The organism is Vogesella sp. EB (assembly GCF_001037925.1).
In the GTDB taxonomy this organism is placed as follows: Bacteria; Pseudomonadota; Gammaproteobacteria; order Burkholderiales; family Chromobacteriaceae; genus Vogesella; species Vogesella indigofera.
The window spans coordinates 1-56,285 of sequence record NZ_LFDT01000021.1; the positions used below are offsets into that span (position 1 = coordinate 1).

Below are 56,285 nucleotides of genomic sequence, written 5' to 3' on the forward strand. Positions count from 1 at the left end.
GGCCGCCCCCGTCGCGGCCGCTGGCGCCATGGCCAAGCCGGGAGCATGGCGGCGGGATCGGCAACGGCAGGCCGGCTGCACCGCCAGCTTGCTGGCGGCACCTGCACCGCACCCCGCTGGTGCGTGAGTGCCGGTGTGCCTCAGCCCTGGCGCAGGCGGCGGTAGAAGGTGCTGCGGCTGATGCCCAGTGCGCGTGCGGCGGCGCTGGCGTTGCCGCCGTGCTGTTGCAGCAGTTGCGCCAGCTGCCCGCTGGCGGCGCTGGCCGCCGCCGGGTGGTGTTCGCGCAGGGTGTCCGGCAGATGGGTCAGCCCCAGCTCGGTGCCGTCGTCGACCAGCGCCAGCAGCGTCTTCAGCAGGTTGTCGAGCTGGCGCAGGTTGCCCGGCCACGGGTAGCGGCGGATGAAGTCGGCCAGCGCCGCCGACAGCGTGACCCCGCGCCGTGCGCCGCCGTGCTGCGCCAGCAGGTTGGCCGCAATCTGTGCCACGTCGCCGCGCTCGCGCAGTGGCGGCAGCCGCAGCGGATAGTGGCCGAGGCGGTAGTAGAGGTCGGCGCGGAAGCGGCCGGCGGCGACTTCGTGCTCCAGGTTGCGGTGGGTGGCGGCGACGATGCGCACGTCCACCTTCTGCCCGATGCCGCCGCCCAGCGGCACCACCAGCCGCTCCTGCAGCACGCGCAGCAGCCGCGCCTGCAGGCTGGCCGGCATGTCGCCGATCTCGTCGAGGAACAGGATGCCGCCGTCGGCCTCGCGCAGGCGGCCACGGGCACCCTGCTTGCGCGCGCCGGTAAAGGCGCCTTCTTCATAGCCGAACAGCTCGGCCTCGATCAGCCCTTCCGGAATCGCCGCGCAGTTGACCGCCACCAGCGGCGCGCCGGCGCGGCTGCTGGCCGCGTGCAGCGCCTGCACGAAGCGCTCCTTGCCGACGCCGGTTTCACCCAGCACCAGCACCGGGATGTCGGCCTCCAGCAGCCGTTGCCCGCGTTGCAGCAGGCCGTCCGGCAGCGCACCGGCGTCGTTGCGGCCAACCTTGCTGTCCGGCTGTCGTGCGGCGCGCGCGGCGGCGTGGTCGGCCGGCATCGCTGCGGGTGCCGCCTGCCGTGGGGTGGGCGGCAGCAGCCGCGCCGAATACAACTGGCCGCCGTGGCGCAAGGACGCAACGTCGATGCCGTGGCGGCTGAGCCAGTGTTCCAGGCTCTGCCCGGCCAGCGCGGCAAAGCGGCGTGCCCAGCGCCGGCCAGTCCAGCCCCAGCGCCGAGAGCGCGGCACGGTTGGCCGCGCGCAGCACGCCGTCATCGTCGAAGCCCAGCCGTCCGCAGCGCGGCGTGGTCAGCGTGGCGGCGTCGGGGGCGAAGCGCAGCTCGAACAGCGCGCCGGCCTGCTCGTCGAACAGGCGCTGCTCGATGTGGCGCACCGCCGCCTGCACCTGCTGCTGCTGCGCGTCGCCCAGCTTGCGCGGCAGGCCGGAGACGTCGACCACCCCCAGCAGCTCGCCCTGCGGGCTGACGATGGCGCCGGCGGTGCACGACAGCTGGCGGTTGCGCTCCAGGTAGTGCTCGCTGCCGCGCACCCGCACCGGGCCGCCCAGTACCAGCGCGGTACCGATGGCGTTGGTGCCGCGTACGTCCTCGCGCCAGTCCATGCCCGGCAGCAGTGCCACCCGCTCGGCGCGGTCGAGAAAGGCCGGGTGCCCCATCTGGTCGAGGATCACGCCGTGGCGGTCGGCGACGATCACCACGTGGCCGTCGTCGACCACGCTGTCGAACAGCGCGTCGATCGCCGGCCGCGCCAGCTGCAGCCAGTCGGCGTTTTCCTGCTGCCGGCTGCCGAGGCTGGCGGTGTCCAGCTTGTCCGGCAGCCGCAGCCGCGCCGCGGACAGGCCGAGGCCGAGGCAGCGCCGCCACGAGTGCAGGATCGGGCTGGGCACGCTGTTGTCGGGCAGGGTTTCGCCCTCGAAAAAGCGGCGGCGGATTTCGGCTAGCGGCAAGGACGACATGATGGCTCCGGCTTGTGTCAGTGTGTCGCGACAGGTGTGTCAGGCTGCGACAGCGGCGCTCGGCTCGCTCCGCCGATTATGCGCGCCCGAGCGTGGCGAACAAGCGCTAAAAAAACAGCGCCGCTGGCGCGCTGCAACATCGGCACGCGGCGGTGGCCGCCGTTGCAAGGTTGGCCGCACGCTGCGGTGCAGCATCCGGAAACGCTGGCACGCGCCGTGCACTGTTGCAGTCACACCCGCTTGAGGTGAGCCAAGACAACAGGAGAGAGACGATGAGCACCATTACCCCGGCCCAGTACGGCCTGAACCTGAAATCCCGCTACGACAACTTCATCGGTGGCCGCTGGTTGCCGCCGGTCAATGGCCGCTACTTCGAAAACCTGACCCCGGTCACCGGCAAGGCGCTGTGCGAGATCGCCCGCTCCGACGAGGCCGACATCGAGCTGGCGCTGGACGCCGCCCACGCCGCCAAGGCCGCCTGGGGCAAGACCAGCGTCGCCCAGCGCTCGCTGATCCTGCTGCGCATCGCCGACCGCATGGAGCAGCACCTGCACACCCTGGCCACCGTCGAAACCTTCGACAACGGCAAGCCGATCCGCGAGACGCTGGCCGCCGACATCCCGCTGGCGATCGACCACTTCCGCTACTTTGCCGGCTGCATCCGCGCGCAGGAAGGCAGCCTCGGCGAGATCGACGCCACCACCGTCGCCTACCACTTCCACGAGCCGCTGGGCGTGGTCGGCCAGATCATCCCGTGGAACTTCCCGATCCTGATGGCGGCGTGGAAGCTGGCGCCGGCACTGGCCGCCGGCAACTGCGTGGTGCTGAAACCGGCCGAGCAGACGCCGCTGTCGATCCTGATTTTTGCCGAGCTGGTGGGTGATTTGCTGCCACCGGGCGTGCTCAACATCGTCAACGGCTTCGGCACCGAGGCCGGCAAGGCGCTGGCCACCAGCAAGCGCATCGCCAAGATCGCCTTCACCGGCTCCACCCCGGTCGGCCGCCTGATCATGAACTACGCCAGCCAGAACCTGATTCCGGTGACGCTGGAGCTGGGCGGCAAGTCGCCGAACATCTTCTTTGCCGACGTCGCCGCCAAGGATGACGCCTTCTTCGACAAGGCGATCGAGGGCTTCGTGATGTTCGCGCTCAACCAGGGCGAGGTGTGTACCTGCCCGAGCCGCTCGCTGGTGCACGAGTCGATCTACGACCGCTTCATGGAGCGCGCACTGAAGCGCGTGGCCGAGATCAAGCAGGGCAACCCGCTGGATCCGTCCACCATGATCGGCGCGCAGTCGTCGCAGGAGCAGATGGACAAGATCCAGAGCTACCTCGCCATCGGCAAGGAAGAAGGCGCCGCGGTCCTGGCCGGCGGCCAGCGCGCCCACCTCGGCGGCGATCTGGAGGATGGCTACTACATCCAGCCGACCGTGTTCCAGGGCCACAACAAGATGCGCATCTTCCAGGAGGAAATCTTCGGGCCGGTGCTGTCGGTGACCAAGTTCAAGGACGTCGAGGAGGCGCTGCACATCGCCAACGACACCCTGTTCGGCCTGGGCGCCGGGGTGTGGACCCGCGACATGAACACCGCCTTCCACATGGGCCGCGGCATCGAGGCCGGCCGGGTGTGGACCAACTGCTATCACGCCTACCCGGCGCACGCGGCGTTCGGCGGCTACAAGCAGTCCGGCATCGGTCGCGAGACGCACAAGATGATGCTCGACCACTACCAGCAGACCAAGAACCTGCTGGTCAGCTACAGCGAGGACAAGCTCGGCTTCTTCTGAGGCTGAGCGCGGCCGGCGCAGGCCGGTTTGTATCTCGGGCGCGGCGGGCTGCCTGCCGCCGCGCTGTTCCAAGCGCAGTACCCGAACGCTGGCGCAGCACGCACCCCCTGCCAGCAGTCGCAGATGAACCATCGCCGGGCCGCAGCATGGCGGCGGGCAAAGCCAGACATAGGGATTTCCAACCATGACAACGACCACTTTCTTCATTCCGCCGGTCAACCTGATCGGCGACGGCTGCCTCAATGACGCGCTGCAGGCGATCCGCGGCTACGGCTTCCGCCACGCGCTGATCGTCACCGACGCCGGGCTGGCGCGCGCCGGCGTGGCCGCCAAGGTCGCCGCGCTGCTGCAGGCGCAGGACATCGAGGCCACCATCTTCAGCGGCGCGCAGCCGAACCCGACGGTGGCCAACGTCGAGGCCGGCCTCGCGCTGCTGCGCGACAAGCGCTGCGACTGCGTGATTTCGCTCGGCGGCGGTTCGCCGCACGACTGCGCCAAGGGCATCGCGCTGGTGGCCACCAACGGCGGCCACATCGCCGACTACGAGGGCGTCGACAAGTCGGCCAAGCCGCAGCTGCCGCTGATCGCCATCAACACCACCGCCGGCACCGCCAGCGAGATGACGCGCTTCTGCATCATCACCGACCAGGCACGCCACATCAAAATGGCCATCGTCGACCGCAACGTGACGCCCATCCTGTCGGTGAACGACGCCTCGCTGATGCTGGCCAAGCCGGCGGCGCTGACCGCCGCCACCGGCATGGACGCGCTGACCCACGCCATCGAGGCCTACGTGTCCACCGCCGCCACCCCGATCACCGACGCCTGTGCGCTGCAGGCGGTGCGGCTGATTGCGGCCAACCTGCGCACCGCGGTGCGCAACGGCCAGGACCTGCACGCACGCGAACAGATGGCCTACGCCCAGTTCCTCGCCGGCATGGCCTTCAACAACGCGTCGCTCGGCTACGTGCACGCGATGGCGCACCAGCTCGGCGGCTTCTACGACCTGCCGCACGGGGTGTGCAACGCGCTGCTGCTGCCGCACGTCGAGGCCTTCAACGCCAGCGTCGCCGCCGGCCGGCTGGCCGATGTCGCCGCCGCGATGGGCGAGGATGTGGCGGCGCTGGATGCCGCCGCCGCCGCCGAGTGCTGCCTGGCGGCGATCCGCCGCCTCGCCGCCGACATCGACATCCCGGCCCGGCTCAGCGAGCTGGGGGTGCAGGAAGCCGACATCCCGCTGCTGGCCGCCAACGCGCTGAAGGACGCCTGCGGCCTGACCAACCCGCGCCCGGCCAGCCAGGCCGAGATCGAGGCCATCTTCCGCCAGGCGCTGTAAGCCGTCCTCCTGGCACGGTGCTGCGGCGGCAGGGCTCCCTCCCGCTGTCGCCGCAGTGCTGCTGCCTTGTCCTTGCCCGTCTGATGTGTCGCAACACAGACGGGTTTTTTTGGGCCTATCATTTTGATGTCATGGCTGGCGCGGCACCCTGCCCGCCGGCCGCCGGCGCCACCTTCCGGTGGTCTGCCCGCCCCCAACCGCTGGAGTCCGCATGTCGTTTTTCCGTAACCGAGCCACCCGTGCGCCCGCTGCCGCCAGCGCCATCCCGCCGCTGCAGGTCTTGCGCAGCGACAGCCACAGCTATGAAGCGGCGCTGGCCGCCAGCGCCAGTCCGCGGGTGCGGCTGGTGCTGGGCTACGTCAACCCGTCCGCCAACCTGGAACAGATCGGCCGCTGCATCGCGCGCCATTTCCCGCAGGCGAAGATGCTGCTGACCACCACCGCCGGCGAGCTGTGTAGCCGCCAGGCTGGCGACGCGCTGTACCTGCCGGCCGACGGCCAGTGGCAGAGCATGGTGTTCCAGCTGTTCGACGAGGCGCTGCTGGCCGGGGTGCACATCGAGGCGGTGGCGCTGGCCTGCGACGACATCAAGGCCGGCAGCCCGGTGCTGAGCCACGCCGCGCGCATCGCGCGGCTGCAGGAGCACGTTGGCCGCATCCGGCTGCCGTTCGCGATGCGCCACGACGAGGGCTTCGTGCTGACCCTGGTCGACGGCCTGTCCAATAGCGAGAGCTACCTGCTGGAGGCGCTGTACGAATCCGGCAAGCTGCCCTACCTGTTCGTCGGCGGCTCCGCCGGCGGGCCGCTGGACTTCTCGATGACGCGACTGTACGACGGCCAGCAAGTGCGCGACGGCCACGCGGTGTTCGCCTTCATCAAGCTGGCGCCGGCCTACCGCTACGGCGTGTTCAAGAGCCAGAACTTCGAGGACAGCGGCAGCCACTTCACCATCGCCGAGGCCAGCACCGAGCTGCGCCGCGTGCACTCGGTGATCGATGAACACAGCGGCGAGATCCGCAACGTGCTCGACGCGCTGGCCGCGCACTTCCGCTGTCCGCGCCAGCAGCTGGCGGCCAAGCTGCAAAGCCACAGCTTCGGCATCAAGATCAATGGCGAGCTGTTCGTGCGCTCGGTGCTGGCGGTGAACGAGGCCGGCGGCTACCTGCAGTTCGCCTGCGACCTCGCCTTCGGCGAGCGGCTGCACCTGCTGCGCAGCACTGATCTCGCCGAGCACACCCGCCGCGACTTTGCCGCCTTCAGCGCCGGCAAGCCGGCCGCGGTCGGCGCCATCCTCAACGACTGCATCCTGCGGCGGCTGAACAACGCCGGCGCGCTGGCGCGTGCCAACGTCTACGGCGACATCCCCGCCGCTGGTTTTTCCACCTTCGGCGAGCTGCTCGGCGTCAACATCAACCAGACGCTGACCGCGATCTTCTTCTACCCGGCGACGGCGGCGTTCAGCGACGATTTCGTCGACCGCTTCCCGGTGCACTACGCCAACTTCAAGAACTACTTCTACCGCCGCGAGCTGGCGCGCGCACAGATGACCGGGCAGATGAAGAGCCGCGTCATCGCCGAGCTGAACGGCTACAAGAGCTTTGCCGCGCAGCTGATGGCCAGCCTGCCGCTGTTCCGCGATGCCACCACCGAGCTGGTGTCGCATCTGGGCGTGATTGAGAACGACATCCACCGCTTTGGCAGCGAGATCAATCGCGGCGCGCAGACCGCCGGCACGGTGACCGAACGCATCGGCCATCTGGAAAAGGATGCGCAGCAGATCGGCGAGGTGATGCAGATGATCAAGAAGATCGCCGAGCAGACCAATCTGCTGGCACTCAATGCCGCCATCGAGGCCGCCCGTGCCGGCGAGGCCGGGCGCGGCTTTGCCGTGGTCGCCGACGAGGTGCGCAAGCTGGCCAACACCACGCAGTCGAACCTGAACGCCACCGGCGGTGCGGTGGACAACGTGATGAACGGGGTGCGCGATGTCGGCGGCGACGTGCGCGACATGGGCAGCCAGGTCAGCGCCTTTGCCGGCGAGATGGGCAAGGTGGTCGGCACCCTGCAGCAGCTGGCCGCCACCTCGCAGCACAGCAAGCTGCGCGTGGACGAGATGCTGGGCCAGACCGAGGCGCTGTACGAAAAGATGCGCGCGGTGGACAAGGAGCTGGACGCGATCCTGAAGCTGGAACAGCAGTAAGCCTGCCCGTACTGCGCTTGCGGCCAACCCTGACAGGTTGGCCGCAGGCGTTTGTGTGACGGTGTGTGACCGGCTTCACAAAGCTTAACCAGCGCCTGATTGACGCTGGCATGAGGTGGCCGTTAGCCTTGCGGCCATCCTGGCAGGGCGCGTGTTCCCCTGCCGCCCTGCGCCGCGTTGTTGCCGGCGCCCTGCCACAAGGAGTCCGCATGAGCCTGTCCCGCTATTCCGCCCTCATCTCCGCCGCGCTGCTGGCCGCCTGCGCCGCCACCACGCCGCAACCCGACGGCCGCTGGAAGTCGGCCGGCGACAACGAGCCGCCGATCGAACTGGAACTGAAAAACGGCCGCCTGTCGGTGTCCGGCGGCTGCAACCGCCTGTTCGGCACCGCCCGCGTCGAGAACGGCGTACTGATCGTCGACCAGCTGGCCAGCACCATGATGGCCTGCGACGCGGTGTCGATGGCGCGCGACCGTGACCTCAGCCAGCTGCTCAATAGCCGGCCGACGGTGCGGCAGCAGGACGGCCACCTGTTGCTGGCCGGGCCGGGCAAGCAGCTGGAATTGCGGCAGCAGGAGGATCTGTCGGCGGCGCCGACGCGGCTGGTCTACGTCGCCGCCGAACGCAAGCCGTGCAGCGGTGTGGCGCCGATGCAGTGCCTGCAGGTGCGCGATAGCAAGGACGCGCCGTGGCAGCTGCACTACGGCGAGATCGAGGGCTTCAAGCCCGAGCCGGGCATCGCCTACCGCCTGCGCATCAGGGAAGTGAAAGTGCCCAACCCGCCGGCCGACGCGCCATCCGTGCGCTGGGTGCTGGACAAGGTGATCGAACAGCAGGTGGTCGCGCCGTAAGACGCGCGGCGCAGTCCATAGAAAACATGCGGCCAACCTTGTACAAGGTTGGCCGCATGTCTTTTGGGGCAGGGAAAACTCAGCGCCGCGCGATCAGCACGATGCCCATCCCGATCAGCAGCATGCCCAGCAGCTCACCGCTGCCCGGCCATTCGCCCAGGCTGGTGGCGGCCATCGCCACCGCCAGCACCGGGATCACCAGCGCGTTGAAGCTGAGCGTGGACGCCGGCAGGCGGCGCAGCAGCCACAGCCACGCCAGCCAGCCGACCGCGCTGGAGAACACGCCGGAGTAGATCATGCCCAGCACGAAGGCCGGCGACCAGTGGATGGCGGCGAAATCGGCGAACGGCAGCAGCAGCGGCAGCGGCGCGAGGCCGATCAGCGCCTGCCAGCCGGAGAAGTTCAGGCTGTCGAGCTGGCCCTGCTGCGCGGTCTTCTTGGTCAGCACCGAGCCCAGCGCCCACAGGAAACCGGCCAGCACCGCCAGCAGCATCGGCAGCACGCCGTGCAGCTGCCACGGCGCCACGATCAGCATCAGCCCGGCAAAGCCGGCGACGAGCGCGCGGCGCGCGTTGGCGGTGAACGGCTCCGCCAGCAGCCAGCGCGACAGCAGCGCCACCCAGAACGGCATGGTGAACACCAGTACCGAGGTGCGCCCGGCGGCGCCGGCCACCAGCGCCAGCGTCACCGTCAGGCCGTAGGCGAAGGTGGTGGTCAGCCCGACCTGCAGTGTCTGCTTCAGCCGTTGCGGCCGCAGGCCGTGGCCGCGCGCCAGCAGCACGCCGAACAGCGTCAGGCTGCCGATGGTGGTGCGGATGATCAGGTGGGTGATGGGCGTCGCCGCCTGCAGCGTCACCTTCATCACCACGTAGTTGTACGCCCACATCGTCACCAGCCCGGCGAACAGCGCGTAGGGCAGCCAGCGGCTGGCGGACAGCGCGGCAATGTTGGCCGCGAGGCGGCGGGCGGGATTGAGGGTGCTCATGTGCGGCTCCGGTGGCGGGCGTTTGCCCGATGCGATGCTCACAGTGTAGAAAGCCCGCCGCTGCCGCTTGCTGCGTTATCATGCGCCACAGTGCAGCGACGCTGCTTTTGAATGGCTGTTGACGCAGGATTCCTGACATGCTGGATGCTTACGATCGCAAACTGCTGGCGCTGCTGCAGGAAGACGCGCGCCAGACCCACGACGCGCTGGCCGAGGCGGTCAACCTGTCGCCGACCGCGGTCACCCGCCGCCTGAAGCGGCTGCGCAGCGAGGGCATCATCCGGCGCGAGGTGGCGCTGGTCGATCCGGCGCTGTTCGGCCGCACGCTGCGGCTGGTGGTCAACGTGATGCTGCAGCGCGCGCAGGCGCCGCTGGTGGATGCGTTCAAGGCGGCGATGGACGCGGCGCCGGAGGTGATGGAGTGCTACAACGTGACCGGCCGCCCGGATTTCGTGCTGATGGTGCTGGTGCGCGACATGGGCGACTACGAGCGCTTCGCCCGTGCCCACCTGATGAACAACCCGCACGTGCGCGAGTTCGAGTCGCTGGTTGTGATCAATACCTGCAAGTACCGTACCGCGGTGCCGGCCGATCCGGACTGAGCACCTGTTCACGATCTGCTGCAACTGATCTCACGGGGCGATACGACGTTGAAAACCGCTTCGGCATGCTGGTTTATCTCTGGATAAACGCCGCTTCCTCAGCCGTTTTCGCCTTGTCTCGCGTGAGCGCGCGAGATCGTGAACACGTTCTGAGCGCCGCTAAGCAAACCCCTGATCCTGCATTGCACCGCCTAGCCGTACGACTGCTACGGTCTGCGTCGGCGCGCCTAGCCTCAGCTGCGCTGCGAGGTGTTGTTCGCGGCGCTGGACGCGACCCTGCAAACGAATGCGGCCAACCTTGATCAAGGTTGGCCGCAATATTGTCCGGCTTAGCTTAAGGTGCCGTGGCTCAGTCCTCGTGCAGCACCGCGTGTTCGATCTCGGCGAAGGCCTGCGGCACGCGGATGAAGTTCAGCGAGATACCGAGCCGGCGCGCGATGTGCGAGGTGGAGAACAGGCCGCACACTTCCAGGTGCTTGCTGCTGCCGTTCAGCTCCACCACCAGCGCGTGCTGGCGGCCGGTGTGCTTCATGGTGGCGACCAGCTGGCCGATGCTGGCGTTCGCCACCTCGGCCATGTCCAGTGCCTCCAGTTCGCGGCGCGGGGTCATCACGTCGGACACCAGCAGTTCATCGTGGCGCTTGCCGCGTTCCTGGATGCATTTCATCGGTCGTTCGCCGAGCACGTCGGAGGCGGTGAGCAGGCCGGTCAGCGCGCCCTCGCGGTCGGTGACGAACAGCAGGCGGATGCCGTGGCTGACCATGCGTTCGTGGGCGTCGTGCAGCAGTGCGTCCTCGCAGATGCTGACCGGGTCGATCACCTTCAGGTCGGTCATCACGTCCAGCGCCGGGCTTTTCAGCGACAGCGTGCGCTGCGGGCGCTGGTCGACGTGGATCAGGTCGGTGGTTTGCGGCAGGGAAAGGGTGGTCAGGGCTTGGTACTGGGTGTCCATGGCGGGCGCTCCTCGTCTGTTTTCTGGTTTTGCCGCGCGCCGGGCACGAGCTCCCGGCGGCGGTGCGCAATACCGGGGGCAACACCATCATGCTTCCCCATTGGCACCCCAGTGTCTTTATCTAAGCACGCTTTGCCGGCGCCTGGCGCGTTTTTCTTGGCCGGCAGCTGATTTTCGTCAACCACAGGAGCTAGCCGGCTCCGTCTTTTGGCGTATCGGCAACAGTTGCCGCCGCCCGTACACTGTTAGTCCCGCCCCGTGTATCAGGACCGCCCGCCATGACCGCCATTACCGATTTCGCCAGCCTGCTGGCCGCCGCCCGCGCCCAGCCGACCCCGCAACGCCTGCTGTTCGCCTTTTGCCAGCGCCGCCTGCACGACGACCACACGGCGCAGGAAGCAGAACGCTTCGCCGCCGGCGAAGGCGGCATCCTGCAGCCCATCCTGTGTGTCGACAAGACGCCGGCCGAGCTGGGCGATTTCGCGCAGCTGGCGCAGGACGCCGACGCGCTGGACGCGCGCTGGCAGCTGGTGTTCGTTGCCGCTATCGACAGCAGCAGCAGCGCCGACGCCGACGGCCCGCTGAAGCGCATGGTGCAGACCATCCAGACCGGCGGCGACGTGGCGCGTTACCTCGCGTTCAACCGCGACGGCGCGCTGCTGCAGTTCCTGTGATCACGGCTTAGCCGGCGCAGCAGCTTGTCAAACGGCCCGGGCAGGGATCCCCCTGCGGCGGGCCGTTGTTGCGTGCGGTTTCGTGTGCGGCAGCCGGACACCCCCGGCGACGGCGGCAAGACGCGGCGTGAGCGGCGCTAGCCCGCCACCGCCGGCAACTGCGCCAGTAGCTGGGTCAGCGCCGCGTGCAGCGCCGTTACCGCGCCGTCCATGTCCCAGTCGTCGTGCCCCGGCTGCACCACGTTGGAGATGGCGCGCAGCTCGATAAACGGCACTCCTTCCTGCTGGCAGACATGGAAGAAGGCGGCGCCCTCCATGTTCTCGATCTCCACCGCGCTGCTGTCCACGAACGGCGCCAGCGCCGCGTTCAGCGACAGGCTGCGCGCGCGGCGCAGGGGGCTGGCCGCCGGCAGGTGCGGGCAGTGCAGCGTATGGCGGCGCTCGAACGCCATCTCCAGCGGCAGCTGCGCCAGATGGGTAAAGCCCTGCGGCGTGAAGAAGCCGAGATCGCCTTCCACCTCCGAGCTGACCAGTACCACCTCGCCGATGGCCAGCCCGGCCTGCGGATACATGCCGGCGATGCCGGCCAGGATCAGCAGTGATGGTCGCCGCTCGTGGATCACCTTCAGCGTGGCGTAGGCGGTGGCGGTCAGCCCGACGCCGCTGACCACGGTGTGCACCCCGGGGTGCTGGAACTGGCGCGCCTCGGTGGCGGTGGGAAACAGGATGCAGATGCTCATGGCGGCTCGCGGGCTAGTGAAAAGGGACAGCCGCCACTATGCCACAGCGGCCGGCGCGGCCGGGCGGCGGCGGCCTGCATTTAGTGGTGTTCTTTTCAGGAATTTGAGCCATTACTGAATAATCCCGTCGCCGGTGCCCTTGCCATGGCCGATTCCGCCAAGACCCGACTGCCGTCCTCCTTCGTCCGCCTCGGCCAGCCCCTGCCGGTCGATGTCTACCACGAGAGCGGCATCCTGCTGCTGAAGAAGGGCCACTACGTGCTGACCCCGGAGCAGCGCGAGCGCCTGCTCGCCGCCGGCCACGGCGACAGCGAGGCGGTGGCGGCGCGGCTGGAACGCGAGCAGCAGGAACGCGCGGCGCGGCGGCAGCAGGACAGCCTGGCGCAGCCGTGCAATCCGCTGGTGGAGTTCGAATTCCTGCTGCACCGCGTCGAGGGTCTGCTCAGTCACGGCCTGGCGGTGCGTGGCCTCGGCAGCGCGCTGCGCGAGGTGCTCGCCAGCCTGCTGGAACTGAGCCAGCGCCTGCCGGACGGCATGCTGGCGGCCAGCCTGCTGCTGGACAGCCGCCTGCCCGCCGCCGCACACGGGCTGCGGGTGGCGACCACGCTGGCGGTGCTCGGCCGCCGCCTGGGGCTGGACGCGGCGACGCTGCACAGCGCCTGTGGTGCGGCGCTGACCATGAACATCGCCATCGTCGGCCTGCTCGGCAAGCTGCGGCAGCAGGACGAGCCGCTGAGCGAGGCGCAGAGCGCGGCACTGCTCGCCCATCCGGTGATCGGCTCCGCCATCCTGCGCGAGGCCGGCATCGACGACGAGCTGTGGCACAGCCTGGTGCAGTGCCACCACGAAAAGCCGGACGGCAGCGGCTACCCGCAGGCGCTGCGCGGCGACGAGGTGCCGCCGCTGGCGCGCCTGCTGGCGCTCCTGGACCAGCTGGGGGAACAGGTGGAAAGCGGGCGGCTGTTGCCGTCGCAGGCGCTGGCGACGCTGTTCCGCGATCCGGCCGGCGGCCACGATCCGGCGCAGCTGGCGGCGCTGGTGAAGGAACTGGGCGTGTATCCGCCGGGCAGCTTTGTCGAGCTGGCCAGCGGCGAGATCGCGGTGGTCACCTACCGCGGCGACAGCGCCAACACGCCGCGGGTGGCGGCGCTGCGCCGTCGCGACGGCCCGCCCTACGCCGAGCCGCTGCTGCGCGACACCCGCCAGCTGCCATTCCGCATCAACAAGGCGGTCGGTCGCGGTAGCACCGGCGTCAAGCCGGCCTATCTGATCCGGCTGTGGCAGCGGCGCTGAGTGTTGCTTCACGATCGGCGGCGGGGGCGATACGGCGTTGCAAACGGCTGCGGAATGCGCACTGACCACTTGTAAACGTCGCTTGCTCCGCCGGTTTCGCCAGGCCTGATTCTGGCGCGTCAGTGGGGGAACCCGTGCCGGGTAGCAAGGTTGGCCGCAAGCCTGGCTCCTTCTTTTCCGCGTGAGACTCCGCCCGCTCAGGCGCCGCGCAGCGCCAGCCGTGGCTGCCAGCGCAACACCGCACTGGCGGCCACCCCGGCCAGCAGCGCCCACAGCGGCGCGCCGATGCCGGCGATGCTTACGCCGGAGGCGGCCACCACGAAGGTCAGCAAGGCCGCCTCGCGCTGGCTGTCGTTGCCCAGCGCCGCGGTCAGTGACGACGCCAGGGTGCCGAACAGTGCCAGCGCCGCCGCCGCCATCACCAGTGCCTTGGGCAGCACCAGCAGCAGCGCCACCAGCGAGCCGCCCACCGCCGCCACCAGCAGGTAGCTCAGCGCCGCCACCACGCCGGCCTTCCAGCGTTGCTGCGGGTCGGGATGGCATTCGGGGCCGGTGCACATCGCCGCGGTAATCGCCGCCAGCACCACACCGTGGCCGCCGAACGGCGCCAGCAGCAGCGACACGCCGCCCAGCAGGCTGACCGGCACCCGCGCCGGCAGGTCGTAGCCATCGTTTTTCAGCACCGCCATGCCGGGCAGGAACTGGCCGGTCAGCGCCACCAGCGCCAGCGGCAGCGCGATATTGCTGAGGCCGGCGACGCTGAACTGCGGCGTGGTCCACAGCGGGCCGCTGGCGGTGGCGGCCAACGTTGGCGTGGCGGCAAAACCGCCCTGCAGCGCCAGCAGCACGCAACCGAGCAGCAGCGCCGCCATCAGCGCGTAGCGCGGCCACAGCCGGCGGCCGGCGAAGAAGGCCAGCGCCATCGGCAGCACCAGCGCGGCGTGATCGCGCGCCGCCGGCACCAGCTCCACCACGAAGCGGAACAGGATGCCGGCCAAGAGCGCGGCGGCCAGCGCCGGCGGAAAGCGTTTCATCAGCGCGTCGAAGGCGCCGCTGACGCCGACCAGCCACACCGCGAGGCCGGCCAGCACGAAGCCGCCGACTGCCTCCGGGTACGGCACGCCGGGCAGGGACGCCAGCAACACCGCGGCGCCGGGCGTCGACCACGCGGTGATCACCGGCATCTTCCAGCGCCATGACAACCACAGCCCGGCTACACCGGAACCGAGCGACACCGCCCACAGCCACGAGGCCAGCTGCGCCGGACTGAGCCCGGCCTGCTGCGCGGCGTGCACGATGATGAGAAAGGGGCCGGTGTAGCCGACAGCAATGGTCAGCACACCGGTGATCAGGGTCGACGGGGGTAGGTGTTTGAACATGGTAGTCCTCAGGGTCTGTTGACGTTTCGTTTGTGGGTCGCGTTTGGGTCAAAACCGTCCTGGAACAAGGCGCAGCACGCGCCGCGCAGTTGTTCTGCGCCAGCGGGCTGCAACGCCGGGCCAGGACGGTTCTGGCCCAAACCCGCAGGGCCGGGCGATTTTTCCGCCCCGGCGGCGTTGCCGAGCGCTCGCGTAGCCGACTACGCGTCGCGCTCGACGCCTTGCCAGGGCGAAAAACCCGCTCCGGCGCGACCGCAAACGAAACGTCAACAGACCCTAGGTCAGAGGCCGCCGCCGGTCGCGCACGGGTTGCGCGGTGGGCGGCATCCGGCGTCGGTGGACGCTGCCGGCGCGGGTAGCGCGGCGACCGGACTGCCGTGGTGTCGCCACTGTACGGCGTGTGCTTGCGGCCAACCTGCCACAGCCGGCTACAACAGGCTGGCGCAGCGCGCCGCTGTTCTATATAACAGCGGGATGAACCCGAGCGCCCTCCCCGTTTACCGCCACATCGCCAATGCCCTGACCGCCAGGCTGGACAGCGGCGAATTTCCGCCCGGCAGCCGCCTGCCGGCGGTGCGCGCGCTGGCCGCCGAATTCGGCGTCAACACCCTCACCGCGCTGGCCGCCTACCGCTATCTGGAACAGCAGCAGCGGGTGCTGGCGCGGCCGCGCGCCGGCTACTTTGCCGCGCTGCCGGCGGCGCCGTCGTCGCCCGGAACCGCCGCGCCGCTGCCCAGCGCGGCGGCGCTGGTCGATGTCAGCAGCCGAATGTCCACCCTGCTGCAGCTGGGTGACGAGCGCATCCACTCCCAGCTGCACATGGCCGAGGCCGCCGCCAGCCTGTATCCGGCCGCCGAGCTGGCGCGGCGCCTGCAACTGACGCTGACGCGGCAGCCGGAGCTGATCGGCGCCCATCTGCCGGCCGGCGAACAGCGCCGGCTACTGGCGGCGCTGGTGCGCCTCGGCGCCGAGCGCGGCCTGGTGCTGGACGAGGGCGGCATCCTGCTCACGCATGGTATTACCGAGGGCATCAGCCTGGCGCTGCGCCACCTGACCCGCCCCGGCGACACGGTGGCGGTGGAAACACCGGTCTATTTCGGCCTGTTGCAGACGCTGGAGGGGCTGGGGCTGAAGGCGCTGGAAATCCCGTGCACGCCGGAGGCCGGCCTGTCGCTGGAGGCGCTGGAGTTCGCGCTGCACCACGGCCCGGCGGTGAAATGCCTGGTTTGCGTGCCCAATTTCCAGAACCCGACCGGCGCGCTGATGCCGGACGACAACAAGAAGCGGCTGCTGGCGCTGGCGCGCAAGCACGGCGTCACCATCATCGAGGACGACGTGTTCGGCGACCTGCACTACGGCAGCGAGCGGCCGACGCCGCTGAAGGCGTGGGACCGCGACGGCGACGTGATCTACTGCGCGTCGTTCACCAAGAGCTTCGCGCCCTCCTTCCGCCTCGGCTGGCTGGCCGCCGGCCGTCACCACGGTGCGCTCTCCAGGCTGTGCGCCAGCAGCACGCTGGTGTCGTCGCCGCTGTTGCAGGTGGTGCTGGCCGACGTGCTCGACAGCGGCGACTACGCCCGCATCAGCCAGCGCCTGCGTCTGCAGCTGGCGGCGCAGATGACGGCTACCGCCGACGCGGTGCTGCAGCACTTTCCGCGCGGCACCCGCGTGCGGCGGCCGCAGGGCGGCGTGGTGCTGTGGGTGGAGTGCCCGGAGACGGTGGACAGCACGCGCCTGTTGCAGCACGCGCTGGCGGAGGGCATCAGCTTTGCGCCCGGCGTCGCGTTCTCGGCGGCGCCGCGCTTCGGCCACTGCCTGCGCATCAATTGCGGCCAACCTTTCACCCCGGCGCTGGCGGCGGCGATCGCGCGGCTGGGGCAGCTGGCACTGGGAAACTGAGTGCACTGCGGAACTTGCCCGGTTTTGCCCGCTCTATCGCGAGCATCTTTTAACCGGAGAATCAACAACATGCGTGCAGTCATCGTCGTGTTACTGGCCAGCCTGGGGCTGGCAGCGTGCAGCGAGCAGCAAACCGCGAAATTGCAGCAGGACGCCTCCGCCGCCATCGGCGGCGTGCATCAGGTGGTGGCAGACAGCAGTGCGCCACTGGGCGCGTTGCGGCAGCAGGCCGGCCAGCTGGCGCAGGACGCCAGCGCGGCGCTGGGCGTCGCCACGCGGGTGGGCAAGGCCGCGGCAGTGCTGGATCCGGAGCTGGGGCAGCAGCTGGACGAGGCCAGGCAGCAGGTCGATGCGGTGAAAGAGGCGGCCTCGGCGCTGAAACCGTAAGCCGCGGGGCCAGGGTTGGCCGCAACCTGCAAAAAAGCCGCGTCGGACCGACGCGGCTTTTTGTCGTTGTGGTGGCGGCCGTTTACAGCGCCAGTCGTTGGCGCAGCTCGGCGACCCAGTCGCGGCTGGCGAAATCGGCGCCCATCACCAGTACCAGGTAGCCATCGCCGCCGAAGCGCGAGTCAACCTCGACCAGCACGTGGGTGTCGTGGCCGTAGGGGATGAAGGTCAGCTCGATCTCCTGGATGCGGAAATTGCCGCCGCGCGGTTTCAGCTCGAATTCCTGGTAGCAGCCCAGCGTGCTCATCACGTTGCCGACGCGGGCGGTGCCGACCTCGACGTCGGTGCTGTACAGCGGCCAGCCCAGCTGCTCGAAGGCGGCCAGCAGGGTGCCGATCTGGGCCGTGGGGTGGATTTCCAGCAGGTCGCGGTCGTTGGCGTCGACGGCGGCGGCGATGGCGAGGTCGGTGTGGATCCACACCGGCAGCGCTCGGCCGTAGTGCGGCAGCGCGTTGACCGGCGTTTCCGCCGGCAGCAGCAGCTGGAACGGCAGCTGGCGTGTTTCGCCGGCACGGATGGTGAAGCGCTCGGCGACGCGGATCACGCCCAGCGCGATGGCGCCGCGCGCCTCGTGGTCGCCGGCTTCCTGTTCCGCCTCGGTCATCAGCACCAGTTCGATTTTCTCGATGTCCTGGTCGGCGTTGCCGCCCTGCACCAGCACGTGGCCGGACAGCACCTCGCCGGGACGCAGCCGCGGGTTGTCGAGGCGGGTATCGATTTTGGCGCCGCCGACGCCGATGGAAGCTAGCAGTTTCTTGAACATGGTTGATCCGTGAAATGAAAGAGAGGCAGCGTGGCAGACCATGCCGCCGCCGCCAGGTTCCGCCGGCGGGTTGCCGGCATCAGCATGGCGGCATACTAGCGGAAATTCCCCGCCCGCGGCAGCGGCGTGGCCGCCGGCGTCAGCCCGGCTTTACCCCCGCGCGGCATCAGGGTAAAACAGCGCCACGACAACGGAGACAGCGATGGAAAAAGTCGATTGCGTAGTGATCGGTGCCGGGGTGGTGGGCCTGGCGATTGCCCGCGCGCTGGCGCAGGAAGGCCGCGAGGTGATCGTGCTGGAGGCGGAATCCGCCTTCGGCCAGCACACCTCCAGCCGCAACAGCGAGGTGATCCACGCCGGCATGCACTACCCGGCCGGCAGCCTGAAGGCGCTGCACTGCCTGCGCGGCAAGCGGCTGCTGTACCAGTACTGCCGCGAGCGCGACATCGGCCATCGCCAGACCGGCAAGCTGATCGTGGCGGTGGACGACAGCGAGATGCCGCGGCTGGTGGCGCTGCAGGAAAAGGCGCTGGTCAACGGCGTGACCGACCTGACCTGGATGGACCGCCGCGTGCTGGCCGAGGTCGAGCCGGCGCTGCAGGCGCACGCGGCGCTGTATTCGCCCAGCACCGGCATCGTCGACAGCCACGCGCTGATGCTGTCGCTGCTGGCCGACGCCGAGGCCGCCGGCGCGGTGCTGGCGCTGCAGTCGCGCGTTACCGGCGGGCAGGAGACCAAGGACGGTATGCTGCTGTTCGTCGACGGCAGCGAGCTGCTGGCCGGCACCGTGGTCAATGCCGCCGGCCTCACCGCCCACGTGCTGGCGGCGAAGATGCGCGGTGTTCCACATGAAACCATCCCGCGTGTGCGTTACGCGCGCGGCGTGTACTTCACGCTGTCGGGGCGGCACCCGTTCTCGCACCTGATCTATCCGCTGCCGGAGCCGGGCGGCCTCGGCACCCACCTGACGCTGGATCTGGCCGGCCAGGCGCGCTTCGGCCCGGACGTGGAGTGGATCAACCACATCGACTACCGCGTCGACCCCGACCGCGTCGACGGCTTCTACCACAGCATCCGCCGCTGGTGGCCGCAGCTGCCGCAGGGCGCGCTGTCGCCGGCCTACAGCGGCATCCGCCCCAAGGTGATCAACGAGGACAAGCCGGAGGGCGACTTCCTGATCCAGGGCCAGGAGGGCCACGGCATCCGCGGCCTGATCAACCTGTTCGGCATCGAATCGCCCGGCCTCACCGCCTGCCTGTCCATCGCCGACGAGGTGCTGCGCCGCTGCCGCCAGTACTGGGCACCGGTCTGAGCGCCGGTGATGATTGATCGCCGCCAACCAAACGCCACCTTGCCGCAAGGTGGCGTTTGTCATGCCGGCTGCGGCCAACGTTGGCCGCAAGCCGTGTGGCGCGCCGCGCATGGTGCCGCGTGATGCGGCGGGAGACGTCGCCCGTGGCCAATCAGTCCGGTTTGCAGGTAGCCTGTTCGATGGCGGCCAGCATCTGTCGCCGGATCAGGCCGCTGGCCAGGCGGATCGCCAGCCAGTACGGCCAGAAGCGCAGGCGGCTGGCGCGGTCCGGGCAGTGGACGCGGGTTTCGGTGCACAGCAGGCTGCCACCGTCATTGGCTTGCGCCTGGAAGGTCAGCAGCAGCCGGGGCACACCCGGCTCGGCGAAGCTACGAAAGCCGTCGGCGTCGGCAATGCTGGCCAGGCCGAAGTCGCGCCGCCAGAAGCGGCCGGCCAGCCCCAGCGCCAGCGAGTGCTCGTCACGGTGCAGCAGGGTGAATTCGTGCAGGCCGAACAGCGGCTGTCCCTGTCGCGCCGGATCGCGCAACAGGCGGGCCGGTAGCTCGCGCAATTGCAGCAGGACGCGTACCAGCGGCAGCGATTGCGGCTGCACCCGCGGCACGGCGGCGATCAGCGCGGCCGGCGTGGCGCGGCATTGCCGCTGGTGACGTTCGTGGAACTGGTAATCGGGCAGTAGGGTGGCGGCGACGCTCATGGCTGCGTTTCGCTGCCGTAGCGGGTGAAGATCGCCTGGTACTGCGGGCTGGCCTTCAGTGCGCGGATGCGGGCGTCCACCCGTGCGCGCAGGCCGCTGTCGCGGAACAGCAGCCCGGCCTCCTTCGGCGGCAGCAGCGGGTAGATGCGCAGCGACGGGGTGTGCTCCAGGCTCGCCGGGAACAGCTGGCGGCGCTGCCACTCGAAGATCAGCCGGTCGCTGAGGATGACGTCGACGCGGCCGGCCAGCAGGTTGACCAGCTGGTGGCCCTGGTTGCCGGCTTCCAGATAATTGCCGTCGGCCAGCGCCAGCAAGCGGTCGTAGCCGGCCGGCAGCGAATTGCCGGCACCATCCCACGCCATCACCCGCCAGCGTGCCAGATCGCCCAGCTGCTCGATTTCCAGCTGGCGGCGGCCGAGCGCGACCGCGACGTTGTCGAAGCTGTGCAGCGGCTGGCTGATGCTGCCGTTGAGCTGCTCGTGCTGCTGCTGTTGCGGGCCGATGTCGTACAGCGCGTCCAGCTGGCCGCGGCGGTAGGCCTGCAGCCGCCGCGCGTAGGGTTGCTGCACGGGGTGCAGGTGCAGCCCCTCGGCCTGCAGCACGCTGCGCAACAGCTCGATGGCGATGCCGGCGCGACCGCCGGGCTGCACCCACGGCGGGATGGCCTCCGGAAAGCCGACGCGTACCGTGTGCACGGCGCCGGCACTGCCGCTGCCCAGCAGCAGGCCGAGCCACAGCACACCGGCCTTAATCGAAGGCCAGCGCACTGTCCAGCACCTCCACCGCGTCGCCCAGCTGCAGCGTGCCGCTGTTGCGCGCGATCACATTGACGCCGAAGCACACCCCCTCTGCCAGCCGGCGGTAGCCGAGCAGCGTCGCCAGCGGCTGCCGCTGCGGATCCGGCTGCGCGCTGTCGGGATCGACGGTGGTCAGCACGCAGCGGGTGCAGCGGCTGACCACTTCGAATTCGACGGCGCCGATGCGAAAGCGCCGCCACTCGTCTTCTTCAAACGCGAAGGTGTCGTCCACCACCAGATTGGGGCGGAAGTGGCGCAGGCTCACCGGGCTGTCCAGCCGGCTGTTGAGGTCAAGCAGCGACGCCTCGCTCAGCAGCAGGTAGGGATAGCCGTCGGCAAAGGACAGCGTATCGGCGGTGGTTTTCTGCACGCGGGTGGACTCGCCCAGCCACAGCAGCTGCAGCGGCTCGCCCAGGTAGTGGCTGAGCCAGGCGTCGGCCGCCGCGTCGCCGTGCAGCGCGCTGAACGCGGACTTCCACACCGTGGCCGGCACCCGCTGCCGGTAGCTGGCCGGGCTGGTCAGCAGCGGCGGCATCCCCGGCGCGGTGAAGCACCACTGGCCGTCGGCCTGCCGCGTGACGCCGACCTGCACCAGCCGCGGGTGGCTGCGCGCGCTGATGAACTGGCCGTCGGCACGGCTGGCCAGCCACACGCGGTCGTCGCGCAGCCCCTGCGGCGTGACCTCGGCGCGCTGCAGCGCATTGCCGCGGCAGGATTTCAGCGGATGGACGAACAGTTGGGTGAGGGCCATGGCCGGCTCCGGACGCAGAATCGAAACGGCAAGCTTAGCCGCTGTGCCGCGCCATCACAATGCCGGGCGCATGAAATGGGTGGTATGGGAGTGGTGATGGCGCAGCAATGGCGGGTGCCGCTGCGCTGCGGCGGCCGGCCGGCGCGGCTCACAGGCTGCCCAGCGCGACCTCGATCACGTCCTGCAGCCGCTGCGCCTGCGCCTCGCCCTCGTAACCCCGGCCCAGCACGCGCAGGCCCTGGATGGTGGCGACCATGAAACGCGCCAGGGCGACCGGCGACTTGCCGGCCGCGATCTCGCCCTGTTGCTGCCCTCTTTGCATCAGCGCGGTGAGGGCGGTCTCCAGCGTGGCGAAGTGTTCCTGCAGCAGGCCGTTCACCGTGCCGTCGCGCCCGCCCAGCTCCAGCGCGGTATTGGCCACCAGACAGCCGCAACAGGCGGCGCCGGCCAGCTCGTCGTCGGCGATTTGCTGCAGCAGCGCCCGCACGCGGGCGACGGCGGGGCCATCTTCTGCCAGCAGCGCAACGTTGGCCGCAGTCTGGCAGTGATAACGGCGCAAGGCGTGCTGGAACAGCCCGTGCTTGCTTTCGAAGGTGTTGTACAGGCTGCTGCGCGACAGGCCGGTGCCGTCCACCAGATCCTGGATCGAGGTGGCGGCATAGCCTTTTTGCCAGAAAACGTGCATCGCCGCGTCGGCGGCGTCATCGGGGTGGAAGTGGGCAGTATGCATGGTCGGTGGTGAAGGAAAGGGTGGTACGGGCGCTGGCCCGCCGGTCGGGGACGAGCCGCTGTGGCCGGCTGGGGCTCTGTTACTATGGGCCGCATTTGCAAGCGTGAAAGGCTATCACATCATGTCAGGCGCTGTTGTACCGGCAGGCTTGCTGTCGGCGCTGCGGCACGTGCTGTCTCCGCCGGACGGTGCTGGCGCCAGTGTCGCCGCGCTCTGGCGCCCGTGGCCGCTGCCGGTGGCGGGCGGCTCGGTCGCGGCCTTGTCCTTGCCGGCGCTGGATGCGCTGCTGGGCGATATCGTGCCCGCCAGCCTGCACCCGGCCATTCCCGCGCGTTGCGTGCGCTCCCGGCAGTTGTCTTTTCTGGCCGGGCGCTTGTGTGCCGAGCAGGTGCTGGCCGCGTTGCCGCTGACGGCGGCGGTGCTGGGGCGCGATGCGAGCGGTCGGCCCCTGTGGCCCGCTGGTGTTACCGGATCCATTACCCATAGCCCCACCCTGGCGGCGGCGGTCGCGGCATGGAGTCCGCAGCCGGACGGGCTGGGCGTGGATTGCGAGCCGCTGGCGGCCGGAGAACGGCTGGACGACATCGTGTCGGCTTGTTGCACCGCGGCGGATCGCGCCTGCCTGCCAAGCCGGGCGGCGGGCACGATGGCGACGCTGATCTTCTCGGCGAAAGAGGCCGGTTACAAGGCCTTGTCGCATCGTTTTGGCCGCATCGTTGACTTTACCGAGTTCGAAGTCTGCCAGTTGGCGCGGGATGCCGGCCAGCTGTGGCTGGCGCCGGTTCCCGGCAGCGAGTGGCACCGACGTATCCAGCCGTTTGCCGTGCAGTTCACCTTTGATGCCGACAGTGTCTACACCCTGGCCGACCTGCGCGGCATTCCCTAGCACGCTGCCGCTCAGGCTGGCAGGTCGGGTGCCAGAAAGCTGGCCGCCATGTCCTTGTCGCCATGCCCGGCGGCAAGGGCGCGCTCGAAGCGGTGCAGCCCCGCGCCGGCCACTTCGGCGTACAGGCCGGCCTGGCTGGCCGCATCGAGGATCAGCCTGCTGTCTTTTACCGCATTGGCCACGCTGAAACTTGGCGTGTAGTTGCCTGCCAGCATGGCCGCGCTCTTGAGCTGGAAATAGGCGCAGTCCATCGGCCCGTTGCTGACGACATCGACGACCAAAGCCGGATCGACCCCCAGTCCTTTGGCCAGCGCCAGGCTTTCTGCCAGCCCGTGGGTCAGGGTGAAGGCCCAGTTGTTCAGGGCCAGTTTCAGGCGGCTGGCCTGGCCGGCTTCGTCTGCCACCCACAGGGTACGCTTGCCAATGGCGTCGAAGACGGTTTGTACTTCCTCTCGTCCGGCCTGGGGGCCGGAGGCCAGAATGATCAGCTGGCCCTGCTCTGCCGGCTGGCGCGTGCCCTGCACCGGCGTATCGAAATACACCAGCTGCTGCTGGCTGGCCAGCTGTGCCAGGCTGGCGGCGGCATCTATCCCCACCGTGCTGAGCTGCAGCCATTTGGCCCCGGGCCGGAAGTGCCCGCTGCCGGCGGCCATGGCGGAGGCCACGCTGTCGCCGTCTTTCAGCACCGTCACGATGCAGTCGGCATCACGGACGGCTTCGGCCACGCTGGCGCAAGCCTGCAAATTGTCCTGCACCAGCGCCTGCGCCTTGGCTGCCGTACGGTTCCAGACCTTTACCTTGAAGCCCTTGCTGGCCAGATTGCGTGCGACCGGTGCGCCAATCAGGCCGCTGCCCAATACGGCAATGGTGGGGGTTATCGTGTTCATTGTGTTGTCCTTGGTGACCGGGTATTCCGGGAAATTCAAAATGGGTAATTAAATTTGGAATGATCGTTCCAGTTAATGTAAGATGCCGCTCGGCTGCGGTCAACCCATATGACATTTTTTTCTGGGTGGTCCGCGATTTCCATCGCTTGCCAAGGACAAAACAGATCAAAAATGAGTAATGCCAACAAAATTCTCGGTCACCGTTTGCGCGTCGGCGTGGTCATTCCGTCGACCAATACTTCCGCCCAGCCGGAAATGGACGACATGCGGCCGTACGGCGTGACCAACCATGTGGGCCGGATGGTGATAGTGGACCAGTCGCTGGTCGCCGAGCCCGGCTTCAACAGCGTGATCCAGGCGATGCGCCGTGCCACGGAGCCGGCGATCAAGAGCCTGCAGGACTGCCAGCTCGATCGCATCATCGTGGCGGTGTCTCCCGATGCCTACTGGCGAGGCGTAGACGCACACGCGCAGATGCTGGCGCAGTTGCAGGACACCGCCGGCGGGGTCGGCATCACCTGCAGCGCCGACGCCATTGAAGAGGCCCTGGCCCGCCTGGGCGGTGTGCGCCGTATCGGCCTGATCTCCCCCTACACCGCCATTGGCAACGAGGCGGTCGCGCAGTTCTTTGTCGACAAGGGCTACGAGGTGGTGGCGCTGGCCAATCTGGGCGGGCAAAGCCCATCCCGGATCGCCGAGGTCAGCCTGCAGGATCTGCGCAATGCGGTGGACAACGCCAATGCGCCGGGTGTCGAGGCGATCGTGCAGGTGGGCACCAACGTGCCGATGGCCAGCTTTGCCCATACCGCCGAGCAGTGGACCGGCAAGCCCGTGATCGCCAACAACACGGTGCTGTACTGGCATGCGCTTCGCATGAGCGGCATTGATGACCAGTTCGATGGCTTTGGCCGTTTGTTCAGCTGTTGCTAACGGCAACTGTCGGCAGCACTAAGCGACCCACATCCATACAGAGAGCAATATGTCAGCCCAGATGAATACCTTGCAGGCCTTCCTGCAGCAACATATCCAGTCATCGTACACCCACACCAGTCCGTATTTGCGTACCCTGCCCGCCATGCTGCTGGCCCAGGTACACAGCCGGAAAAACGAAATTGCCATTGCCGATCAGGAAACCGAATACAGCTACGAGACCACCCTGCTGCACGCGGTCGGCATTGCGGCGGCGCTACGCGCCAAAGGGGTGAGCTATAACGACTGCCTTGGCCTGTTTATCGATGCCTCGGCCGACCTGGCGCTGGCAACGTGGGGCATCCTGTTTGCCGGGGCGGCGTACCTGCCGCTGGCAACCGACTACCCGCAAGACCGCCTGAGCTATATGGTGAGCGATGCCAGGGTCAAGCTGGTGCTCACCAACAATCGCAGCCGCGAGCGCCTGGCTGGCGTGCTGTTGCCGGGCGTCAGCCTGCTCAATATCGACGATGTCGCCCCGGCAAGCATTACCGAGGTCGACCAGGTGCTGACCGAGCTGCTCGAACAGGATGGCGAAGACCTGGCGTACGTGATCTACACCTCCGGCACCACCGGCAAGCCCAAAGGCGTGGCCATCTCGCAGCAGGCCATTGCCAATCAACTGGCCTGGCTCACGCACGAGGGCTATCTGTTGCCGGGCCACCGCATCCTGCAGAAAACGCCGGTCAGCTTCGACGCCGCGCAGTGGGAGTTGCTGGGCATGTGCTGCGGTGCCCGCGTGGTCATGGGGCTGCCGGGCGTCTACCGTGACCCGGAAGCGCTGATCCGCCAGGTCCAGCAACACGGCATTACCACGCTGCAAGGCGTACCGACCCTGCTGCAAGCCTTGAGCGAGCTGCCCGCCTTTGCCGATTGCGACACTCTGCACAGCCTGTTCAGCGGTGGCGAAGGGCTGTCGCGCAAGCTGGCCAGCAAGCTGCTGCAAATCCTGCCGGACTGCAGGCTGGTCAACCTGTACGGGCCGACCGAATGCACCATCAATGCCACGCACTATCGCATCGACCAGCGCAGCCTGAGCCAGGAATGGGAGATCGCGCCGATCGGCCTGCCGGTGGCCGGGTTGCATTACCAGGTGCTGGATCCGCAGCTGGCACCGGTGGCCGCGGGACAGACCGGCGAGCTGTTCATCGGCGGCGCCCAGCTGGCAAATGGCTACCTGTTCCGCGCCGAGCAGACCGCGGAGAAATTCCTTTCGCTGCCGCTGGATGCGGCGTCCCCGCAGGTCAGGATGTACCGCACCGGCGACCTGGTCCGGGTCGATCCGGACGGCGTGCTGCACTTTGTCGGCCGCACCGACAATCAGGTCAAGTTCCGTGGCTACCGTATCGAGCTGGACGAAATCCGCCTCGCCATCGAAAACCATGACTGGGTGAAATCGGCCGCCGTCTTCATCAAGGAAAACGCCCGTAGCGGTCATGCCCAGCTGATCGGTGCGGTGGAGCTGAACCCGAACGAGGCCAAGCTGATGGATCAGGGCGCGGCCGAATCGCATCACCAGACCAAGGCCAGCCGCCACCAGATCAAGGCCCAGCTGTCCGGGCGCGGCTTCCGCAGCGAGGCCAGCCTGGCAGGCAGACAGCAGATCGCGCTGCCGGGGCAGCAGGAAACCGCCGCCCAGCGCGAACGCGTGTTCGCCCGCAAGACGTACCGTTTCTTCAACGGTGGCCCGGTGGCCGCAACCGACATCCTGCAGCTGCTGGCGGCGCAGCCGGAAGCGGCGCCATCGGCCCGGCTGGCGGATCTGGACGCGACCAGGCTGGGTGAGATGCTGCGCTATCTGGGGCAGTTCAGCAGCGAAGAGCGGCTATTGCCGAAATTCGGCTACGCCTCCCCCGGCGCGCTGTACGCCACCCAGGTGTATATCGAGCTGAACCAGGTCGCCGGCCTGCCCGCCGGGTACTACTACTACCACCCGCTGCAGCATCGCCTGTACCTGCTGGCCGCCAGCAGTGCTACCGAACCCCGCCTGCGGCTGCACTTTGTCGGCAAGATCCCCGCCGTGCGCGAGGTCTACAAGAACAACATCCTGGAAGTGCTGGAAATGGAAAGCGGCCACATCCTGGGCATGCTGGATCATGTGCTGCCGGGCTACGGCTACGGCCTGGGTCAGGGCCGGCATACGCCGGAGGTGCTGGCCCAGCTGGATTGCCCGGAGGAGCACGACTACCTCGGCAGTTACGATATCGTCGCGCTGGCCGAACGTATTGATGACCTGGCCGTCGACATCTACGTCCAGGCCCAGCAAGGCCGGATCCACGATCTGGCCGAGGGTAACTACCTGTACCGTCAGGGTCGGCTGGACAAGGTCTCCGGCCACCTGATCGAGCAGCGCCACGTCATCGCCATCAACCAGCAGGTCTACCAGCGCGCCAGTGGCGGCCTCTCCTTCGTCAGCCAGAGCCAGGAGCCGTGGCGGCAATACCTCGACCTGGGGCGCAGCCTGCAGCGGGTACAGATGAACCGCCTCGGCGTGGGTACCATGTCGTCCGGCTACAGCTCCAAGAGCGGCAACAACCTCGCCACCGCCCTGCGCCTGAACGACATTGTCGGCGATGCCGGCCGAGAGTCCGGCCCAAGCTACTTCTGCCTGTTCGGCAAGGTCAGTGCGGCGCAGCTCAGTCATCAGGGCATGGATGAAGACGCGGTGCACATGAAAGGTCCGGCCGAGCTGATTCGTGCCGACCTGCTCAACAGCCTGCCGGACTACATGGTTCCCGGACGCATTGCCATCATCAACCAGATGCCGCATACCACCTCGGGCAAGGTGGATGTGCAGGCGCTGAAACAGTGTGCCGATTTCCAGCTGGCGGATCAGGAGCAGCCGCATGTCGCCGCCCGTACCGCGACAGAGCAGGCGATCAGCCAGATCTGGTGCCACATCCTGCAGCTGGAAGAGGTCTCGGTGATGGACGACTTCTTCGCCCTGGGCGGCAACTCCATCCAGGCGGTGGCCATTGCCCGTGCCATCAACCGCCAGTTTGCGGCCAAGGTGCCGATCCAGCTGCTCTTCAGCGCGCCGACCATCGAGAAACTGGCCCAGGCGGTCAGTGGCGGTGACATGCAAACCGCCAGCCGCGCCATTGCGCTGGCCGGCCACGATGGCTCCCTCGCGACATTCTGCTGGCCGGGACTGGGCGGCTACCCGATGAACCTGCGCCTGCTGGGCGAAGCCGTGGCCGGTGAGCGCCGTTTCTATGGCATCCAGGCTCACGGCATCAATGCCGGCGAAACCGCCTTCGACAGTATCGAGGCGATGGCGCGCGAGGATGTGCAGCTGCTGCGCAGCCTGCAGCCGCAGGGGCCCTATGCGCTGTGGGGCTACTCCTTTGGCGCCCGGGTCGCGTACGAGGTGGCCTACCAGCTGGAACAGCAAGGTGAAACCGTCAGCCAGCTGGTATTGCTGGCGCCGGGCTCGCCCCGGCTGTCCCATGCCGAACCGGTCAGCCGCGACGAGCGCGAGCTGTTTGCCAACCCGGCGTTCCTGACCATTCTGCTGTCGGTGTTCGCCCACGACATCGACCCGGCCCTGAATGCGGACTGCCTGCGGCGCGTCGACAGCCGTGCGGCCTTCATCCGCTTTGCGGCGGAGAAATTCCCCGCGATCGACCGCACCCTGATCGACGCCATTGCCAATGTCGTGGCCGTGACCTACTCACCGGACTACCAGATCGCACTGGCTGACAAGCCCTTGCGTTGCCCGATCTCGGTGTGGCGGGCCCGCGGCGACGGACCGTCCTTCATCGCCGATGGCGAGCAGACCGGTCTGCGCATCCGCTGGCACGATCTGGATGTCGGCCACTACGCGGTGCTGAAAGCAGAAGGCATTGCCGCGATGCAAGCCGCCGTGCTGGCTTGAACGGGAGAACTTCCATGCCGCATGTCGTCATCCATTACTTCCAGGCCGAGCTCTCCGCCGCCGCGCTGGAGCGCGTTCAGCAATCGCTGGTGCAGCTACTGCAACAGGAGCTGTCATGCCCCGCCGGGGCGGTGTCGATCGATCTGCAGCCGGTCGCGCCGGCGCAGTGGCCGCAGCAGGTCTACCAGCCGCTGATCGTGCCGCGCATGGCCGCGCTGCTGCGCCGCCCGGACTACCGCTATTGATTCACCCTGCCCGGCGGCCCCGTGCCGCCGGGCGCCTCACCCACCGTTCAAACAGGAATTGTCATGACTCAACACACCAAGCCGGCAGGCGTCCTGCTGCTGCTGGCCATCCTGCTGCTGTCGCTTAACCTGCGGCCGGCCATCGCCGCCATCGGCCCGCTGATCCAGTCCATCAGCCACGACGCCGGCGTCAGATCGATCGGCATCAGCCTGCTGACCACCATCCCGGTACTGATGATGGGCCTGGGCGCCATCTACGCCGCGCGCATCCGCCAGGCGCTGGGCGAGCGCGGCGGCATCACCGCCGGCAGTGCCCTCATCGCCGTCGCCTGCCTGATGCGGCTGTGGGCGGACGACCGCAATGGCCTGTTCCTCAGCGCCGCGCTGGTGGGGCTGGGCATCGCCGTGATCCAGGCGCTGCTGCCGGGCTTCATCAAGCGCAATTTCGGCGCCCGCACCAGCAGCGTGATCGCCCTCTACTCCACCGGCATTGTCGCCGGTGCCGCCATCGGCTCCGGCACCGCCTCGTGGCTGGAAGACCAGCTCGGCTGGCTGTCCACCCTGGCCAGCTGGTCGCTGCCGGCGGCGCTGGCGACCGTGTTCTGGCTGCTGGCCTCGCTTGGCAGCCAGCACGAAGGCCGCAGCAACGTGCAGGCCGCGGCGCGCAGCGTGCCGTTCTGGCGCATCGGCCGTTGCTGGTCGCTGCTGCTGTTCTTCGGCATCGGTACCGGCGCCTTCATGCTGGCGATGGCGTGGATCTCGCCGTTCTACATCGGCCTGGGCCTGGGCAAGGCGACCGCCGGCCTGCTGCTGTCGGTGCTGACCGTGGTCGAGGCGCTGACCGCGCTGTGGCTGTCGTTTGCCATCGGCCGTTTCCCCGACCGTCGCGGCCTGCTGCTGACCTCGCTGCTGCTGGTCGCGGCCGGCTTCCTGCTGCTGATCGTGGCGCCGCTGCTGGCCCCCTACTTTGCCGTGTCGCTGCTGGGCGTCGGCATCGGTATCCTGTTCCCGCTGTCCATCATCGTGGCCATGGATCACCTGAAAGACCCGACGCTGGCCGGCAACTTCACCGCCTTCGTCCAGGGCGGCGGCTTCATCATCGCCAGTCTGGTGCCGCTGACCGCCGGCAGCCTGCGCGACGTGTTCAACGACCTGTCCTACATCTGGCTGCTGATGAGCATCGCCAGCCTGGGCATGCTGGTGCTGGCGGTACGCTTCTCGCCGGCCAGCTACCAGCAATTCCAGCAGGACCTGGCCGAGCTGCAGGCGGGCGAGCTGAAGCCGGCCTGATCCCGCGGGCCGCCTGACGGCCGCCAGCGCCGCAAACGACAACGCCAGCGTTCCGACGCTGGCGTTGTTTTTGCCCGGACGGCCGGGGTTGGCCGCTTGCCGCGGGCACACTGCGCGGGCAGGGGCAACTGCTATAACTCAGTTACCAACAAGAAGAAAACCATCTCTGCAGCCGGGGTGCCGCCAGTGGCTGGCGGACACGTCCCGAGGGGCGAAGGAGCCATCATGGCCAGGAAACTCATCGACTGCCGCGAACACAGCGGCAGCCCACCACAATGCACCGTCTCGATAGCAGCCGACAGTGAAGACGAACTGCTCGCCGCCGCCGTACAGCATGCGGTCGCGGTACACGGCTATCCGGACACACCGGAAATGCGTGAGCAATTGCGCCAGATGTTCAAGGACGAGCCCGCCGCGCACTGACACCCCGCCGGCACGTCAAACCACAAGCAACGGCTCCCGCGGGAGCCGTTGTCGTGTCTGACGACGGCGGTTCAGCGGCCCCCAAAAAGGTTGGCCGCAAGCCGGCGATGGCTTGCGGCCAACCTTTGTGTTCATCCGCGGTAAACGTTGGGCCTCCGAGTGGGCTGACTCCCCGGATGCGCCTGCGGCTTATCCGGGCTACGTAAAACCCGATTTACCTCGACTGTCCCCTCCGCCGACACCGAGCCGACGCGTCCCGCTCCCGTTGGTGCCGGCCGTAAAAACGGCCGCCAGCCCGGAAAAAAGCCGCCCGCTTTTGAGCGCAGCGTATGGGCGGCGCCGGGCTGGTGACCGTTTTTGCGGGAATTCCGGCGCCTTCGGGTCGCCTTTTCTTTGCTTCCTTTCTTTTCGGCGAAGCAAAAGAAAGGGAGCCGCCGCCGCGCGGAAAGCGGCTGATAAAAACATCCGCGCAGCGGAGTCGCTAGACAAAACAAGATTAGCCGCAAACCCGTGACGGTTTGCGGCCAACCTTTGTTATTCATCCTCGGTGAACGTTGGGCTTCGCTGCGCTCAACCCAACCTACGAGCTGATTTGTGCAACAAATTTTCTCCTGGCTCAAAAATAATTACCTTATCTGAAAATAAACCAGGCTTTCCTAATGGCTTACAAACATCCGTAGTGCCATTAAAATTAAATTGCTCCCTGCCTATGTCGTGGCTGTTATATCCATTCAAGCCTGCAACCGTCCCTGAACAAAGCGTATTGCGATGCAAATTGACATCATAATCTATTCTGTACAATCTCCAACCACAAAGTCCCCTCCTGGCAGGGCTATCGGAAAATTCAAATAAAAATCTTCTATCAACATCTATTTCAATATGCTTTTTTTGGATAAAAAACCTTGGACTAGTCACGACAAATGGCCAATTAATAACATTTTCACATAGTTTACTGGTTGTTGCGTAAGTGAATTTAATCCTCAATTTTTCAGGGACATCCCCATCAAATCCAATCAAGCGCCCAACTATTTTTTTCATTTCAGAGGGATGATGATTATCATCAGGTATAGAGTTGAATAAATAAATTATATCTCGATAAAAAACATATATAGCAAAAGCAAAGAATATAGAAAAAAACCAAGTTCTTTTCATACAAGATCCTTGCAGTTAGGTTTTTTTGCACAAATCAGTTTGTAGGTTGGGCTTCACTGCGCTCAGCTCCATGCCAGCAACCCAAACATCATATCATCGTGCCATGAAAAAAGGGCAAGCCCTCATCAGGCTTGCCCTTTTCACATCCCCTTGCGGCCAACGTTGGCCGCAAGCTCACCCCACCCTTACAGCGACGGCAGCAGCCCGTCGATGGCGAAGCGGTTGTACTCGGCGCGCTGGATCAGTGCGCAGGCCTTTTCGATGTCGGGCGCGAAGTAGCGGTCCTTGTCGTAGAACGAGACTTCGGCGCGCAGCATGGCCTTGGCAGATTCCAGCTGCTCGGCGGCCTTGTTCGGGGCGCGGAAGTCCACGCCCTGGCAGGCGGCCAGCAGCTCGACGGCCAGGATGCCGGCGGTGTTGTCGGCCATGTCGCGCAGGCGGCGGCCGGCGAAGGTGGCCATCGATACGTGGTCTTCCTGGTTGGCGGAGGTCGGCAGGCTGTCGACGGAGGCCGGGTGCGCCAGCGACTTGTTCTCGGACGCCAGTGCCGCGCCGGTGACCTGGGCGATCATGAAGCCGGAGTTCACGCCGCCGTTGTTGACCAGGAACGGGGGCAGCTTGGACAGGTTGCTGTCGATCAAGAGCGCCATGCGGCGTTCGGACAGCGAGCCGATTTCGGCAATGGCCAGTGCCAGGTTGTCGGCGGCGAAGGCGACCGGCTCGGCGTGGAAGTTGCCGCCGGACAGGATGTCGTTGTCGTCGGCGAATACCAGCGGGTTGTCGGAAACGGAGTTGGCTTCCACCAGCAGCACTTCGGACGACTGGCGGATCTGGGTCAGGCAGGCGCCCATCACCTGTGGCTGGCAGCGCAGGCTGTACGGGTCCTGCACCTTGCCGCAGTTGGCGTGCGAGTCGGCGATCTCGGAGCCGGCGCCCAGCAGCGCGCGGTATTGCGCGGCGGCGTCGATCTGGCCCTTGTGGCCGCGAACCTGGTGGATGCGGTCGTCGAACGGGGTGCGGCTGCCCTGCGCGGCTTCCACCGACATGGCGCCGGCGACGGAGGCGGCAACGTACAGGTCTTCGGCGGCGAACAGGCCTTCCAGCGCAAAGGCGGTGGATGCCTGGGTGCCGTTCAGCAGCGCGAGGCCTTCTTTCGGCGCCAGCACGATCGGTTCCAGACCGGCGGCGCGCATCGCGTCACCACCGTGTACGCGGTCGCCGTTCACGAAGGCTTCGCCTTCGCCGATCAGTACCGCGCTCATGTGCGACAGCGGGGCCAGGTCGCCGGAGGCGCCGACGGAGCCCTTCTGCGGGATCACCGGGTAGATGCCCTTGTTGAACAGGGTGATCATCGCTTCCAGCACCAGACGGCGGATGCCGGAGAAGCCGCGCGACAGCGAGTTGATCTTCAGCGCCATGATCAGGCGCACGGTGGAATCCTTCATCGGCTGGCCGATGCCGGCGGCGTGCGACAGCACGATGGAGCGCTGCAGCAGTTCCAGCTCGTCGGCGGCGATCTTGGTGTTGGCCAGCAGGCCGAAACCGGTGTTGATGCCGTACACGGTGCGGTTTTCGGCCAGTACGCGCGCCACGGTGGCGGCGGAGGCGTCGATGCCGGCGTGGGCGGCCGGGTCCAGTGCCAGTTGCACGGAGGCGTCACGGGCGATCAGGCGCAGTTGGGCCAGCGTCAGCTTGCCCGGGGTGATGGTGATGGTGGTCATGATGGTCCTTCCTTTGCGCGGCGGCAGTTTGGCCGCGACAGATGTGTCGGTGCTGCGGCCAACCTTGTGGGCTGGCCGCACGCGGATTTACTTGATCATCGGCAGTTTGAGGCCGAAGCGCTTGGCAGCGGCAATCGCCTGCTCGTAGCCGGCGTCGGCGTGGCGCATTACGCCGGAGCCGCAGTCGTTGACCAGCACGCGCGCCAGGCGCTCGGCGGCGGCGTCGGTGCCGTCAGCCACGATCACCATGCCGGAGTGCTGCGAGTAGCCCATGCCCACGCCGCCGCCGTGGTGCAGCGACACCCAGCTGGCGCCGCCGGCGGTGTTCAGCAGCGCGTTCAACAGTGGCCAGTCGGACACGGCGTCGGTGCCGTCCTTCATCGCTTCGGTTTCGCGGTTCGGGCTGGCCACCGAGCCGGTGTCCAGGTGGTCGCGGCCGATCACGATCGGGGCCTTCAGCTCGCCGTTCTTGACCATTTCGTTGAAGGCCAGACCGGCGATGTGGCGCTCGCCCAGACCCAGCCAGCAGATCCGTGCCGGCAGACCCTGGAAGCTGATGCGCTCGCGCGCCATGTCCAGCCAGCGGTGGGTGTGCTTGTTGTCCGGGAACAGTTCCTTGATCTTGGCATCGGTCTTGTAGATGTCTTCCGGATCGCCGGACAGCGCCACCCAGCGGAACGGGCCCTTGCCTTCGCAGAACAGCGGACGGATGTAGGCCGGCACGAAGCCCGGGAAATCAAACGCGTTCTTCACGCCCTTGTCGAACGCGACCTGACGGATGTTGTTGCCGTAGTCCACGGTCGGGATGCCCATGGCCTGGAAGTCCAGCATCGCCTGTACGTGTACCGCGCAGCTCTGCGCGGCTTCGTCGGTGAGGCGGGCGTGCAGTTCCGGCTGGCGCTGCGCGTCTTTCCACTGTTCCACCGTCCAGCCGATCGGCAGGTAGCCGTTGATCAGGTCGTGGGCGGAGGTCTGGTCGGTGACCAGGTCCGGCTTGATACTGCCGGCCTGGGCGCGTTTCACCAGCTCCGGCAGCACCTCGGCGGCGTTGCCCAGCAGCGCGATGGACACGGCTTCCTTGCGGGAAGTATGTTCCTTGATCAGTTCCAGCGCGTGGTCGATATCGCGCGCCTGCTTGTCGACGTAGCGGGTGCGCAGGCGGAAGTCGATGCTGCTCTGCTGGCATTCGATGTTCAGCGAGCAGGCACCGGCCAGGGTGGCGGCCAGCGGCTGTGCGCCACCCATGCCGCCGAGGCCGGCGGTGAGGATCCATTTACCGCTCAGATCGTTGTTGTAGTGCTGGCGGCCGGCTTCGACGAAGGTCTCGAAGGTGCCTTGCACGATGCCCTGCGAGCCGATGTAGATCCAGCTGCCGGCGGTCATCTGGCCGTACATGAACAGGCCCTTGCGGTCCAGCTCGTTGAAGTGTTCCCAGTTGGCCCACTTCGGCACCAGGTTGGAGTTGGCCAGCAGCACGCGCGGGGCGTTGGCGTGGGTCTTGAACACGCCGACCGGCTTGCCGGACTGCACCAGCAGGGTTTCGTCTTCGTTCAGCTCTTTCAGCGACGCCAGGATCTGGTCGTAGCACTCCCAGTTGCGCGCGGCACGGCCGATGCCACCGTACACCACCAGCGCCTGCGGGTTCTCGGCGACGTCCGGGTCCAGGTTGTTCTGGATCATGCGGTAGGCCGCTTCGGCGATCCAGTTCTTGCAGTGCAGTTCGGTGCCGTGCGGGGCACGGATTACGCGGCTAGCGTCAAAACGCGGGTCAGTCATGGGAGTTGCTCCTATCGGGTCTTGCTCTGTCAGGTGTTGTTCACTACGTAAGCCGCCGCCGGTTTGCGCCGCACAGCGGAATGCTGTCAGCGCCGCAGTTGGCGCGTGATCGACCATGCCAGTCGCGCGGCGGCCTTGGCGCCGTGGCTGTCCTGGTCAAAATTGGGGTTGAATTCCACCAGATCGGCGCCCACCAGCTTGCCGCTCTTGGCGATCTTGCCGACCAGCGCTTCCACCACGCTGATGTCGACGCCGTAGCCGGCCGGGGCCGATACCGCCGGCATCTGTGCCGCCGGCAACACGTCGAGGTCGATGGTCAGATACACCGCGTCGACGCTGTCGATGAACTCGGCCAGCTGGTGGCGGGCATCGGCCAGCTGCCAGGCGGTCATGTCGCTGTCCAGCCGCCACTCGGCGCCAAGGTTGGCCGCAGCGTCGAACAGCGCGCGGGTGTTGGCGGTTTCGGCGACGCCCAGGCACAGGTAGCGGAAGTGCTGGCCGCGTTTCGCGCACTCGGCGGCGATCTGCGCGAACGGGGTGCCGCTGGTGGCTTCGTCGGCGGTGCGCAGGTCGAAGTGGGCGTCGAAGTTGACGATGCCGATACGCTTGTCCTGATGCGCGTCGGCGAGGCCCAGCCAGTGACCGAAGGCGGTCTCGTGGCCGCCGCCGAGCACCAGCGGCAGGTGGCCGGCGTAGACGATGGCGCTGACGCGGGCGGCCAGCCGCTGGTGCGCGGCGTCCAGATCGCCGTCGTCGCAGCTGATGGTGCCGGCGTCGTACAGTGGCAGCGTCGGGTGATAGGCCAGATTGGCCAAGGCCTTGCGCAACGCCTGCGGGCCGGCGCCGGCGCCGGTGCGGCCCTGGTTGCGGCGCACGCCTTCGTCGCAGGCGAAGCCGAGGATGGCGATGCCCGGTGCGGCGCCGGCGGCCAGCGGCTGCACCACCTGGTGCCAGCGGCGGGCGGCATCGCCCTCGGCGGCGTCAATGCGGCCGGTCCACATGCTCATGTCGATAGTCATGGTTTATCCCTCGTGCTGCACCACGCCACGGAACACGCGGCGGGTCAGCGGGTTGGTGCCGAGGCCGTACACGATCTCGGCCGGATGGTCGATGTCCCACAGCAGCAGGTCGGCGACAAAGCCGGCGGCCAGCTGGCCGTGCGTGGCGCCGCGACCCAGCGCCTGCGCCGCGTGGCGGGTGGTGCCGCGCAGCGCCTCTTCCGGCGTCAGGCCGAACAGCACGCAGGCCTGGTTCATCGCGAGGCGAATGGAGGCGAAGGGGCTGGTGCCCGGGTTCAGGTCGGTGGACACCGCCATCGCCACCTTGGCCGCACGCAGTTTCTCCACCGGCGGTTTCTGCGTTTCACGCAGGAAGTAGTAGGCGCCGGGCAGCAGCACCGCCACGGTGCCGGATGCGGCCAGCGCGGCCACGCCGGCGTCGTCCAGGTATTCGATATGGTCGGCGGACAGGCCGCCGAACTCGGCCACCAGCGCGGCACCATGCAGGTTGGACAGCTGCTCGACGTGACCTTTCACTTTCAGGCCATGGGCGCGGGCGGCTTCGAACACCTGGCGGGTCTGCGCCGGCGAAAAGCCGACGCCTTCGCAGAACACGTCCACCGCTTCGGCCAGCCCTTCCTGCGCCGCGGCGGGGATGATCACCTCGCACACGTGGCGGATGTAGCCGTCGGCATCGCCGGCGAATTCCGGCGGCAGCGCGTGCGCCGACAGCAGCGTGGTGGCCACTTCCACCGGCAGCGCCGCTTCCAGCCGGCGCGCGGCGCGCAGCTGTTTCAGCTCGTCCGCCAGCGTCAGGCCGTAGCCGGACTTCATCTCGATGGTGGTGACGCCTTCCTTCATCAGCGCCTTCAGCCGCGGCAGGCTGACCAGCGCCAGCTCGTCCTCGTCCAGGCCACGGGTGGCGCGCACGGTGGAGATGATGCCGCCGCCTTCGGCCGCGATCTGCTGGTAGGGCACGCCGGTGAGGCGCTTTTCCCATTCCGCGGCGCGGTTGCCGCCGTACACCAGGTGGGTGTGGCAGTCGATGAAGCCGGGGGTGATCCACGCACCCTTGGCGTCGCGCACCTCGCCGCCGCCGGCGAAGGCGGCCAGCGCCTGCTCTTGCGGCAGCACGGCGTGGATGCGGCCGTCACGCAGCCACAGCGCGTGACCGTCCAGCGCGCCGTACGGCGCAAGGTTGGCCGCGTCGAAGGTGGCGAGACGGGGGTTGATCCACAGGGTGTCGGGGCTGCTGCTCATGGTGGTGTCCGCTGCTTTGCGATGAATTGTATATACATTTAGTTGATCGCAAGGCGGGCGTCAAGATTTTTCTGCGGCGGGATTGTTGGCGGCGCGCGGCGCGCGGGGTCGTCAGGCTGGCAAAAAATCCAATAAAAACAAAAGGCCACGCGCTGGCGTGGCCTGTTTCCGGCTGTTGCGTAAATGTATATACATTTACTATTTGCGTACCCGCGTCTGCGAGCGCAGCTTGTAGCCGGCGCCGGGGTGCAGCAGCCGCGCGAAGCTGACCAGGTGCTTGCCGGACCAGGTGCGGCGCAGCACGCGCAGGCAGGGTTCGCTGGCCTGCAGCCCGAGCAGGCTCTGCGCCTGCGCATCCGGCAGCACCGCCTCGACGGTGTGCTCGACATCGGTCAGCGGGCAGGCACGCATCAGGTAGGCGTTCGGCGTCTCGCGCTGGAACTGCTGCGCCAGGTAGTCCGGCGCCCATTGCGGATTGATGTAGCGGTCTTCGAGCTGGATCGGGGTGTCGTCCTCGAAGTGCACGATCAGCGAGTGGAACACCGGCATGCCGACGCCCAGCGCCAGTCGCAGCGCCACTTCCTCGCTGGCGGCTTCCTCGCGCACGAAGTGCACCTCGGCGCGGTAGGCGTGGCCGCGGCTGGCGATCTCCTCGGCGATGTTGTTGACGTCGAGCAGCGGCGATTCCGCCTTGCGCTCGGCGACGTAGGTGCCGTCGCCGGCGTAGCGCAGCAGCACGCCGGCCTCGGCCAGATCGCGGATCGCCTTGTTGACGGTCATGCGCGACACGCCGAACTGCTTCGCCAGCTCGACCTCGGGCGGAATCTTGGCACCGGGGGCGAAGCTGCGGCTCTTGATACCGTCTAGAATGAAATCGCGGATGCGCAGGTAGTGCGGCTTGGAGGCGGGTTTGGGCGTGCTCATGCGGCGATTGTAAGCTGAAACGGACGGAAAAAGGCGCGGCCGCCGGCGGGCGACCGCGCGTGGTGCCTCAGTCGAGGTGGGCGGCGAGAAATTGCAGGCTGCGGCCGTGCGCCAGCGCCGCGGCGCGCTGGTCGTACATCGGCCGGCCCCAGCAGTTGAAGCCGTGATCGACGCCGGCGTAGTCGTGGAACACCGCGTTCGGCTTGCCGGCAAACGCCGCCTTCACCGCCGCCACCATGTCCTGGCTGATGTGGCCGTCCTGCCCCGCGTAGTGGAACAGGATAGGCATGGTGATGTCGGCGGCCACGTCCAGGTGCTGCTGGATGCCGCCGCCGTAGTAGCACACCGCGGCATCGGCCTGGCTCAGCGCCGCGGCGCGATAGGCCAGCTGGCCGCCCAGACAAAAGCCCAGCGTCGCCACCTTGCCCGTGACCTGCGGCAGGGCGCGCAGCGTGGTCACCGCCGCCGCCACGTCGCTGGCCGCCAGCGCGGCATCCACCCGCTGGTAGTAGCCGAAGGCCTGCTGGCTGCCGGCGTCGTCGTAGGCGAGGTCCACGCGCGGGCTCAGCCGCCAGAACACGTCCGGCGCCAGCACCACGTAGCCGTCCAGTGCGTACTGCTCGGCCACGGCGCGGATGTGTTCGTTGACGCCCCAGATCTCCTGCACCAGCACGATGCCGGGGCCGCTACCGGTTGGCGGCAGCGTCAGGTAGCCGGAGAAGGTTTCGCCTTGTGCGGTTTGAATGTCGATCCAGCGTGAATTCACGGCATCACTCCTTATGGGGTTGGAACGCGGAACGCCGGCGGCATAACGCGCTTGGCAAGCCGGCAGAAACTGTTGCATTGTAGCCGTCACACCGCTACTACGCCTGCAAGGATGTCATCATGACCCACCCTGTCCATCCCGACCTGCTGCCCGCCGGCGTGCGTGCCATCGAACTGGCCCCCGGCATGCCCGGCCTCGCCTTCAGCCACCCGGATTTCAGCGCCGTGTTCAGCCTGTATGGCGGCCAGCTGCTCGATTTCATCCCCGCCGGCGGCCAGCCGCTGCTGTACCTGTCGCCGCAAGCGCAGCTGCAGCCGGGCAAGGCCATCCGCGGCGGCATCCCGCTGTGCTGGCCGTGGTTCGGCCCCCACCCCGGCGACAGCAGCCGCCCGCAGCACGGCGTGGCGCGCACCGCGCTGTGGACGGTGAACGCGGTGGTGCGCAGCGACGACGGCTTCCACCTCAGCCTCAACGGCCCGCGTGAGGGCGAGCTGCAGGCGTCGCTGACGCTGCTGCTGGCCCCGCAGCAGCTGTCGCTGACGCTGACCACGCGCAACCTCGGCAAGACGCCGCAGCCGCTGAGCCAGGCGCTGCACAGCTATGTCGCGGTCAGCGACATTCGCCAGCTGCGCCTGCAGGGCCTGGCGCAGGCGCCGTACCACGACAAGCTCGACGGCCGGTTCAAGAGCTGGCCGGACGGCGACTGGACGCCGCCGGCGGCCACCGATGCGGTCGTGGCCAGCGCCGCGCCGCTGCAACTGGACGATGCCGGCTGGCAGCGCCGGCTGCAGCTGTCCAGCAGCGGCAGCGCCAGCACCGTGGTGTGGACGCCGTGGCAGCAGGGCGCGGCCAAGCTTGGCGACCTGCCCGCCGACGGCTGGCAGAACTTCCTGTGCCTGGAGGCGGCCAATGCCGGCGCCGACGCGCGGGTGCTGGCCGCCGGCGAGGCGCACAGTCTGACGCAGCAGCTGCGCGTCGCGGCGTTATAATCGCGCTTTACCTGATACACCGGAGCGTGACGAGTATGCTCAAGCCCGATCGACTTGATCGATTCCTGCCGCAGGTGTTCCCCAGCGGCGTCAAGGTCAGCAGCTTTGCCAAGCACTGCCCGCACTGCAAGAAACTGGTCAAATCGCCGGCCATGCACGGCGTGGCGCTGCTGGTGGTCGACCGCGTGTTCATCCTGGCGCGCGCCGAATGCCCGCAATGCGGCAACCGTTTTGAAGTGAAGTGCATGTTCGACGACAGCAAGCAGGTGCACCCGGTGCTGCTGCCGACGCTGATGGTGCGCTGGCTGATGCTGTGGCACGCGCGGCAGCTGCGCCGGCGCGGCATCCCGCTGAAACCGCTGGCGACCGTGGTGGATGACGAGGTGGACGCGGTGGTGACGCAGGAACGCGTCGGCCTGCTGCTGGCCGACAGCGAGGTGACCAAGTCGCCGGAAACGGTCGGCAGCTATCTTGGCCTGCCGATCGTGGCGTGGATCGAATACCAGGGCCAGCGCTACAACTACGACCGCGCGGTGCCGGAAGAGGGCCAGTTCCGCCTCAGCCAGTACGAGGCGCTGTTTGACCGGCGCCTGATCTACCGCCGCAGCGGGCACTGAGCCGCTTCCGGGCGATCATAAAAAACGGTGGCATACAGCCACCGTTTTTCATTGCGGGATCCGTTGCGGCCAACCTTGCCGCCGGCTTGAGTCAGGCCCAGGGTTGGCCGCAGCGAAACCGGAGGTGCGGCCAGACAGTACGCGGCCGGGCGCGGTCTCAGGCGCCGTAGTCGCCCCACACCGTCTGCATCGCCGCCGCCGCCGCCAGCGCCGCGGTTTCGGTGCGCAGGATGCGCGGGCCGAGCTTGAGCGGCGTCCAGCCGCCGTCGATCGCCGCCGCCTCTTCCGCCGCCGACAGCCCGCCTTCCGGCCCCGCCATCAGCCACGCGCGCGCCGGCGCTTTGGCGATGTCGGCCAGCCGCTGCGTGCCCAGTGGCGACAGCACCAGGTGCGCGTCGCCGTCCGGCTTCGCCGCCAGCCACTGCTTCAGCGTCAGGATAGGCAGCACCTCGGGGATGGTATTGCGCCCGCACTGTTCGCAGGCGGAGACGATGATCTCCTGCCAGCGCGCGAGGCGCTTGTCGGCGCGGTCGCCGGCCAGCTTGACGATGCTGCGCTCGGTCATCAGCGGCTGGAACACGCTGACGCCCATCTCCACCCCCTTCTGCAGGGTGAACTCCATGCGGTCGCCGCTGGAGATCGCCTGCGCCAGTCCCAGCCACAGCGGCGACTCGCGGCTGCTGTCGTCGAAGCGGCTGATGTCGCAGTCGGCATCGCGCTTGGCGATGGCGGTGAGCGTGGCCTGGTACTCGCCGCCACGGCCGTCGAACAGGGTGATGGCGTCGCCTTCTTTCAGCCGCAATACCTGTACATGGCGCACGACATGGTCGGGAAGGGACAGCGAACGCAGGCCGGCGAGGGGTGTGGCAACAAAAAACCTGGGCATGGTGTGTTGAAAGTCTGTGGTGATGGCGGTATTTTGCTTGTTTTGCTGCAATTGCAACAACCACTGTTTTCAATTCGCCCCCGCGGGGACGGCTTGAGGGGCGGGCCCACCGGCCTGCCAACCGTGTTAACCCGTCCGCTGACCGGCGGACGCGCCAGGAGAAGCGCATGCAGGTGGTCGACGAGGTCATCCGTACCGTTCGTAACGTGGCCCAGACCGAGGTCATGCCGCGCTTTTTGCGCGTCGGCAAGACGCGCAAGGACGACGGTTCGCTGTTTACCGAGGCCGATCTTGGCTGCCAGCAGGCGCTGCAGCGCGACCTGCCGCTGATTCTGCCGCACCCGGTGCTGGGCGAGGAAATGACGCGCGAGGAGCAGGACGCGCTGTGGGCGGCCAATCCGGACGGGCTGTGGGTGGTCGATCCCATCGACGGCACCACCAATTTCGTCAACGGCCTGCCCTACTTCGCCATCTCGGTGGCGCTGATGGTGAACGGCATCAGCGAGCTGGGGGTGATCTACAACCCGGTGGCCGACGAGATGTTCTACGCGCGGCGCGGCAAGGGCGCCTACCTCAACGGCAACCGCCTGCCGCTGAAGACCACGCGCAACAGCATGGGCGACGCCATCGCCGCGGTGGAGATCAAGTACCTGCGCTCCGGCAAGCTGGCGGCGCGCATGAACAGCGTGGCGCCGTTCGGCAGCCAGCGCAGCATGGGCTCCAGCACGCTGGATTGGTGCTTCCTCGCCGCCGGCCGTTACGACCTGTACCTGCACGGCGGCCAGCGGCTGTGGGACTACGCCGCCGGCGCGGTGATCCTGGAAGAAGCCGGCGGCCGCATCGCCAGCCTCAATACCGATGACTACTGGACGGACACGCTGTGGAAGCGCTCGGTGATCGCGGCGCTGGACCCGGAGCTGTTCGGCCACTGGCACCGCTGGGTGCGCGCCAACCAGTAAACCGGCGGATACCCGGAAACGATGCGGCCAACCTTGGGCAAGGTTGGCCGCATTGTTTTTGGCGCATGGGATGGTCTGGCCGGCGCTGCCGGCGCGGACGCTCCGGGCCGGCCGATGATCCGCAGCGCAGCGTGCCGGCTCACGGCGCGGGAGCTTCCAGTACCGCCAGCAACTGGCGCAGGCCGGCGTCGAGCGCGGCATGGGGTTCGGCGGGCAGCGGGGCGAGGATGGCCGCCATATTGGCGACGTGGGCGTCCAGCGCTGCCTCGACCAGCGCCAGCCCGTCCGGGGTCAGCCGCACCAGCAGGCTGCGCGCGTCGGCCGGGTTGGGCAGCCGTTCCACCAGCCCGCGCTCGGTCAGCAGCTGCAGCTGGCGCGTCATGGTGCCGGAGGACAGCATCAGGCTGGAAAACAGCGTGGTGGGTGCCAGGCAGTACGGTGCGCCGCTGCGGCGCAGCGTGGCCAGCACGTCGAATTCCCAGTTGCAGATGCCGTACTGGCCGAAGGTGTCGTTGAGCCGCTTTTGCAGCTGGCCGGCGCAGCGGGCCAGGCGGCCGATCAGCGCCATGTCGCGGGTGTCGAGGTCGGGACGCTCGCGCTGCCACTGCGCGCGGATGGCGTCCACGGCGTCGGGGGTGTTCAGTGTGTCCATGCCGGCTCCGGATAGCTCGTGTTCAAGATAAATATCTTGAGTTGAAGATAAATTGGCGATACGCTGATTATATCTTGAATGGGAGATAAATCCGTGATGCCTGCTTCCCGCCTGTGGCGCGATACCCTGCTGACCGCCGTGGTGCCGCTGATCTGGGGTTCCACCTATCTGGTCACCACGCAATGGCTGCCGCCCGGCCTGCCGTTTACTGCCGGCGTGCTGCGCGTGCTGCCGGCCGGCCTGTTGCTGTTGCTGTGGACGCGTCACCTGCCGCAGCGCCAGGAATGGCCACGGCTGCTGCTGCTGTCGCTGCTGAATATCGGCGCCTTCCAGGCCTTGCTGTTTGTCGCCGCCTACCGCCTGCCCGGCGGCATCGCCGCGGTGCTGGGTGCGATCCAGCCGCTGCTGATGATGGCACTGCTGTGGGGGCTGGAGCGGCAGACGCCGCGGCCGCTGGTGTTGCTGGCCGCCTGCGCCGGCCTTGCCGGCATGGCGGTGCTGCTGAATGCGGGTAACGCGCAGTGGGACGGCCTGGGCGTGCTGGCCGCCGCCGGCGGCGCGGTGGTGATGGCGCTGGGCATGTACCTCGCGCGGCGCTGGGGCAGTAGCCTGCCCTTGCTGGCGCTGACCGGCTGGCAGCTGGCGCTGGGCGGGCTGATGCTGCTGCCGGCGGCGCTGTGGCTGGACCCGCCGCTGCCGGCGCTGTCCGCGGCCAACGTGGCGGGCTACGCCTACCTGTCGCTGGTGGGCGCGCTGTTGGCCTACGGCCTGTGGTTCCGCGGCCTGCGCCTGCTGCCGCCGGTGGCGGTGTCGGCGCTGGGCCTGCTCAGCCCGGTGGCGGCGGTGATCCTGGGCTGGGTGGCGTTGGGGCAGCGCCTGCACGGCTGGACGCTGATCGGCATGGTGACGGTGCTGGCCAGCGTGCTGTGCGTGCAGCTGGCCAGCAGCCGCCGCCCGGCGCGGGCGGGGTGAGTGGCCCCGTCAGTCAGGCAAGCCGCCCGCCACGGGCGGCTTTTTTGCGTCGCCGGTGGCTGGCCGGCGCGGCGCCGGTGGCCGTCCGGGCAACGGGATAGCACACGCCTCCTGCCGCTACCCGGGCGACGGCCCATCGTCCCGTAGCGTGATCTCCACCCGCTCCTTGCCCTTGCCCACGTTCTTGCGTTTCAGTGCGATGCGGCCAACCTCTGCGGTGCGCTGGAGGTGGGTGCCGCCGCACGGCACGCGGCCGTAGCCGGCGATTTCCCAGTAGCGACGCTCGCTCGCCGCATCGGCAAAGGCGCTGGTGATGGGCAGGTTGGCCGCAATCAGCGCATCGATGCGGGCCTGCAGTGCCGGCAGCTGCGCGCTGATCGGCTGCGGCAGCGCAAAATCGATGCGTGCCTTGTGTTCGCCGATGTGGGCGCCGATTTTCTCCACGCCGGCCAGCGTCTGGCAGATGGTTTCCAGTACCAGTTCGGCGGCGAAGTGCAGCCGCATCAGACGATAGCGCCGTGGCCAGTCGATGCGCACCGTCACCGCATCGCCGGCTTGCAGGCCGTGGCCGGCGGCCAGGGTGTAGACGATGTCGCGGCCGAGTTTTTCCGCCTGCAGCACCGGCAGGCCGGCGATGCTGCCGCTGTCGCTCTCCTGGCCGCCGCTCTCGGCGTAGAAGATGGTGGCCTGCAGCGTGACGCGCTCGCCGTCCACCGTGGCGACCTGCGTGGCCAGCTCGCACCGGTAGGGGTCGTCCCAGAAGGTCTTGTGCGTCATGGCTGGGCGTGCCCGCCGGCCAGCCGCTGGTAGATGTCCGGCTCCACCTTTTCCATGATGCGCTGCGGCGCGCCCAGCGCGGCAAAGCCGTACTGCGCGTACAGGCCGTGGGCGTCGGCGGTGGCCAGCATGAAGCGGCGCAGGTTCTGCAGCTGCGGATGGGCCTGGATGTAGCTCATCAGCGCCTTGCCCACGCCCTGGCCGCGCACGCTGTCGAGTACGAACACGTCGCCAAGGTAGGCGAAGGTGGCGAAATCGCTGATCACGCGCGCAAACGCCACCTGCCGGCCATGCTCGTCATAACCGCCGATGCACAGCGCGCCATCCAGCGAGCGCTCGAAGATGTCACGCGGCAGGCCGCGCGCCCAGTAGGATTCGCCGCTCAGGTAGCGGTACACCATGTCGCGGTCCAGCCGCTGCTTGTCGGTATCGAATGTGATGGCCATGTCTGTCTCCGGTAGCAGCCTGTCACGCTACTGCCGGCTGGCCGTGGCGGCAAGCGCGGTGGGCAGAACACTGTGTGAAGCGCGCTGCCAAAAGCAATGCGGCCAACCCTGAACCAGGGTTGGCCGCATGTGGTTGCCGTGCGCCGGTTTACGCCTGCTGCAGGCGGCGTTGCTTCCAGTAGCTGAGCAGCCCGGCGCCGGAGTACAGCGCCAGAGCGCTCCAGATCAGCGCGAAGCCGATGGCGCGGTCGTTGCCGAACGGCTCGTTATACAGCCATACCCCCAGCAACAGCTGGATGGTGGGGCCGAGGTACTGGATCAGGCCGACGGTGGCCAGTTTCAGCCGTCGCGCACCGCTGGCGAACAGCAGCAGCGGAATGGCCGTTACCACCCCGGCGCCGAGCAGCAGCAGGTCGGTGGCGGTGCCTTGCTGGCCAAAGGCACCCTGCCCCTGCCAGTTGAACCATAGCAACGCGATGGCGGCCAGCGGCGTCATCAGGAAGGTCTCCAGCGCCAGGCCTTCCAGCGAGGGCAGCGTCGCCTTTTTGCGCAGCAGGCCGTAAATGCCGAAGCTGCCGGCCAGACTCAGTGAAATCCATGGCGGGCTGCCGGCGGTCAGCGTCAGCCAGCCCACCCCCAGTGTCGCGAAGGCAACGGCGGCAGCCTGCGGCCGCGTCAGCCGCTCGCCGAGAAACAGCCGTCCCAGCAGCACGTTGACCAGCGGATTGATGAAGTAGCCGAGGCTGGCCTCCACCACGCGGCCTTCGTTGACCGCCCAGATATAGATCAGCCAGTTCAGCGACAGCATCAGCGACGATACCGCAAAGATCGCCACCCGCCGCGGATCGCGCAGTGCGGCGAGCAGCCAGCCCCAGTTGCGCTGCAGCAGCAGGATCAGCGCCACGAACACGGCCGACCACACGATGCGGTGGCACAGGATCTGCAAGGCCGGCACATCGTGCAGCGGCTTCCAGTACAGCGGGAACAGGCCCCAGATGAAAAAGGCACCGACGGCATACAGCACGCCGCGCGAGGTTTCCTGACGGGAGGTAGACATGGGAGGCACCGCAAAGGTTGGCCGCAGGCCGGCTTGTGGCCGGTAGCGGCAGGGTCAAGGGTGCACTCTACCGCCCGCCGACTGTCTACTCAATGGCGGGGGCGGAACGCTGTGTTCTGCCGCCGCTGGCCGCCGCGCATGCTGCACTGGCACATAAGCCGCAGCTGTCGCGGTGAAACGACAATTATGTTGACGTTTACGTTTACGTCACCTAGTCTGCGCCCAGTAGTCCGGCCGCCACCTGCGCGCGCCGGGCACGGCCACAAAAAGACGCCACAGGCGCTACAACTAGAGATAGAGATTGCCAGCAAGCGCCGCTCACAAGGCCGGCCTCGCCCCGTTGCCACAAGCACAGAGAATGATGGAGGAGAAACCATGTCGATTCGCCATGTCGCACTGGAAGACAAATACACGGCAGCTACCGGACAGGTATTGCTGAACGGCATCCAGGCGCTGGTGCGCCTGCCGATGATGCAGCAGGAGCGCGACCGCGCCGCCGGCCTCAATACCGCCGGCTACGTCACCGGCTACCGCGGCTCGCCGCTGGGCAACGTCGACCAGAACATGCAGAAGGCGGAGAAATACCTCAAGGCACACAATGTGGTGTTTCACCCCGGCCTCAACGAAGACCTGGCCGCCACCGCGGTGTGGGGCACGCAGCAGGTCAACATGTTCGACGGTGCCAAGTACGAAGGCGTGTACGCCATGTGGTACGGCAAGGGCCCCGGCGTGGACCGCTCCGGCGACGTGATCAAGCACGGCAACGTGGCCGGCACCAGCAAGCACGGCGGCGTACTGCTGATCTGCGGTGACGACCACGCCGCCAAATCCTCCACCTTTCCGCACCAGTCCGACCACATCCTGGCCGCCAGCATGATTCCGGTGCTGTCGCCGTCCGGCGTGCAGGAGGTGATCGACTACGGCCTGCACGGCTGGGCGATGAGCCGCTACTCCGGCTGCTGGGTGTCGATCAAGGCGATCACCGACACCATCGAAAGCTCGGCGGTGGTCGACATCAGCCCGGATCGTGTCAACTGCGTGATCCCCGACGACTTCCCGCTGCCGGCCGACGGCCTGTCCATCCGCTGGCCGGACACCCCGCTGGCGCAGGAAAAGCGCGTGCTGCACCACCGGCTGTACGCGGCGCTGGCCTACGCCCGTGTCAACAAGCTCAACCACGTGACGCTGGATTCGCCGAAGGCGCGGCTGGGCATCATCACCTGTGGCAAGAGCTACCTCGACGTGATGCAGGCGCTGGACGACCTCGGCATCGACGAGGCGCTGGCCGCCGACATCGGCCTGCGCATCTTCAAAGTGGGCATGGTGTGGCCGCTGGAGCCGGAAGGCGTGCGCGAATTCGCGCAGGGGCTGGACGAGATCCTGGTGATCGAGGAAAAACGCCAGATCATCGAATACCAGCTGAAGGAACAGCTGTACAACTGGCGCGACGACGTGCGCCCGCGCGTGGTGGGCAAGTTCGCCGAAAAAGGCGAATGGGCGCTGCCGCACGGCGACTGGCTGCTGCCGGCCGCCGGCGAGCTGACCCCGGCGATGATCGCACGCGCCATCGCCAGCCGGCTGGCCAACATCTTCGACAGCCCGGTGATCCACGACCGCCTGAAGTTCTACGACGACAAGGAAGCGCAGCTGGTGCAGCCGCGCGAGGCGATCAACCGCATCCCGCACTACTGCTCCGGCTGTCCGCACAATACGTCGACCAAGGTGCCGGAAGGCAGCCGCGCGGTGGCCGGCATCGGCTGCCACTACATGGCGCACTGGATCGAGGGCGACAGCACCAAGACCTTTACCCAGATGGGCGGCGAAGGCATCACCTGGCTGGGCCAGGCGCCGTTCACCACCACCAAGCACATCTTCACCAACCTCGGTGACGGCACCTACTTCCACTCCGGCCTGCTGGCGATCCGCGCCGCGGTGGCCGGCAAGGTCAACATTACTTACAAGATCCTGTACAACGACGCGGTGGCGATGACCGGCGGCCAGCACGTCGACGGCTACCTCGACGTGCCGATGATCACCCGCCAGGTACATGCCGAAGGGGTTGGCCGCATCGTGATCACCAGCGACGATCCGGACAAGTACCGCACCGCGCACGGACTGAAGGAAGGCCTGGCGCCGGGGGTGGAAGTGTTCCACCGCCGCGAGCTGGACCGCATCCAGAAAGAGCTGCGCGAGCTGGAAGGCGTCACTATCCTGATCCACGACCAGACCTGTGCCGCCGAGAAGCGCCGCCGCCGCAAGCGTGGCGAATTCCCCGACCCGGACCGCCGCATCTTCATCAACGAGCGTGTGTGCGAGGGCTGCGGCGACTGCGGCAAGAAATCCGGCTGCCTGTCGGTGCTGCCGGTGGAAACCGCACTCGGCCGCAAGCGCAAGATCGACCAGAGCAGCTGCAACAAGGACTACAGCTGCGTCGAGGGCTTCTGCCCCAGCTTTGTCAGCGTCTCCGGCGCCAAGCTGAAAAAATCCTCCGGCGGCAACAAGGCCGGCCTTGACAGCATGAGCACGCTGCCGGATCCGAAGCTGCCGGCACTGCACGAGCCGTACGGCATCATGATTACCGGCGTCGGCGGTACCGGCGTGGTCACCATCGGCCAGGTGCTGGCGATGGCCGCCCACCTCGACAACAAGGGCATCACCGTGCTGGACATGGCCGGCCTCGCGCAGAAAGGTGGCTCGGTGTGGTCGCACGTGCGCATCGCCGACAGCCAGGACAAGCTGCACGCGGTGCGTATCGCCGCCGGCGACGCCAACCTGGTGCTGGGCTGCGACCTGGTGGTCACCGCCGCCGAGGAAGCGCTGGCCAAGATGCGCGAAGGCTTCAGCCACGTGGTGGTCAACAGCTACGAATCGCCGACCAGCGCCTTCCTGAAGAACCCGGACGTGCGCTTCCCGGCGCGGGCGATGAAGGACGCGATCATCGAATCGGTCGGTGGCAGCCACTTTGCCGAGGTCAACGCCACCCGCATCGCCACCGCGCTGATGGGCGACGGCATTGCGGCCAACATGTTCATGCTCGGCTACGCCTGGCAGCAGGGGCTGGTGCCGGTGTCGCTGGAAGCGATCATGGCCGCCGTCGAGCTGAACGGCGCCGCGGTGAAGTTCAACCAGGATGCCTTTACCTGGGGCCGCCACGCCGCGCACGACCTGCAGCGCGTGGAAACGCTGGTGTCGCCGTCGGCGGTGGTGCAATTCGTTCCACGTGAAACGGTGGACGGCGTGCTGCACCATCGCAGCAAGGAACTGGTCGCCTACCAGGACGAAAAACTGGCCGAGCGCTACAAGGCGCTGGTGGCCAGAGTACAGGCCGCCGAAGAGCAGGCCCGTCCCGGCAGCAGCGCGCTGGCACTGGCGGTGGCGAAGAACTACTACCACCTGCTGGCCTACAAGGACGAGTACGAAGTGGCGCGGCTGTACAGCGACGGCGTGTTCCAGCGCGAGCTGGCGGCGCAGTTCGACGGTACGCTCAAGCTGACCTTCCACTTCGGCGCCAGCTGGATGACCGGCCACCAGCCGCGCAAGATCAACCTCGGCCAGTGGGCACTGAAGGCGATGGCCATCATCGCCCACGGCAAGCGCCTGCGCGGCACCGCGCTGGATCCGTTCGGCTACCAGGCCGACCGCAAGCTGGAGCGGCAACTGATAGTCGAGTTTGAGACGCTGGTGGACGAGCTGTGCGGCAAGCTGACCGCGACCAACCTGGTCACCGCCACTGAGATGGTCAAGCAGTACGAAGGCATTCGCGGCTTCGGCCATGTCAAGGACGCCGGCCTCGCCAGCACCCGCGGCAAGCTGGCGGAACTGCGGCAGGCGTTCGAGGCGTTACCGCACACCGGCAAGGGTGCGGTGGCGTAACGGGCAATGTTTGAGGGTGTTTGAGCGGGCCGCTGGCCCGCTTTTTTTATGGACGTGGAGCGACTCTCCCCCCCCCTCTCCCTCCCGCCCCGCTGCCTTGACACAAACCGGCTGCTTTTTGCCGACAGCAAGCGGCATGGACGAACACGGACCGAGGCCAGACTGCCATGGTCTGGCGGCTTACTCGCCGGCATTAACGACAAATGCGTAACTCTTTGGCATAATTCGTGGATTTGTCCCGCTCCGGAGCCGCTGCCATGACCCTCCCCGACCTGCTCGCCAGCTTCGCCTCCGCCTTCAACCAGGACCAGCGCCTGCTCAGCCTGCAACTGGGCGACGGCAGCCGCTGGGGCGAGACGCTGTTGCCGCTGAGCCTGTCCGGTGACGAGGCGCTGGCCGACGACTACCGCTTCCGCGTCGAGTGTCTGTCGGCGGATGACGGCATCGAATTGAAGTCACTGCTGGGGCTGCCGGTGCGGCTCGGCATCGCCGGCGCCGATGGTGACGAGAGCCTGCGCTGCGGCGTGGTCAGCGCGGCCGAGACACTGGGCAGCGATGGTGGCTTTGCCCGCTACGCACTCACCATCGAACCGCCGTTTGCGCTGCTGCGCCTGCGCCAGACCTCGCGCGTGTTCCAGGATTTGTCGGTGGACGCCATCGTGCGGCAGATTTTCGCCGAGCACGCCGCGGCCAACCCGCCGTTCGCCGCAGTGCAGGGGCTGGACTTCATGCTTGCCGGCCCGCTGCCCAGTTGCAGCTACTGCCTGCAGTACCGCGAATCCGACCACGACTTCATCTGCCGTCTGCTGCGCGAGGAAGGGCTAAGCTGGCGTTACGAGCACCTGGATAGTGTGACCGAGCGAGGTAGTACAGCGTCGCGAGGGAATATCCCGCAGGTCAAGCTGCTGGCCTTCGACGATCCGTACAGCCTGCCGGCGGCCAACCTTGGCCGCGTGCGTTTCCACCGCAGCGATGCCACCGAAGAAGAGGACGGCCTCACCCGCTGGGACGGCGCACGGCAGATCGTGCCCGGCAGCGTGGCGCTGGCCACTTACGACTACCAGCCGGTGGCCACCGGCCACAGCGGCGACGAGACCGCGATCGAGCAGGGCCTGGACGGCAGCCGCTTGCAGAGCAGCCTGCAACACTACGATGCGCCCGGCGCCTACTACGCCAGCGACGCCGAGCAGCTCAGCCACTACGCGCGGCTGCGGCAGCAGGCGCTGGACGCGCAGGCCAAGACCTTCAGCGGCGGCGGCGTGGTGCGCGGCCTCACCGCCGGGCAGTGGTTCCGCCTCGACGCGCATCCGGCGCATCAGTGGGACGCGCCCGAGCAGCGCGAATTCGTGGTTACCCGCCAGCGGCTTGCCGTGCGCAACAACCTGCCGGCCGAGCTGGCCCGCAGCCTGCCTGCGGCCCTGCGGCCAACGTTGGCCGCAGGCGACGAAACTGGCAACGACGCGCCGTTCCGCAGCGAGTTCGACGCCCAGCGTCGCGGCCTGCCGCTCACCCCGGCCTACGCCGCCAGCAGCCACGCCAAGCCTACCGCGCGCGGTGCGCAGACCGCCACCGTGGTCGGCCCGGCCAACGAGGAAGTGCACACCGACCAGTACGGCCGCATCAAGGTGCAGTTCCACTGGCAGCGGCCGGACGAACACCCGGACAGCGGCGCCAACCTCGACGAGCGCTCCAGCTGCTGGCTGCGCGTCGCGATGCCCAGCGCCGGTGCCGGCTGGGGCCACCAGTTCATCCCGCGCCTCGGCCAGGAAGTGCTGGTCGACTTCATCGAAGGCGACATCGACCGCCCGGTGATTACCGGCGTGCTGTACAACGGCAGCCACCCGCCGCCAACCTTCAGCGGCACCGGCAGCCTGCCGGGCAACCACACCCTGTCCGGCATCAAGAGCAAGGAACACCACGGCTGCCAGTACAACGAACTGCTGTTCGACGACACGCCAAACGAAGTCAGAGCAAAACTCAGCAGCGAACACGGCAAGACCCAGCTCAACCAGGGCTACCTCACCCACCCGCGCGCGGACGGCAAAGCCGAACCCCGCGGCGAAGGTTTCGAGCTGCGCACCGACCGCCACGGCGTCCTCCGTGCCGGCCACGGCCTGCTGCTGAGCACCGAAGCGCAGCTCACTGCCGGCGGCAAACAACTGGCGCGCGACAGTGCGCAAAGCCAGCTCGACGCCGCGCTGGCCCTCGCCCAGAGCCTGGCTGACACCGCTACGGCGCAACTGGCGGATACGCAGGAAACCGGCCCCGCCGAGATCAAACCCGACAACGGCAAGGGCGCGAACAAAGCCGACGGCCACCTGCAGCATCACGCCGCCGCCCTGCGCGCATGGGAGGCCGGCAGCAACACCGACAAGGACGGCAAAACAGCCGCTCCCGGCAAGGGCGCCACCCAGGCCGGCCAGCAGCCCATCATGATCCTCAGCGCCCCGGCCGGCCTCGCCGCGACGACCGACCACTCCCTGACCCTGGCCGCCGGCACGAACATCGACCAGGTGGCCCAGCGCGACCTCAACCAGACCAGCGGCCGGCGCTGGCTGCACAACGTCGGCCAGCACATCAGCCTGTTCGTGGCCGGGGTGAAGGACAAGGTCAGCCTGAAACTGATTGCCGCCCGCGGCAAGGTGCAGCTGCAGGCGCAGAGCGATGCGATGGAGCTGACGGCAGACAAGGACGTGACGGTGACCTCGTGCAAGGACAGCATCACCATCGCCGCGAAAGAGGAAATCCTGCTTAACGTCGGCGGCGGCGCCTACATCCGCATGGCAGGCGGCAATATCGAAGTGCACTGCCCCGGCACGGTGAGCGTGAAGGGGGCGGAGCATAATTTGAGCGGGCCGGCGAGCTTGAAAACTGCACCAATATCCATGCCCTTACCCCAAGACATGGTGCGTTACAGCCAAAAGCTGGATTGGCCTGACTTCCCGCTGGCATGGTTGCCTTTTTCCAATGCATTCAAGTCCAGCAGCTTGCTTGAAAGCCAGCAATTAGCCCCTCTTCGTGCAAGCCCTTCGCAAGCCGAAACGGCAAGCGCCACAAGCAGAACAGAAGAAAAACTCACCCACATGCTGATGCTGAACGCTAATTGGCAAATGGAAGAAGGCGTTGCCGACTGGGAAGAACATACCAAGGACGAAACCGATGACCCAGACAGCATCTGAAATCTACATTGTTGAAAAAGGCGATACGCTCAGCCAGATTGCCAAGACAAGCGGGGTGCCACTACACCGTTTAATCAAGCTTAACAACCTGAAGAACCCAAGCCTGTTGCGGGTCGGCCAGCCCATCTATCTGAGCGAGCGTGTGGCATTTTCGGTCAAGGCATTATTTCTGGATGCCCTGCGCTATCCGATTGAAAATCTGGCCTATCAACTTGTGATTGACGGCAAGGCACATCATGGCAAAACCGGCAAGAATGGTCTGTCTGACGAAAAAGTCAGTGCCAGTGCAAAGTCCACCGTTGAGGTTTTGATCAAGGACGTTGTCGGTAACTGGCAAAAAGTCGGTGCGACTGTATCTGGGTATGGTGAAAAACTGATCACGCTGGTAAGCCCCTATGTGTCGTTCAAGGACAGGCTGGAGTCTCACCCACCCAGTGCACCTACGACCCCCACATCACAATCCAAGCCACCTGCGCGCCCCTCCACCAAGCCAGCCCTGCCGTCCAAGCCGCAGGGCAGCCCCGTACCCAACAACCCGGTTGTAAAAAAGAAAAGCAAGAAAGGCAAAGGCGGGGAGTCGGTAATCGAGATCGGCATCGACCTCCCGGCGGAATTGCTCAAGTACATGCAAGCGTACGAGGACAAGCCGATTACTGCGGATGATTGGAAAGAACTAGCAGAGAAACTTGAATGCGAAATTAACGTGTTGAAAGCGATTGCCAAGGTGGAATCCGGTGGCCGTTCGGCTTTTTGGGTGATCAATGACACTGCAGAGCATAAGGTGCATGCCCCCAAGATCATGTTCGAGCGGCATTATTTTCACAATCTGACCTGCGCTAATGGCCCCCTGCCCAATACCAAGAAGAAGCGACGCCACGGCAAAGGGGTCGCGGGTTGCAAAAGTCCGCATGATGACCATCCCGATATCTGCTGGCGGACCGGCTATCGCAAGGCGAAGCAGCTGAACAGCAGCGATGCTGCCATGCACGACGGCCATGTCGACCGCGCCGACATCCGCGACAACCGGCAAGACTACCTGCGCCTGATCAATGCTTACCGCCTGAACAGTGAGGCGGCATTGAAATCCGCATCGTGGGGGAAATTCCAAGTGATGGGTGCGAACTATAGTGCGTGTGGGGAGGGTACTGTTTTTACCTTCGTCAAAAAGATGTGTCGTAACGAACTTGGCCAAACAGGGCTTCTGGCCGGATTTATCAAGAAGAATCCCGAGCTCTGGAAAGCCGTCAAGGAAAAGAACTGGCACCTTATTGCCTACAATTACAACGGTCCAAATTACAAGAGCGATACCGATTACGATGTCAAAATGAAAGAGGCTTATGAATACTATTGTAAAAACGCTGTTTAGTGTTGCATTGCTAACCTGGATGCACGCTTCTCATGCAGAGTTGGTGCTGGATACAAAATATCTTGGTTCTGATAAAGAACTTAAGGAGTTAAGTAGTACATTGCAGGTGAGTAATTTTTTCGAGGGTCACGAAGAAAAGATCGAAGCCGATTTGCTTGCCAGAGGCGAAATTGCACCAGCATCCATACCCTTAATTTCATGGGGATGCTGTGGTCATGCGCATGCCATTTTTAATGGCAAGGATTATTATCTAAGAGCTTTTAACTATACAGTTGCTGCGCAGAGACTAGAGTATGAAAAATCTACAGTTGAAAAGCGAAAACATCGCACATTACCCGGCGGAGGCGCCTGCGTACTCTATGTGAATGATAAAGACTTAAACAAGGTTGCCGCGCTCAAAATCTCCCTCCCCGAAAACAACTACGGCACTTGGTGCAACGGCGTGGACGGTATAGGCAGCGCCGGTAAAGGCCGTGACGGCGTGTTGATCCCGATCAGCTATTACCTCACCGACAACACCCCGGCAAAACGCCCCGAAGAGATTGGTCAGGGCTGGCGTTACATGACCGTTCTGATCCGATTTGCCGAGGTTGATGGCAAACTGAGCTTGACTCAGGATGATCGCTGCCTCGGCAACCCCAATAAGTACAAGGAGATCCCGAGCGCCCGCAAGGCGTTGTCCCGTTGCGAGGGGCAGTAATTTATGGCACCGGCTCAGGACGGAAACAGGCTCAGCCGGCGCGCGCCTTCCACCGCCTGCTCCATATTGTTGCTCTCGTCCTGCCACACCCACACCTTGTGCAGCGGGTCGAACGCTTCCACCAGCCACAGCCGGCCGCCGGTGCCCAGTGCGATCAGCCGCGCGCGGGTCGGGCGCTGGTAATTGAACACCACCGCGTCGCTGGTAACCGGGGGTTTGCTGCTGCTGGCAAACAGGGATCGCATGGCAAGACTCCATCAAGACAATGCTGTTGCAATGCAAAAGCCGTGCCAGGATCAGGCCGGCACTGGCCTTGCCGCCGCTGGCCGGCATGCGATGCTGCGGTGCAGCAGGCGACACCCTGCACCGGGATAAGCCACGACTACGTCTTCTGGCGCCTTGTATTTATATCGTAATGCGATATATTTCAGGAGAGGACGCGCCCTGTCGTGCC

General features: G+C 67.0%; 48 protein-coding genes and 2 pseudogenes. 25 read left to right on the forward strand and 25 right to left on the reverse strand.

What is annotated here, in order from left to right; all coding sequences use genetic code 11:
• Positions 1-140: 140 nt before the first annotated feature.
• Together ACG97_RS18065 and ACG97_RS18265 are read right to left on the reverse strand one after the other, a co-directional pair.
• Complete coding sequence (locus ACG97_RS18065; RefSeq protein WP_369793042.1) at positions 141-1,076, reverse strand: sigma-54-dependent Fis family transcriptional regulator; 936 nt, start codon at positions 1,074-1,076, stop codon at positions 141-143.
• 370 nt (positions 1,077-1,446) lie between these two features.
• Positions 1,447-1,992, reverse strand: a pseudogene (locus ACG97_RS18265) (hypothetical protein); the annotation flags it as partial.
• A 272-nt stretch (positions 1,993-2,264) separates the two neighbouring features.
• Here ACG97_RS18265 and adh point away from each other — a divergent pair.
• From adh to ACG97_RS11980, 5 genes and pseudogenes are all read left to right on the forward strand, one after another.
• Positions 2,265-3,779 (forward strand): aldehyde dehydrogenase, encoded by a 1,515-nt coding sequence (adh, locus tag ACG97_RS11965; RefSeq protein WP_047967600.1) that lies wholly within the window; start codon positions 2,265-2,267, stop codon positions 3,777-3,779.
• A gap of 184 nt (positions 3,780-3,963) precedes the next feature.
• The gene (gene yiaY, locus ACG97_RS11970; RefSeq protein WP_047967601.1) at positions 3,964-5,115 is read left to right on the forward strand and encodes an L-threonine dehydrogenase; all 1,152 of its coding nucleotides are present in this window, start codon (positions 3,964-3,966) and stop codon (positions 5,113-5,115) included.
• Between the two features lie 211 nt (positions 5,116-5,326).
• Positions 5,327-6,499, forward strand: a pseudogene (locus ACG97_RS18270) (FIST signal transduction protein); the annotation flags it as partial.
• Positions 6,500-6,727: 228 nt separating this feature from the next.
• Positions 6,728-7,315 (forward strand): methyl-accepting chemotaxis protein, encoded by a 588-nt coding sequence (locus ACG97_RS18275; RefSeq protein WP_369793043.1) that lies wholly within the window; start codon positions 6,728-6,730, stop codon positions 7,313-7,315.
• Positions 7,316-7,524: 209 nt separating this feature from the next.
• On the forward strand, positions 7,525-8,166 hold the full coding sequence (locus tag ACG97_RS11980) for an META and DUF4377 domain-containing protein (RefSeq protein ID WP_053068164.1): 642 nt from the start codon (positions 7,525-7,527) through the stop codon (positions 8,164-8,166).
• 79 nt (positions 8,167-8,245) lie between these two features.
• Here ACG97_RS11980 and ACG97_RS11985 read toward each other — a convergent pair whose 3' ends face one another.
• Positions 8,246-9,151, reverse strand: coding sequence for a DMT family transporter (locus ACG97_RS11985; protein ID WP_156168032.1), 906 nt, complete (start codon positions 9,149-9,151; stop codon positions 8,246-8,248).
• A gap of 137 nt (positions 9,152-9,288) precedes the next feature.
• Between ACG97_RS11985 and ACG97_RS11990 the strand changes: the two genes are divergently transcribed.
• Positions 9,289-9,753, forward strand: coding sequence for an Lrp/AsnC family transcriptional regulator (locus ACG97_RS11990; RefSeq protein WP_047967602.1), 465 nt, complete (start codon positions 9,289-9,291; stop codon positions 9,751-9,753).
• A 349-nt stretch (positions 9,754-10,102) separates the two neighbouring features.
• Here the strand turns inward: ACG97_RS11990 and ACG97_RS11995 are convergent, their stop codons facing one another.
• Positions 10,103-10,705 (reverse strand): CBS domain-containing protein, encoded by a 603-nt coding sequence (locus ACG97_RS11995; protein ID WP_047967603.1) that lies wholly within the window; start codon positions 10,703-10,705, stop codon positions 10,103-10,105.
• Between the two features lie 278 nt (positions 10,706-10,983).
• Between ACG97_RS11995 and ACG97_RS12000 the strand changes: the two genes are divergently transcribed.
• Complete coding sequence (locus ACG97_RS12000; protein WP_047967604.1) at positions 10,984-11,379, forward strand: hypothetical protein; 396 nt, start codon at positions 10,984-10,986, stop codon at positions 11,377-11,379.
• Between the two features lie 137 nt (positions 11,380-11,516).
• On the opposite strand, the gene ACG97_RS12005 is transcribed toward ACG97_RS12000, so the two are convergent.
• A complete protein-coding gene (locus ACG97_RS12005) occupies positions 11,517-12,119 on the reverse strand; it encodes a purine phosphorylase (RefSeq protein ID WP_047967605.1) in 603 nt (200 codons plus the stop codon).
• 144 nt (positions 12,120-12,263) lie between these two features.
• Here ACG97_RS12005 and ACG97_RS12010 point away from each other — a divergent pair, with 144 nt between their 5' ends.
• Entirely contained in the window at positions 12,264-13,412 is a 1,149-nt protein-coding gene (locus ACG97_RS12010) for an HD-GYP domain-containing protein (protein WP_047967606.1), read from the forward strand.
• A gap of 197 nt (positions 13,413-13,609) precedes the next feature.
• Here ACG97_RS12010 and ACG97_RS12015 read toward each other — a convergent pair whose 3' ends face one another.
• On the reverse strand, positions 13,610-14,791 hold the full coding sequence (locus ACG97_RS12015) for a benzoate/H(+) symporter BenE family transporter (protein WP_047967607.1): 1,182 nt from the start codon (positions 14,789-14,791) through the stop codon (positions 13,610-13,612).
• A 474-nt stretch (positions 14,792-15,265) separates the two neighbouring features.
• Between ACG97_RS12015 and ACG97_RS12020 the strand changes: the two genes are divergently transcribed.
• Both ACG97_RS12020 and ACG97_RS12025 read left to right on the forward strand, forming a co-directional pair.
• Positions 15,266-16,690 (forward strand): PLP-dependent aminotransferase family protein, encoded by a 1,425-nt coding sequence (locus ACG97_RS12020; RefSeq protein ID WP_047967608.1) that lies wholly within the window; start codon positions 15,266-15,268, stop codon positions 16,688-16,690.
• Between the two features lie 69 nt (positions 16,691-16,759).
• Positions 16,760-17,077, forward strand: coding sequence for a hypothetical protein (locus tag ACG97_RS12025; protein WP_047967609.1), 318 nt, complete (start codon positions 16,760-16,762; stop codon positions 17,075-17,077).
• A gap of 82 nt (positions 17,078-17,159) precedes the next feature.
• On the opposite strand, the gene ACG97_RS12030 is transcribed toward ACG97_RS12025, so the two are convergent.
• On the reverse strand, positions 17,160-17,900 hold the full coding sequence (locus ACG97_RS12030) for a sporulation protein (protein ID WP_047967610.1): 741 nt from the start codon (positions 17,898-17,900) through the stop codon (positions 17,160-17,162).
• A gap of 202 nt (positions 17,901-18,102) precedes the next feature.
• On the opposite strand from ACG97_RS12030, the gene ACG97_RS12035 reads away from it, so the two are divergent.
• Positions 18,103-19,212 carry an NAD(P)/FAD-dependent oxidoreductase gene (locus ACG97_RS12035; protein ID WP_047967611.1) on the forward strand — a complete coding sequence of 370 codons (1,110 nt, stop codon included), beginning with the start codon at positions 18,103-18,105 and terminating at the stop codon, positions 19,210-19,212.
• A gap of 151 nt (positions 19,213-19,363) precedes the next feature.
• On the opposite strand, the gene ACG97_RS12040 is transcribed toward ACG97_RS12035, so the two are convergent.
• The 4 genes from ACG97_RS12040 to ACG97_RS12055 form a co-directional block, all read right to left on the reverse strand.
• On the reverse strand, positions 19,364-19,906 hold the full coding sequence (locus ACG97_RS12040) for a hypothetical protein (RefSeq protein ID WP_047967612.1): 543 nt from the start codon (positions 19,904-19,906) through the stop codon (positions 19,364-19,366).
• Entirely contained in the window at positions 19,903-20,673 is a 771-nt protein-coding gene (locus ACG97_RS12045) for an ABC transporter substrate-binding protein (RefSeq protein WP_082133782.1), read from the reverse strand. Before ACG97_RS12045 ends, ACG97_RS12040 begins: the two co-directional genes overlap by 4 nt.
• Positions 20,654-21,454: an MOSC domain-containing protein gene (locus tag ACG97_RS12050; RefSeq protein WP_047967614.1), complete on the reverse strand. Its 801-nt coding sequence runs from the start codon at positions 21,452-21,454 to the stop codon at positions 20,654-20,656. The genes ACG97_RS12045 and ACG97_RS12050 overlap by 20 nt, the downstream gene beginning before the upstream one ends.
• Positions 21,455-21,602: 148 nt before the next feature.
• Positions 21,603-22,184 (reverse strand): TetR/AcrR family transcriptional regulator, encoded by a 582-nt coding sequence (locus ACG97_RS12055; protein WP_047967615.1) that lies wholly within the window; start codon positions 22,182-22,184, stop codon positions 21,603-21,605.
• A 103-nt stretch (positions 22,185-22,287) separates the two neighbouring features.
• Between ACG97_RS12055 and ACG97_RS16980 the strand changes: the two genes are divergently transcribed.
• Complete coding sequence (locus ACG97_RS16980; RefSeq protein WP_162199010.1) at positions 22,288-23,070, forward strand: 4'-phosphopantetheinyl transferase; 783 nt, start codon at positions 22,288-22,290, stop codon at positions 23,068-23,070.
• An 11-nt stretch (positions 23,071-23,081) separates the two neighbouring features.
• Here the strand turns inward: ACG97_RS16980 and ACG97_RS12065 are convergent, their stop codons facing one another.
• Positions 23,082-23,957, reverse strand: a complete 876-nt coding sequence (locus ACG97_RS12065; RefSeq protein WP_047967643.1) for an NAD(P)-dependent oxidoreductase — start codon at positions 23,955-23,957, stop codon at positions 23,082-23,084.
• A gap of 171 nt (positions 23,958-24,128) precedes the next feature.
• Between ACG97_RS12065 and ACG97_RS12070 the strand changes: the two genes are divergently transcribed.
• From ACG97_RS12070 to ACG97_RS12090, 5 genes are all read left to right on the forward strand, one after another.
• Positions 24,129-24,887 carry an arylmalonate decarboxylase gene (locus tag ACG97_RS12070; protein WP_047967616.1) on the forward strand — a complete coding sequence of 253 codons (759 nt, stop codon included), beginning with the start codon at positions 24,129-24,131 and terminating at the stop codon, positions 24,885-24,887.
• Between the two features lie 49 nt (positions 24,888-24,936).
• Positions 24,937-28,803, forward strand: a complete 3,867-nt coding sequence (locus ACG97_RS12075) for an amino acid adenylation domain-containing protein (protein WP_082133785.1) — start codon at positions 24,937-24,939, stop codon at positions 28,801-28,803.
• A gap of 14 nt (positions 28,804-28,817) precedes the next feature.
• Positions 28,818-29,048 carry a hypothetical protein gene (locus ACG97_RS12080; protein ID WP_047967618.1) on the forward strand — a complete coding sequence of 77 codons (231 nt, stop codon included), beginning with the start codon at positions 28,818-28,820 and terminating at the stop codon, positions 29,046-29,048.
• 63 nt (positions 29,049-29,111) lie between these two features.
• Positions 29,112-30,338, forward strand: a complete 1,227-nt coding sequence (locus tag ACG97_RS12085) for an MFS transporter (protein ID WP_053068167.1) — start codon at positions 29,112-29,114, stop codon at positions 30,336-30,338.
• A gap of 225 nt (positions 30,339-30,563) precedes the next feature.
• On the forward strand, positions 30,564-30,761 hold the full coding sequence (locus tag ACG97_RS12090) for a DUF1059 domain-containing protein (RefSeq protein WP_047967619.1): 198 nt from the start codon (positions 30,564-30,566) through the stop codon (positions 30,759-30,761).
• Between the two features lie 570 nt (positions 30,762-31,331).
• Here ACG97_RS12090 and ACG97_RS17660 read toward each other — a convergent pair.
• The 7 genes from ACG97_RS17660 to ACG97_RS12120 all read right to left on the reverse strand — a co-directional run bounded on the left by ACG97_RS17660 (position 31,332) and on the right by ACG97_RS12120 (position 39,358).
• On the reverse strand, positions 31,332-31,913 hold the full coding sequence (locus tag ACG97_RS17660; RefSeq protein ID WP_156168033.1) for a hypothetical protein: 582 nt from the start codon (positions 31,911-31,913) through the stop codon (positions 31,332-31,334).
• Positions 31,914-32,098: 185 nt separating this feature from the next.
• On the reverse strand, positions 32,099-33,634 hold the full coding sequence (hutH, locus tag ACG97_RS12095; RefSeq protein ID WP_047967620.1) for a histidine ammonia-lyase: 1,536 nt from the start codon (positions 33,632-33,634) through the stop codon (positions 32,099-32,101).
• A gap of 87 nt (positions 33,635-33,721) precedes the next feature.
• Positions 33,722-35,410 (reverse strand): urocanate hydratase, encoded by a 1,689-nt coding sequence (gene hutU / locus ACG97_RS12100; protein ID WP_047967621.1) that lies wholly within the window; start codon positions 35,408-35,410, stop codon positions 33,722-33,724.
• An 86-nt stretch (positions 35,411-35,496) separates the two neighbouring features.
• The gene (hutG, locus tag ACG97_RS12105) at positions 35,497-36,429 is read right to left on the reverse strand and encodes a formimidoylglutamase (RefSeq protein WP_047967622.1); all 933 of its coding nucleotides are present in this window, start codon (positions 36,427-36,429) and stop codon (positions 35,497-35,499) included.
• Positions 36,430-36,432: 3 nt separating this feature from the next.
• Positions 36,433-37,668: an imidazolonepropionase gene (hutI, locus tag ACG97_RS12110; protein ID WP_047967623.1), complete on the reverse strand. Its 1,236-nt coding sequence runs from the start codon at positions 37,666-37,668 to the stop codon at positions 36,433-36,435.
• A gap of 198 nt (positions 37,669-37,866) precedes the next feature.
• Entirely contained in the window at positions 37,867-38,592 is a 726-nt protein-coding gene (gene hutC, locus ACG97_RS12115; protein WP_047967624.1) for a histidine utilization repressor, read from the reverse strand.
• A 67-nt stretch (positions 38,593-38,659) separates the two neighbouring features.
• Complete coding sequence (locus tag ACG97_RS12120; protein WP_047967625.1) at positions 38,660-39,358, reverse strand: dienelactone hydrolase family protein; 699 nt, start codon at positions 39,356-39,358, stop codon at positions 38,660-38,662.
• 119 nt (positions 39,359-39,477) lie between these two features.
• Here ACG97_RS12120 and ACG97_RS12125 point away from each other — a divergent pair, with 119 nt between their 5' ends.
• Both ACG97_RS12125 and ACG97_RS12130 read left to right on the forward strand, forming a co-directional pair.
• Positions 39,478-40,347 carry a D-hexose-6-phosphate mutarotase gene (locus tag ACG97_RS12125; protein WP_047967626.1) on the forward strand — a complete coding sequence of 290 codons (870 nt, stop codon included), beginning with the start codon at positions 39,478-39,480 and terminating at the stop codon, positions 40,345-40,347.
• Positions 40,348-40,382: 35 nt separating this feature from the next.
• Positions 40,383-40,964 (forward strand): hypothetical protein, encoded by a 582-nt coding sequence (locus tag ACG97_RS12130; protein WP_047967627.1) that lies wholly within the window; start codon positions 40,383-40,385, stop codon positions 40,962-40,964.
• A 157-nt stretch (positions 40,965-41,121) separates the two neighbouring features.
• On the opposite strand, the gene ACG97_RS12135 is transcribed toward ACG97_RS12130, so the two are convergent.
• Positions 41,122-41,850: a 16S rRNA (uracil(1498)-N(3))-methyltransferase gene (locus ACG97_RS12135; protein WP_047967645.1), complete on the reverse strand. Its 729-nt coding sequence runs from the start codon at positions 41,848-41,850 to the stop codon at positions 41,122-41,124.
• Between the two features lie 173 nt (positions 41,851-42,023).
• Here ACG97_RS12135 and ACG97_RS12140 point away from each other — a divergent pair, with 173 nt between their 5' ends.
• Positions 42,024-42,809 (forward strand): inositol monophosphatase family protein, encoded by a 786-nt coding sequence (locus ACG97_RS12140; protein ID WP_202902773.1) that lies wholly within the window; start codon positions 42,024-42,026, stop codon positions 42,807-42,809.
• A gap of 139 nt (positions 42,810-42,948) precedes the next feature.
• On the opposite strand, the gene ACG97_RS12145 is transcribed toward ACG97_RS12140, so the two are convergent.
• Entirely contained in the window at positions 42,949-43,461 is a 513-nt protein-coding gene (locus ACG97_RS12145) for a MarR family winged helix-turn-helix transcriptional regulator (protein WP_047967629.1), read from the reverse strand.
• A 96-nt stretch (positions 43,462-43,557) separates the two neighbouring features.
• On the opposite strand from ACG97_RS12145, the gene ACG97_RS12150 reads away from it, so the two are divergent.
• Positions 43,558-44,433: a carboxylate/amino acid/amine transporter gene (locus ACG97_RS12150; protein WP_047967630.1), complete on the forward strand. Its 876-nt coding sequence runs from the start codon at positions 43,558-43,560 to the stop codon at positions 44,431-44,433.
• 117 nt (positions 44,434-44,550) lie between these two features.
• Here the strand turns inward: ACG97_RS12150 and ACG97_RS12155 are convergent, their stop codons facing one another.
• From ACG97_RS12155 to rarD, 3 genes are all read right to left on the reverse strand, one after another.
• Complete coding sequence (locus ACG97_RS12155; RefSeq protein WP_047967631.1) at positions 44,551-45,210, reverse strand: alanyl-tRNA editing protein; 660 nt, start codon at positions 45,208-45,210, stop codon at positions 44,551-44,553.
• Positions 45,207-45,656: a GNAT family N-acetyltransferase gene (locus tag ACG97_RS12160; protein ID WP_047967632.1), complete on the reverse strand. Its 450-nt coding sequence runs from the start codon at positions 45,654-45,656 to the stop codon at positions 45,207-45,209. The genes ACG97_RS12155 and ACG97_RS12160 overlap by 4 nt, the downstream gene beginning before the upstream one ends.
• A gap of 148 nt (positions 45,657-45,804) precedes the next feature.
• Positions 45,805-46,713: an EamA family transporter RarD gene (gene rarD, locus ACG97_RS12165; RefSeq protein ID WP_047967633.1), complete on the reverse strand. Its 909-nt coding sequence runs from the start codon at positions 46,711-46,713 to the stop codon at positions 45,805-45,807.
• A 375-nt stretch (positions 46,714-47,088) separates the two neighbouring features.
• Here rarD and ACG97_RS12170 point away from each other — a divergent pair, with 375 nt between their 5' ends.
• From ACG97_RS12170 to ACG97_RS17665, 4 genes are all read left to right on the forward strand, one after another.
• A complete protein-coding gene (locus ACG97_RS12170) occupies positions 47,089-50,586 on the forward strand; it encodes an indolepyruvate ferredoxin oxidoreductase family protein (protein WP_047967634.1) in 3,498 nt (1,165 codons plus the stop codon).
• 257 nt (positions 50,587-50,843) lie between these two features.
• Entirely contained in the window at positions 50,844-53,765 is a 2,922-nt protein-coding gene (locus ACG97_RS12175) for a type VI secretion system Vgr family protein (RefSeq protein WP_082133786.1), read from the forward strand.
• Positions 53,746-55,131 carry an N-acetylmuramidase domain-containing protein gene (locus ACG97_RS12180; protein WP_047967635.1) on the forward strand — a complete coding sequence of 462 codons (1,386 nt, stop codon included), beginning with the start codon at positions 53,746-53,748 and terminating at the stop codon, positions 55,129-55,131. Before ACG97_RS12175 ends, ACG97_RS12180 begins: the two co-directional genes overlap by 20 nt.
• Positions 55,103-55,831, forward strand: coding sequence for a hypothetical protein (locus ACG97_RS17665; protein ID WP_147424473.1), 729 nt, complete (start codon positions 55,103-55,105; stop codon positions 55,829-55,831). Before ACG97_RS12180 ends, ACG97_RS17665 begins: the two co-directional genes overlap by 29 nt.
• Before the next feature lie 14 nt (positions 55,832-55,845).
• Here ACG97_RS17665 and ACG97_RS12190 read toward each other — a convergent pair whose 3' ends face one another.
• On the reverse strand, positions 55,846-56,076 hold the full coding sequence (locus tag ACG97_RS12190) for a hypothetical protein (protein ID WP_047967637.1): 231 nt from the start codon (positions 56,074-56,076) through the stop codon (positions 55,846-55,848).
• Between the last annotated feature and the right edge of the window lie 209 nt (positions 56,077-56,285).

What these genes read in the sequence shown, in the direction of transcription:
- ACG97_RS18065 (WP_369793042.1), bottom strand. Translation starts at nt 1,076, where the DNA reads ATGCCGGCCGACCACGCCGCCGCGCGCGCCGCACGACAGCCGGACAGC.
- adh (WP_047967600.1), top strand. Translation starts at nt 2,265, where the DNA reads ATGAGCACCATTACCCCGGCCCAGTACGGCCTGAACCTGAAATCCCGC.
- yiaY (WP_047967601.1), top strand. Translation starts at nt 3,964, where the DNA reads ATGACAACGACCACTTTCTTCATTCCGCCGGTCAACCTGATCGGCGAC.
- ACG97_RS18275 (WP_369793043.1), top strand. Translation starts at nt 6,728, where the DNA reads ATGGCCAGCCTGCCGCTGTTCCGCGATGCCACCACCGAGCTGGTGTCG.
- ACG97_RS11980 (WP_053068164.1), top strand. Translation starts at nt 7,525, where the DNA reads ATGAGCCTGTCCCGCTATTCCGCCCTCATCTCCGCCGCGCTGCTGGCC.
- ACG97_RS11985 (WP_156168032.1), bottom strand. Translation starts at nt 9,151, where the DNA reads ATGAGCACCCTCAATCCCGCCCGCCGCCTCGCGGCCAACATTGCCGCG.
- ACG97_RS11990 (WP_047967602.1), top strand. Translation starts at nt 9,289, where the DNA reads ATGCTGGATGCTTACGATCGCAAACTGCTGGCGCTGCTGCAGGAAGAC.
- ACG97_RS11995 (WP_047967603.1), bottom strand. Translation starts at nt 10,705, where the DNA reads ATGGACACCCAGTACCAAGCCCTGACCACCCTTTCCCTGCCGCAAACC.
- ACG97_RS12000 (WP_047967604.1), top strand. Translation starts at nt 10,984, where the DNA reads ATGACCGCCATTACCGATTTCGCCAGCCTGCTGGCCGCCGCCCGCGCC.
- ACG97_RS12005 (WP_047967605.1), bottom strand. Translation starts at nt 12,119, where the DNA reads ATGAGCATCTGCATCCTGTTTCCCACCGCCACCGAGGCGCGCCAGTTC.
- ACG97_RS12010 (WP_047967606.1), top strand. Translation starts at nt 12,264, where the DNA reads ATGGCCGATTCCGCCAAGACCCGACTGCCGTCCTCCTTCGTCCGCCTC.
- ACG97_RS12015 (WP_047967607.1), bottom strand. Translation starts at nt 14,791, where the DNA reads ATGTTCAAACACCTACCCCCGTCGACCCTGATCACCGGTGTGCTGACC.
- ACG97_RS12020 (WP_047967608.1), top strand. Translation starts at nt 15,266, where the DNA reads ATGAACCCGAGCGCCCTCCCCGTTTACCGCCACATCGCCAATGCCCTG.
- ACG97_RS12025 (WP_047967609.1), top strand. Translation starts at nt 16,760, where the DNA reads ATGCGTGCAGTCATCGTCGTGTTACTGGCCAGCCTGGGGCTGGCAGCG.
- ACG97_RS12030 (WP_047967610.1), bottom strand. Translation starts at nt 17,900, where the DNA reads ATGTTCAAGAAACTGCTAGCTTCCATCGGCGTCGGCGGCGCCAAAATC.
- ACG97_RS12035 (WP_047967611.1), top strand. Translation starts at nt 18,103, where the DNA reads ATGGAAAAAGTCGATTGCGTAGTGATCGGTGCCGGGGTGGTGGGCCTG.
- ACG97_RS12040 (WP_047967612.1), bottom strand. Translation starts at nt 19,906, where the DNA reads ATGAGCGTCGCCGCCACCCTACTGCCCGATTACCAGTTCCACGAACGT.
- ACG97_RS12050 (WP_047967614.1), bottom strand. Translation starts at nt 21,454, where the DNA reads ATGGCCCTCACCCAACTGTTCGTCCATCCGCTGAAATCCTGCCGCGGC.
- ACG97_RS12055 (WP_047967615.1), bottom strand. Translation starts at nt 22,184, where the DNA reads ATGCATACTGCCCACTTCCACCCCGATGACGCCGCCGACGCGGCGATG.
- ACG97_RS12065 (WP_047967643.1), bottom strand. Translation starts at nt 23,957, where the DNA reads ATGAACACGATAACCCCCACCATTGCCGTATTGGGCAGCGGCCTGATT.
- ACG97_RS12070 (WP_047967616.1), top strand. Translation starts at nt 24,129, where the DNA reads ATGAGTAATGCCAACAAAATTCTCGGTCACCGTTTGCGCGTCGGCGTG.
- ACG97_RS12075 (WP_082133785.1), top strand. Translation starts at nt 24,937, where the DNA reads ATGTCAGCCCAGATGAATACCTTGCAGGCCTTCCTGCAGCAACATATC.
- ACG97_RS12080 (WP_047967618.1), top strand. Translation starts at nt 28,818, where the DNA reads ATGCCGCATGTCGTCATCCATTACTTCCAGGCCGAGCTCTCCGCCGCC.
- ACG97_RS12085 (WP_053068167.1), top strand. Translation starts at nt 29,112, where the DNA reads ATGACTCAACACACCAAGCCGGCAGGCGTCCTGCTGCTGCTGGCCATC.
- ACG97_RS12090 (WP_047967619.1), top strand. Translation starts at nt 30,564, where the DNA reads ATGGCCAGGAAACTCATCGACTGCCGCGAACACAGCGGCAGCCCACCA.
- ACG97_RS17660 (WP_156168033.1), bottom strand. Translation starts at nt 31,913, where the DNA reads ATGAAAAGAACTTGGTTTTTTTCTATATTCTTTGCTTTTGCTATATAT.
- hutH (WP_047967620.1), bottom strand. Translation starts at nt 33,634, where the DNA reads ATGACCACCATCACCATCACCCCGGGCAAGCTGACGCTGGCCCAACTG.
- hutU (WP_047967621.1), bottom strand. Translation starts at nt 35,410, where the DNA reads ATGACTGACCCGCGTTTTGACGCTAGCCGCGTAATCCGTGCCCCGCAC.
- hutG (WP_047967622.1), bottom strand. Translation starts at nt 36,429, where the DNA reads ATGACTATCGACATGAGCATGTGGACCGGCCGCATTGACGCCGCCGAG.
- hutI (WP_047967623.1), bottom strand. Translation starts at nt 37,668, where the DNA reads ATGAGCAGCAGCCCCGACACCCTGTGGATCAACCCCCGTCTCGCCACC.
- hutC (WP_047967624.1), bottom strand. Translation starts at nt 38,592, where the DNA reads ATGAGCACGCCCAAACCCGCCTCCAAGCCGCACTACCTGCGCATCCGC.
- ACG97_RS12125 (WP_047967626.1), top strand. Translation starts at nt 39,478, where the DNA reads ATGACCCACCCTGTCCATCCCGACCTGCTGCCCGCCGGCGTGCGTGCC.
- ACG97_RS12130 (WP_047967627.1), top strand. Translation starts at nt 40,383, where the DNA reads ATGCTCAAGCCCGATCGACTTGATCGATTCCTGCCGCAGGTGTTCCCC.
- ACG97_RS12135 (WP_047967645.1), bottom strand. Translation starts at nt 41,850, where the DNA reads ATGCCCAGGTTTTTTGTTGCCACACCCCTCGCCGGCCTGCGTTCGCTG.
- ACG97_RS12145 (WP_047967629.1), bottom strand. Translation starts at nt 43,461, where the DNA reads ATGGACACACTGAACACCCCCGACGCCGTGGACGCCATCCGCGCGCAG.
- ACG97_RS12150 (WP_047967630.1), top strand. Translation starts at nt 43,558, where the DNA reads ATGCCTGCTTCCCGCCTGTGGCGCGATACCCTGCTGACCGCCGTGGTG.
- ACG97_RS12155 (WP_047967631.1), bottom strand. Translation starts at nt 45,210, where the DNA reads ATGACGCACAAGACCTTCTGGGACGACCCCTACCGGTGCGAGCTGGCC.
- ACG97_RS12160 (WP_047967632.1), bottom strand. Translation starts at nt 45,656, where the DNA reads ATGGCCATCACATTCGATACCGACAAGCAGCGGCTGGACCGCGACATG.
- rarD (WP_047967633.1), bottom strand. Translation starts at nt 46,713, where the DNA reads ATGTCTACCTCCCGTCAGGAAACCTCGCGCGGCGTGCTGTATGCCGTC.
- ACG97_RS12170 (WP_047967634.1), top strand. Translation starts at nt 47,089, where the DNA reads ATGTCGATTCGCCATGTCGCACTGGAAGACAAATACACGGCAGCTACC.
- ACG97_RS12175 (WP_082133786.1), top strand. Translation starts at nt 50,844, where the DNA reads ATGACCCTCCCCGACCTGCTCGCCAGCTTCGCCTCCGCCTTCAACCAG.
- ACG97_RS12180 (WP_047967635.1), top strand. Translation starts at nt 53,746, where the DNA reads ATGACCCAGACAGCATCTGAAATCTACATTGTTGAAAAAGGCGATACG.
- ACG97_RS17665 (WP_147424473.1), top strand. Translation starts at nt 55,103, where the DNA reads ATGAATACTATTGTAAAAACGCTGTTTAGTGTTGCATTGCTAACCTGG.
- ACG97_RS12190 (WP_047967637.1), bottom strand. Translation starts at nt 56,076, where the DNA reads ATGCGATCCCTGTTTGCCAGCAGCAGCAAACCCCCGGTTACCAGCGAC.